Raw genomic sequence first — 56,569 nt, 5'->3', positions numbered from 1 at the left:
TGTCGGTGACGCCCGAGCAGCGCCCCGCGGAACCGGCCTTGGTGAACGAGGTCCTCGAACGCCTCGGCTGGGACGCCGCGGAGCTGGATGTCACGCTGCCGCCGGCGCTGGCCTATGCCGGTGTCTGGCATCTGGTGCTGGCGGCGGCAGAGCCGTCGCGCCTCGCTCGGCTCGACTACGATTTCCCCGCCCTTCAGGCGCTGATGCGCAAGCGAGAGCTCACTACGCTGCAGCTGGTGTGGCGGGAGAGCCCGACGCTCTATCACGCCCGCGATCCGTTTCCGGTGGGAGGCGTGGTGGAGGATCCGGCCACCGGCGCCGCGGCGGCGGCCTTGGGTGGCTACTTGCGCGATGCCGGGCTGCTCGCGGCGCCGGCTCGCCTGACCATCCTGCAGGGCGAGGCCATGGGGCGCCCGAGTCGCCTCGACGTGGCGATTCCGGCCACCGGTGGCATCGAGGTGAGCGGCACCGCCGTCGATCTCGCCCCGGCTACTGCTGCGGCATAGGTCGGCCGGCATGGGCGTGACAGCGGGTAGGCGAGCGCTTACGGGGCCGGCGAGGAGCTGCGGCGAAGGCGTCAGTCGAGGTAGGCCGCGATGGCCTCCAGGGCAAGCGTCTGCTGACGGGCGAATTCCGCCCAGCATTTCAGGACATAGGCGTCGAAGATCGTCGTGGCATACGGCATCTCGGTGTCCTCCTTGGTGGGACACTTCGAGTATAGCGCGCTTTGCTGCGATGCAGCATGATGATTCCGTGACGGCTTCGTAGCTTCCATACGGCCGCGCTTCCGCTCATGGTGAACGGGAAGCGCGGCCGGGATGATGCTCTGTCTTCAGCGCTTCGGTTCGCTGGCGGTTGCCTCCTCGAAGAGCTCCGCCTTGGCGTCGCGCATCACGTCTTCACAGGCGGCCTGCTGGGCGAGTTCGGTGAGCAGGCCCTGGGCCACCATGAACCCCTTGCCGAGGCAGTCATCGACGTCCTCTTGGGGAAGTTCGGGCGTTACCCGGCAGTCGAGCTTGATCGTTCTTCCACCGCCATCCAGGCGGTCGGCCAGCCGGCGCAATCGCCAGGCGATACGTGCCAGCCAACGGGTCGAGGATTCCGCGCCTTCGGTCACGCTCAGGATGCAGCGCCATTCGGGCTTGTATACCTTCATGCGAACCTCCTTATCGGCTTGGAATGAATGATCGGTCGTGGGGCGGGCTCCGTCGGAGGGTGAGTGGGCTCGGTCGGGAAGCCGAGCGGAGGTGGTTCTGAGTGATGACACCGTGTGCTCAGGTTAGTTGCACCTCGCCCAGCATGCCCGTCAGTCGCTCGAGCAGGGCGCCGCTGTGGCGCCAGAAATGCCAGTACAGCGGCACCTCCAGGCGGCGCTGTGGATCAAGACTGGCGAGCTGGCCAGCCTTCACCAGGTCGGCCACCTGGCGATGCGGCATCATGCCGTAGCCGATGCCGGCGGCGGCGAGTCGCACGAATCCCTCCGATGAGGGGCACAGGTGGTAGGGAAAGGCGCCGTGGTAGCCGCATTGAGCCAGGAACCGATGTTGCAGCTGGTCGTGGGGGCCATAGACGATCGCCGGGGCATGGCGAAAGGCCGCCTCGCTGGGCCCCTGGGGAAAATATCGGGCGATGTAGGCCGGGGTGGCATAGGGGTGGTAGACCATGGTGCCCAGCGGGACACAGCGCGCCCCGGCGATGGGCTGGTCGCTGGCGCACAGGCAGGCCGCCACCTCGCCGTCGCGCAGTCGTCGAAGGCCCACGTCCTGGTCCTCGATGACCAGGTCGAGCAGCAGCCCTTCATCGCGACAGAAGCGCCCCACGGCGTCGGCCCACCAGGTGGCAAGGCTGTCGGCGTTGATGGCGATGCGCAGCCGCGGCGAGGCGGTCTCCAGGGTCGGCAGGGCGCTGCGCAGGTCGCGTTCCAGCAGTTGGACCTGCTGATAGTGGTTGAGCAACCGCCGTCCCGCGGGCGTGGGCTCAAGGTGTGGATGGCGAATCAGTACCGGCTGGCCGAGGCGCACTTCCAGGGTCTTGAGGCGCTGGGAGACGGCCGACTGCGAGAGGCCGAGCGCTTCGCCGGCACGCTCGAAACCGTTGCATTCGATGACCGTGGCGAGGGCCTCGAGCAGCTTGTAATCGATCATAAGAAAAACTGATACAGCATTAGGAAGATGATTTTTCAGTATATCGTCGTGGCGCTAGGCTGGCCTCCTCATTTCAGGGAGGCATGTCGATGCTGGAGAGTTATCTGACCGGGCTGTTGGTAAGCGGCGGCATCATCGTCGCCATCGGCGCCCAGAACGCCTACGTGCTGGGGCTCGCCGTTCGCCGTCAGCATCACTGGTGGTCCGCCGGGCTATGCATGGGTAGCGATCTGCTGCTGGTGGCGGCGGGCATGTTCGGCATGAGTGCGGTGCTGCTGACGATCCCCGGGGCGCTCGATGTGCTGCGCTGGCTGGGGGTGGCTTTCCTCGGCTGGCTGGCCGCCCAGGCGCTGTACCGGGCCAGCGTCGGCCGCCAGGGGCTGGCGGGCTCCGCCGACGGAGAGCACAGCGTCACCCGGGTGCTGCTGGCCACCCTGGCGGTCACCGTGCTCAATCCGCAGGTCTATCTCGATACCCTGCTGCTGATTCCCTCGGTCGGTGCCCAGCAGGACAGTGCCGTGGCCTTCGTGGCCGGAGCCGGCAGCGCCTCCGTGCTGTGGTTCAGTCTGCTGGCCTGGGGCGGGGCACTGCTCTCGCCGTGGCTCTCGCGACCGCGGGCCTGGCGGCTGATCGACGGCGCCATCGGCATGATGATGGGCGGTATCGCGCTGCAGCTGGCCGGGAGCGGGCTGGGCGAACTGGCCTGAGGCCCGCCGAGATCCAACGTTGCGTTTTTCATTCGTTTTAACTTAACTACTGGTACTTCTCAGGCCACTCTCTCGGGCGGGGGTGTCGTCATCGCCGAGCGCATCGGCATCCGTCGGGGGCATGCGGTACAGTGGTCGCCTGGCACCATCGGGATAACCGTGGTGAAGGAGACCCGAGACGGAAGGACCATTCGATGGCTGGATGCCCAGCGCTTTTCCGGTGCGCCGTGCTGACGGCCGCCATCCTGATGGGCGCCCTGCCGGGGGAGGCCGCCAGGGCGACGAGTCATTATGTGCCCATCGACGACTATCTTGCGCGGCATCCCGAGCAGCAGGCGCTGATGGCGGATTTTTCCACCCGCGTCCAGTCGCCGGCCATGCCGCTGTCTGCATCGCCGCGGCGCACGCTGCGCATCGCGGTCATCTACCCCGGCCTGCAGTCCTCGGACTACTGGCGACGCAGCCTGTCTTCCTTCGAGGCGCGACTAGAACAGCTGCGTATCCCCTACGATCTCAAGACGTTCATGTCCCGACCGTCGGTGGACGTCGACCTGCAGGCGCGGCAGCTGACCACGGCACTGCAGTGGCGGCCGGACTACCTGGTGTTCACCCTGAACGCGGTGCCCCACCTGCGCATGATCGAGCGGGTCCTGGCGCTGGGCAGTCCGCGGCTGATCCTGCAGAACATCACCACTCCGCTGATCGACTGGGAAGCCGATCCTCCCTTCATGTACGTCGGCTTCGACCATGTGCAGGGCACCCGTTTGATCGCCGACTGGATGCTCGAACGGGCCGGACATCGGGGCAAGTACCTGATGCTGTACTTCTCTCCCGGCTATGTCAGCCGCATGCGTGGCGGCACCTTTGCCGACGAGGCCGCTCGCTATCCGAAGGTGGAGGAGGTGGATGCCTATTACACCGACGGGGATCCGGACAAGGCCTACCGAGCGACGCTGAAGACCCTGCAGGAACACCCCGATCTGAAGATGATCTTCGCCAGCTCCACCGATGTGGCACTGGGCGCCCTGCGGGCGCTGCGCGAGACCGATCGCATGGACGTGCTGCTCAACGGTTGGGGCGGCGGGGCGTCGGAGCTCGAAGCCCTGCAAGATGGCGGCCTGGATGTGACCGCCATGCGCATCAACGACGAGAACGGCATTGCCATGGCCGAGGCGATCCGCATGGCGCTGATCGGGCAGGCGACGCGAGTCCCGGATATCTTCGCCGGCGACATTGCCTTGATCACCCGGGATACGCCGCCCGAGGAGATCGAGCGTCTCGAGCGCCGGGCCTTTCGGTTGAGCGGCGACGGGGAGACAGACTGACGTGCGGGCCTGGCGCTTCTCGCGGCTGATGCTGGCACTGCTGCTGGTGTTGCTGGCCGTGGTGGCCGTGACCCTGTTGTCTACCGCCTACCTGGGATCTCGCCAGGCGCTGCTGGAACGAACGCAACAGGATCATGCCCAGTATCGGCGCATCCTGGAGCGAGTCGTTGCGACCCGCTTTGCGGGCATACGGCGATACAGCCAGGGTATCGCCGAGCGGGCCGAACTGGTGTCGGCGTTGAGCGAGGGCTCGCCGCAACGGGTGGATGGCGTGCTCGAGGGGCTGCTGGATGACGGTCAGGCCTCGCACATCGATGCCCTGGTAGTGGAACGCGACGACCAGCGCCATCGTGTCGTCAGCGCCAGCTTGCTGGTTCCGTCGCTGCCGCTGGACGCGCTGAGCAGGATGCCGGCGCCCCTGGAACGCTGGACCACCCTGAATACCCGCTGGCAGGGTGAACCTTACAGCCTGCTGCGCTTGATCCTGCCGATCGTCGAGCCTTCCCTGGGACGGGTGGTCGGCCGTTTGCACGCCTTCGTGGTCCTCGACGACGGCTTCTGGCTCACCCATGAGTTGCAGGGACTGTTCGCTGCTCGGGCCGTCGCCCTGGGTGTCGATGGTCGGCCCGTCGATGCGCGCCTGGCCGCTGAGGTGGCCGTGACGCCCGCGGCACTCGTCGACCGCGACGATCCGATCACCTTCATGCCCGAGGGCATCCTGCACGGCTATTCCCTGCAGATCGGTGACAGCGACACCTACCGGGCTGCCCTGCTATTGCCCGATGACGATTTCCTGGCGCTGCGCGATACCTACCTCGACAGCCTGATGTACGCCGCATTGCTGGTGGTGGTGGTCGGGGTAGGGGCCATGGTGCTCCTGCGGCGTCTGGCCGCTCGTTCCCTGGACGACCTGGTGCGCTACGCCGAGGCGGTGCCCGAGAGCGGCACGGCGAAGCCGTTTCGTGGCGGGCGTTTCCAGGAGTTCAACCGCGTGGGACGGGCCTTCGAGACCATGCTGCAGCGCATTCGGGAGCGCGACAAGTACCTGGACGGCATCATCCAGCATGCCCCGGACCTGATCTTCGTCAAGGACCGGCAGGATCGCTATCGGCTGGTCAACGACCGCTATGCCTGGGCGGTACATGGGACGCCCTCGGCCCTCGTCGGCACCCGCGTGACCGATCGGCTGGACGAGACGGTGGCGGCGCAGGCCACGCGCACCGACCGGCATCTGATCGAGAATGGCGAACCGGTCCAGTACCACGCCAGCCTGCCGACCCCCGACGGGACGCGTCACTACCTGGTCACCAAGTTTCCGATTCTCGACGATCGCGGGGAGGCCTACCTGATCGGCGGGGTGGCGACCGACGTCACCGACCTGCGCCAGACCCAGGAACAGCTGCAGCTCGCCCAGCAGGTGTTCGCCGAGACCGCCGAGGCGATCATCGTGCTCGACGCGCGCCACCGCGCGCTGCTGACCAACCGGGCCTTTGCAGAGATGAGCGCTCGGCCGGCCGCGCATGCCACCGGCGTGATACGCGATTTCCTGCTGCATCATCCCGAGGTGGCCCGGGCCCTGGCAGACGAGCGGCGCTGGCAGGGCCAATGCGAGTTCATGACGGGGGAGGGCGAAAGGCTGCCGGTGCTGGTCTCGGCCGCCTCGCTGCCGTCGGAGGATGAATGCCGGCGGCACATGCTGCTGTTCAGCGATATCTCCTCGTTGAAAGTCGTCGAGCAGCGCCTGGAGCGGCTGGCCTGGTACGACAGCCTGACCGGGTTGGCCAATCGCAGCCTGTTCACGCTGCGCCTCGACGAGGCGTTGCAGGGAGAAGCGTCGCTGTCGGTACTGTTCATCGACCTGGACCGATTCAAGGACATCAACGACCGCTATGGTCATCCGCTGGGTGACGAGCTGTTGCGCCAGGTGGCGGATCGCCTGCGCACCTGTACCCAGGCGCGCGACACCGTGGCGCGCTTCGGCGGTGACGGATTCGCCGTACTGCTGCAGGGCGTCGGCCAGGAGGCGCCGGCCATGGCCATTGCCCAGCGCATCCTCGACGCACTCAGCGAACCCTATGAGCTGGGCGTGGCCCGCTGCTTCTCCTCCGCCAGCCTGGGTATCGCCCTGGCCCCCTCGCAGGAGGCGTCCGCGGAGATGCTGATCCGCTACGCCGACCAGGCCATGTACGAGGCCAAGGCCCAGGGCCGGCAGCGAGCGATGGTGTTCGAGCCGGCCATCGACGAGCGTCACCAGGTCCGCCTGCGCATGGAGGCGGGACTGCACCACGCCCTGGCCGCCGGTGACGAGCTGTTCGTGTGCTTCCAGCCCCGCTTCGACATCTCCGGCGATCGAGTGGTGGGCGCCGAGGCGCTGCTGCGCTGGCAGAGTCCGACGCGCGGCCTGGTTCCGCCGAGCACCTTCATTCCCCTGGCCGAGCACTCCGGGCTGATCGTCGAACTCGGTCGCTTCGTGCTCGGCGAGGCCTGCCGGCAGGCCGCCGCCTGGGCCGAGGCGGGGTGCGCGATCCCGGTGTCGGTCAACCTGTCGCCGCGACAGCTGCACGCCGATGACCTGATCCGGGACATCCATGCGGCGATCCGCCAGGCCGGGCTTTCGCCGCGCATGCTGGAGCTGGAGCTGACCGAGACGCATGTGATGGACAACATCGATCGGGTGCTGCCGGTGCTCCATCAGATCCGCGCCATGGGGGTGGGCCTGGCCATCGACGATTTCGGGACCGGCTACTCGTCGCTGGCGTATCTCAAGCGCCTGCCGATCGAGCTGCTCAAGATCGATCGCAGTTTCCTGGCCGATGTGCCCGGCGACGCCGATGACGAGATCCTGCTCGCGGCCATCATCAACATGGCGCACAACCTGGGGTTCCGGGTGCTGGCCGAGGGTGTCGAGACCGAACGCCAGCGGCGCTTCCTCGCGGAACGCGGCTGCGACGAGCTTCAGGGGTTCCTGCTGGGTCGCCCCCAGTCGCCAGAGCAGCTGATGGCGACGCTGCGGCGCGTCAGTGGCGTGCCGGGATCGCGGATATGACGGCGTCATGGGCTATGTTGGGGGAGAGCGTGGCCGGATCTGACCCGGCCGCGATGGCGCAGATGAGGCGCCTTTCCTGCGCGAGGCGCGTATGGCGAAAGCGGACCGCAACCAGGCTCCCGATAGCGACCGCCCGCCCAATGGTAACGGGCGAGGTCCGCGCACGCCGCCACAGTGGCTGACGTTCCTGTGGATGGCCATCGTGGTGCTGGTGGTCGTCAATCTGGTCGAGACATCGCAGCAGCCGGATCGCGTCGAGCTCAACTACTCCGAGTTCCTCGATGAGGTGGATCAGGGGCGGGTCGCGACGGTCACCCTGCGCGGCCAGTCGGTGACCGGCACCTTCACCGACCAGGCAAGCGCCGCGCGCGGCCTGGCCGCCGGGGAGGGCTTCCAGACCACTCGCCCGACCCTGGAGGGCCGTGCGTTGCTCGACCGCCTGCAGGCCCAGGGGGTGGCGATCGTCGCGCGCCCGGAGGAGCCGCCCTGGTGGCAGCGCATGCTGATGCTGGTGGTGCCCTGGATCCTGCTGCTCGGCTTCCTGTTCTGGTTCTGGAATCGCATGCAGCAGCGCCTGATGTCGGGGGGCGGCCCCTTCGGCCTCGGCCAGTCCCGGGCCCGCCAGATTCGCGCCGAGGAGAGCGGGGTGCGCATGGAGGATGTCGCCGGCTCCGAGAATGCCAAGCGCGATGTCATGGAGGTGGTCGAGTTTCTCAAGCGGCCCGATCGCTATCGGGCCCTGGGCGCCAAGGTGCCGCACGGCATCCTGATGATGGGGCCACCGGGGACCGGCAAGACGCTGCTGGCCCGGGCGGTCGCGGGTGAGGCCGGGGTGCCCTTCTTCAACATCGGCGGCTCGGAGTTCATCGAGATGTTCGTGGGCGTGGGGGCTGCACGGGTGCGCGACCTGTTCAAGCAGGCCAAGGACCAGGCGCCCTCGGTGATCTTCATCGACGAGCTGGATTCCATCGGCCGGGCGCGCGGCACCGGCATGGGCGGTGGGCACGACGAGCGCGAGCAGACCCTGAACCAGATCCTCTCCGAGATGGATGGCTTCGAGCCGCATCATGCGGTGGTGGTGCTGTCGGCCACCAACCGGCCCGACGTGCTGGATCCGGCCCTGCTGCGGCCGGGACGCTTCGATCGCAAGATCGTGATGGAATTGCCCCATCGCCAGGCCCGCGAGGCGATTCTCGCGGTGCATACCCGAGACATGCCGCTGGGCGACGATGTCGACCTGGCGCGGCTGGCGGCCATCACCACCGGCTTTTCCGGCGCCGATCTCGCCAACCTGGCCAACGAGGCGGCGCTGCTGGCGGGGCGCCGCGGCCAGTCGATCGTCGATTGGTCCTGCGTGTCGGAGGCCCGCGATCGGGTGCTGATGGGCGAGGCCAAGGACGTCGCCCTCTCCGCGGCGGAGCGGCGCCGGGTCGCCTATCACGAGGCGGGACACGCGCTGCTCGCCTACCTGCTGCCCCATGCCGACCCGCTGGAGAAGGTGACCGTGCTGCCGCGGGGCCAGGCCCTGGGCGTGACCGCCCAGATGCCGGCCGAGGATCGCTTCACCTTTGGCGAGGCCTACCTGCGCGATCGCCTCACCGTGATGTACGGCGGTCGCCTGGCCGAGGCCATCGTCTTCGGCGAGGTCAGCAGCGGGGCCCAGGACGATCTCGAGCAGGCCACCCGTCTGGCGCGGCGGATGGTGGCCAACTGGGGCATGAGCGAGCGGGTCGGTCCGGTGGTGTTCGCCCAGAGTCGGGAGCACGTCTTCCTCGGCAAGGAGATGGCCCAGGCCCGCGAGCACAGCGAGGAGACCGCCAGCCTGGTGGATGCGGAGATTCGGCGCCTGCTCGGTGAGGTCGAGGCGCGGGGCCGCGAGCTGCTCGAACGCCATCGCCCGTCGCTCGAACGCCTGGCCGAGGCGCTGGCCGAGCGCGAGACCCTGGAGGCCGAGGCCATCCACCAGCTGCTGGAGGCGTGTCTGGATCGTGAGTCCGCGGCGCCGGACGACGGCCTGGTTCCCTGAGAGCGCCGCGCCGCTGCTACACTGGCGGTGGCGTGTCCGGTGTCGCCTTGTCAGGCGGACGGAGACGCTTCGATCGTGTCACCGATACAGGAGGTATCATCATGCGTCGCGTCATGTTCGGCCTGTCGGGGCTGCTGCTCGGCAGTGCGCTGCTGGCATCCGCCGCCCAGGCCCAGATGGAACCCGCAGCGGCTCCCGAGGGGGCTTCGGTCTACTTCATCACCCCCGAGGACGGCGCGACCGTCAGCGGGCCCGTCACCGTTCGCATGGGGCTCGAAGGCATGGGGGTGGCCCCGGCCGGCACCGAGGCGGAGAACACCGGCCACCATCACCTGCTGATCGACACGCCCCTGGACGAGGTGGACCTCTCGGCGCCGCTGCCGTCCACCGAGCAGACACGCCACTTCGGCGGCGGCCAGACCCAGACCACCCTGGAGCTGCCGCCCGGCGATCACACCCTGCAGCTGCTGTTCCTGGACTATCGTCACCTGAGCTTCGAGCCGACGGTAGCCTCCGACCCCATCACCATTCACGTGGAGTAGGCGGCGGCGATGGCGCACGCGACGCTTCTTCCACTTGCCCCGAAGGCGGCAACTGGGTAGCGTCGCTCTCCCGCTTTCAAGCCGTTTAAGACAGGTCCATCCCGTGACTGATGCCCACTCCTCTGAAGCCGCCTCTGCCAGCGCTTTCTCCCGCTTGCCTCTCTCCACCGAGCTGCTCGCCAACCTCGACTCGCTGGGCTACCGGCAGATGACGCCGATTCAGGCCGCGAGCCTGCCGGTGATGCTCGACGGGCGCGACGTGATCGCCCAGGCCAGGACCGGCTCGGGCAAGACCGCGGCCTTCGGTCTGGGCCTGCTGTCGCGGCTTGTGCCGGCCAGTTTCCGGGTGCAGGGGCTGGTGCTGTGCCCGACCCGCGAGCTCGCCGATCAGGTCGCCGAGGAGCTGCGCCGGCTGGCGCGTGGCTTGCCCAACATCAAGGTGCTGACGCTGTGCGGAGGCGCGCCCCAGGGGCCGCAGTTGGCCTCGCTGGCCCATGGCGCCCATCTCGTTGTCGGCACCCCGGGCCGGGTGGAGGAGCACCTGCGCAAGGGCAGCCTGGCGCTGTCGGACCTCGATACCCTGGTGCTGGACGAGGCCGACCGCATGCTCGACATGGGCTTCCAGGCGACCCTGGAGGCGATCATCGCCGCGACCCCCGAGAGCCGCCGGACCTGGCTGTTCAGCGCCACCTACGACGACAGCGTGCGCCCGCTGGCCGAGGAGCGAACCCGCGCCCCGATCTCGATCTCGATCGAGGAGCCCCACGACGAGGACACCATCCGCGAACATTTCTACCGGGTGGCGGACGACGCGGCGCGCTTCGAGGCCCTGCGCCTGCTGCTGCTGCACCGGCGCCCGACTTCCAGCGTGGTGTTCTGCAACACCAAGCAGGAGACCCGCGAGCTCGCCGCCGCCCTGGACGACGCGGGCATCAGTGCGCTGGCGCTGCACGGCGACCTGGAGCAGAAGGACCGCGACCGGCTGCTGGTGCTGTTCGCCAACCGCAGTGTCTCGGTGCTGGTGGCCACCGACGTGGCGGCCCGGGGGCTGGACATCGCCCAGCTCGACGCGGTGTTCAACTACCGCATCGCCCGGGAGCTCGAGGTGCACGTGCACCGGGTCGGGCGTACCGGCCGGGCCGGCCACCAGGGCGCGGCCTTCACGCTGGTCGGCGAGAACGAGGCGCACCGACTGGAACGGCTCGAGGCCTTCCTCGGCCAGACCCTCGAGACCGAGGCGTTGCCGCGCCTGCGGGGCGAGTCGATGCCGCTGCGTGCGCCGATGGAGACCCTGCAGCTCGGCGCCGGCAAGCAGCAGAAGATCCGCCCCGGCGACATCCTCGGGGCCCTCACCGGCGAGGGCGGCCTCGACGGGGCGCGAATCGGCAAGATCAAGGTGCTTGCCCGCAGCACCTACGTTGCCGTCGAGCGCGAGCTGGCCGAGTCCGCTCTGGCGCAGCTGAACGGCGGCCGCCTGAAGGGGCGCACCTTCCGCGCCCGACGCATTAGCGGTTGACGGCCTGACGGCGAACGTTAGGGGATTATGCTGGTCGAACGCATGATTTTTGACTCATCAAACAGGATGATGACCCATGAGACGACTCTTCCAGCTCACCTATTTCCTGCTTCTGGCGCTGTGGCTGGCGGGCTGCGCCGCCCTGGAGCGCTCGCCGGACGCCGAAGCGGCGCTCGGCGAGCTGCCGGCGAGCTACCGCGGCGAGCTGCCCTGCGCCGACTGCGCCGGCATCCGCTACCACCTCTCGCTGTTCCCCGACGGGGTCTATACCCTGAAGACGGCCTATCTCGGGGCCGGCGAGGGGCGGCGCTTCCATGAGCGGGGCGAGTGGGCGCTGGACGCCAGCGGCGACATCCTGACGTTGAACGGTGGCGACCAGGGGCCGCGCCAGTGGCGGATCGAGGCTCAGGGCGGCAGCCTGGAAATGCTCGACCTCGAGGGTCACGAGATCGACTCCACGCTGGACTATCGCCTGCGACGCACCCCGTCGTTCGTCACCGAGACCCTGGAGGACAGCTACTGGAAGCTGATCGAGCTGGATGGCGAGGCGGTCGAGGTGGCCGAGGGCGTGCGCGAGCCGCACCTGGTCTTCCACGGCGAGCAGCAGCGTCTGACCGGCTTCGGTGGCTGCAACCGCCTGACCGGCGGTTATCAGCGCGAGGGCGAGGCCCTGAGCATCGGCCGCGTGGCGGCCACGCGCATGGCCTGCATGACGGGCAACGATCTCGAGCCTCGCTTCCTGGCCATGCTCGAGCAGGTGGCCGGCTATCGGCTGCGCGCGGACCGGCTCGAACTCCTGGATGCCGACGGCGAGGTGATGGCACGGTTCGAGGTGCGCCACCTGACCTGAGGTCGCGAGAGGCCGCCGGCGAGGTGCTGGCGGCTCTCTAGCGTTCAGGGTGCGGCACTGACCTGACACTACGCTCAACGACAGGCGGCCGGCCCCCCGAGGAGCCGGCCGCTTTCTTTGGGTTTGGCGTGAATACCGTTGTGGGGCACTCGGTCCGGCGCTCCAGATCCCATCAAGGCTTGACGGGCAACAGAGAATCTCCTTTGAAGCCCCTTCAGCGGATCAGCGCCACCGAGCAGGTCTTCGTGGGGGGGCCATATAAGCCCAATTCATTGGGCGAAAGGCGCCGATAGGCGCCCGGGGGAGATCCTGCAGCGGTGCCGCTAGCGCCGCCGCTGCGCGGCGGATCGCGCTGCGGAGCAGCGCTCCCACGAAAAGCACTCTCACCATGCCGTACTGGGCTGGGCAGTGGCTCCCACCATGCCAAACCGGGCTCGGCAATGGCTTCACGCCGATTGGCGATGCACCTTTCTTTTCTTGCCCATAGCGCCTTGGCGTGCGGCGTCGCGCGCCGACGGACTCAGGGCAGTTCGGCGCTGTGGTAGACGTTCTGGACGTCGTCCACGTCGTTGAGCATGTCCAGCAGCTTCTCGAACTGTGCCACGTCGTCGCCTTCCACCGGCGTGGTGCCCTGGGGCAGGAACTGGATCTCGTCGACCTCGAAGTCCAGCTCGCCGAAGGCGTCGATCAGCGCCTGCTTGGCCTTGGCGTACTCGGTGTGCGGGGCGAAGACGGTGATGTGACCGTCCTCGTTCTCGATGTCGGTGACGTCGACGTCGGCTTCCATCAGCGCTTCGAGCACGGCCTCCTCGTCACTGCCCTCGAAGGCGAGGATGGCGCAGTGGTCGAACATGTGGCTGACGCTGCCCGGCGTGCCCAGCTTGCCCTTGGACTTGTTGAAGCAGGTGCGCACGTCGCCGATGGTGCGGTTCGGGTTGTCGGTCAGGCACTCGACGATGACCATGGCGTTGCCCGGGCCGAAGCCCTCGTAGCGCGCTGGCTCGAAGTCCTCGCCGCCGGCGCCGCTGGCCTTGTCCAGCGCCTTGTCGATCACGTGGGACGGCACCTGGTCCTTCTTGGCGCGCTCGATGAGCCCGCGCAGCGACAGGTTGCCGTTGGGGTCGACGCCGCCCTGCTTGGCGCAGACGTAGATCTCGCGACCGTACTTGCTGTAGACCTTGGTCTTGGCGGCGGCCGTCTTGGCCATGGATTCCTTGCGGTTCTGGAAGGCCCTGCCCATTGTGTTGTCCTGTTGCGACTATTCTCGGCTCTGGATTCTACGAGACAGCGGGCTTCGGTGACAGCCCTGATTTTCCCCGCCGCGACTCGCCCAGGGCCCGACTACACTGGCCTCAGGCCAACCCGTGGAGTCTGCACATGGACCATCATGCCTATCGCCGTGCCCTCGCCGAGCGCCTTGCCGGCAGCGAACTTCCCGTCCCCGAGGCCGAGCTCGACGGCCGCTGCCGACGGCTGCGCGAGGCCATGGCCGAGGCCGGCCTCGAGGCGCTGCTGCTCACCGATCCCGCCGACCTCTACTACCTCACCGGCTACCACACCTTCGAGGTCTCGGTGCACGCCTGCCTGGTGGTCGACGCGCGGTGCCTGGTACTGCAGGTGCCCTCCATCGAGACCGGCCCGGCGGTGGTCACCGCCCGGGTGGACGAGGTGCTCGGCTATCGCTGGGAAAACCTCGAGGAGGTGATCGAACCTCTGGCCGACGCCCTGGCACCGCACCGCACCATCGGCCTCGACCCGATGAGCGCCGGGCTGCGCCACGGGGTGCTGGCGCCGCTGCAGGCGCGGCTGGGGGCCGAGCGCTTTCGCGACGATGGCGGGGCCCTGGTCGATGCGCTGCGCCTGGTCAAGAGCCCGCTGGAGCTCGACTGCCTGCGCGAGAGCGCACGCATCACCGGGCTCGGCATCCGCGCCGCCCGTGAGGTGATCGCCCCCGGGGTGACCGACGGTGCGGTGGCGGCCGAGGGCGCCCGGGCGATGCTGGCGGCGGGCAGCGAGTTCATGAGCCTGCAGCCCATCGTCACCGTCGGGCCGCGCTCGGGCACCATCCACGTCAACCACAAGCGGCGGGTGATCGGCGAGGGCGAGCCGGTGTTCCTGGAATTCGGCTCGGCCTGGGAGCGCTACACCGCACCGATGATGAGCACCGCGGTGGCCGGCCGGGCCAGCGCCGAGATGCGCGAGCTGCGCGATGCCTGCCGGGCCGTCTTCGAGGCGCTGTGCGGGGCCATGCGGCCTGGCAATACCTTCGACGACGCGGCCCGGATCGGCGAGGCCGCGCTGGCATCGGTGGCCGATCGGGCGTTCTTTTCCGGCGTCTTCGGCTACTCGGTGGGCGCCCAGTTCCCGCCCAGCTGGGTCGAGGGCACCGGCTTCATCGCCCGCGGCCAGGCGCGGGCCTTCGAGGCCGACATGGTCTTCCACCTGCCGCTGTGCCCGCGGCTGCCGGGGCGCTTCGGCATCGGCATCAGCGACACCGTGCGCGTCACTCCGAACGGCGGCGAGCCGCTCACCGACAACGACTGGCAACTGCACGAGCGGGCTTGAAGTCGTCGGGCTCGACCCCCATCGACTATCCTGTTAGTCGGCTATCAATATCCGCGAAGGAGACAGCATGAAGGTCGTGACACTCAAGACCCCCGGCGGGCTCGATCGCCTCGAACTCCAGGAGCACGAGGCGCCAGGCGAGCCCGGCCCGGGCGAGATCCGCGTGCGCCTGCACGCCAGTTCGCTCAACTTCCACGACTACGGCGTGGTGGCCGGCAAGATGCCCACCGAGGACGGCCGTGTGCCGATGTCGGACGGTGCCGGCGTGGTGGAAGCGGTGGGCGAGGGCGTCGACGACTTCGCCGTCGGCGATGCCGTGGTCTCCACCTTCTTTCCAAGCTGGCTGGAGGGGCCGGCCCGCATCGGCGACTTCACCAGCGTGCCGGGGGACGGCGTCGATGGCTATGCCCGTGAGCGGGTGGTGCGCCCCGCCCACTGGTTCACTCGCCAGCCCGAGGGCTGGTCCCACGCACAGTCGGCGACCCTGACCACCGCGGGACTGACCGCCTGGCGGGCGCTGGTGGTCGATGGCGGCCTCAAGGCCGGCGACACGGTGCTGGTGCTGGGTACCGGCGGGGTGTCGATCTTCGCCCTGCAGTTCGCGCGGATGATGGGCGCGCGGGTGATCGCCACCTCGTCGTCCGACGCCAAGCTCGAGAAGCTGCGCGAGATGGGCGCCGAGCACGTCATCAACTACCGCGACGAGCCCGAGTGGGGGCGCAAGGTGAAGGAGCTGACCGGCGGTGACGGCGTCGACCACGTGATCGAGGTGGGCGGCCCTGGCACCCTGCCGCAGTCCATCGAGGCGGTGCGCATCGGCGGGCACATCTCGCTGATCGGCGTGCTGACCGGTCGCGGCGGCGAGGTGCCCACCGCCAAGCTGATGGCCAAGCAGGCACGCCTCCAGGGGCTGATCGTCGGCAGCCGGCGCCATCAGATGGAGATGATCCGTGCCATCGAGGCGAGCGACCTCCGGCCGGTGATCGACCGCGAGTTTGCGCTGGAGGAGATCGCCGAGGCTTTCCGCCACCAGGAAGCGGGCCGCCACTTCGGCAAGATCTGCCTGACCTGGTAACTCTTGCGAGGGCATTGCTCGGGGCTGATTCGGCGACAGGTCCCGGAGCGCCGGACCGACAAGGGGGCGCTGTAAACCCTTCCATGGGCGCCACCGATGCCCTGCGGCGCTCCCGCATCCTGCTCTGCTTGCAGGACCGGTGCTGGTCATCCATGACCAGCCCGTTCGGAGGGGGCCTCCTCACCCATGGCATAGGACCCCCTCTACGACCTGTCCCCGACGCCCCTGCATTGTGCTGAGACATACAAGCGCCGCCGCGCCCTTGCCGGGTGTCGGCGGCGCGCGCATGCTGAGGGCCGTGGCCGATTCGCGCTGCAAGGGAGGTGCTGATGTTCCGTTTCTTCGAGACCCTGGTCGACCCCTATCCCGAGCACGAGATGGGGGTGCCGCCGCGCGGACTGCTGCCGTTCATCCGCTTCTACTCGCGGCCGGTGGCGTGGCTGCTGGTGGCCATGTCGCTGGTCTCGGGGATGGTCTCGGCGGTGGAGCTGGTGTTCTTCCACAGCATGGGGCAACTGGTCGACTGGCTGACCGTCGCCGATCGGGAGAGCTTCTTCGCCGTCCACGGCTGGCGCCTGGTGGGGCTGGCAGCGCTGGTGCTGGTGGGCCTGCCGCTGCTGGTGCTGCTGCGTTCGCTGCTGACCCACCAGGGCATCTTCGGCAACTACCCGATGCTCGGCCGCTGGCTGTCGCATCGCCAGATGCTGGCCCAGAGCATGGCGTTCTTCCAGGACGAGTTTGCCGGGCGCGTGTCGCAGAAGGTGATGCAGACGGCGCTGGCGATCCGCGAAACGGTCATGAAGCTGATGGACCTGCTGGTCTACGTGGCGGTCTACTTCGTCGGCGCCATGTGGATGCTGGGCAGCGCCGAGCCCTGGCTGGTGACGCCGCTGGTGCTGTGGCTGGCCGGCTATGCCGGCCTGATGAGGATCTTCGTGCCGCGCCTGCGCCGTGTCTCCATGGCCCAGGCGGACGCCCGGGCGCGCATGACCGGGCGCATCGTCGACAGCTACAGCAACATCCAGACCATCAAGCTGTTCGCCGACCGCCGCCGCGAGCAGGCCTACGCCCGCGACGCCATGGAAGGCTTCATGGCCACGGTGCACCGCCAGATGCGTCTGGCCACCTGGCTGTCGGTATCGCTGACGGTGCTCAATTCGCTGCTGCTGGCCTCGGTGGCGACGCTGGCCATCGGCGCCTGGTATTTCGAGCTGGTGTCGCTGGGGGTGATCGCGGTGGCCATCGCCCTGGTGATGCGCATCCGCTTCATGTCCGACTGGATCCTGTGGGAGGTGGCGAGCCTGTTCGAGAACATCGGCACCGTGCAGGACGGCATCAACACCATCGCCCGGGAGCCCGCGGTACAGGACGCCCCCGATGCCCGCGAGCTCGAGGTGCCGCGCGGCGAGATCCGCTTCGAGGCTTTGCGCTTCGGCTACGAGCGGCCCGAGGCGGCGCCCGCGCGGCCGGTCTTCGACGGCTTTGACCTGACCATCGCCCCGGGCGAGAAGGTCGGGCTGATCGGACGCTCCGGGGCAGGCAAGTCGACGCTGGCCAACCTGCTGCTGCGCTTCTATGACCTGCAGGGCGGACGCATCGTCATCGACGGCCAGGACATCGCCGGGGTCACCCAGGAGTCGCTGCGCCGCCACATCGGCATGGTCACCCAGGACACCTCGCTGCTGCACCGCTCGGTGCGCGACAACATTCGCTACGGCAGCCCGGACGCCGACGACGAGGCGATCATGCGGGTGGTGCACCAGGCCCATGCCGACAGCTTCCTCGACGAGCTGGTGGACCCCCAGGGCCGGCGCGGCCTCGACGCCCACGTCGGCGAGCGCGGCGTGAAGCTCTCCGGCGGCCAGCGCCAGCGCATCGCCATCGCCCGGGTGCTGCTCAAGAACGCGCCGATCCTGGTGCTCGATGAGGCCACCTCGGCGCTCGACTCCGAGGTCGAGGCCGCCATCCAGGAGCAGCTCTACGCGCTGATGGAGGGCAAGACGGTGATCGCCATCGCCCACCGGCTGTCGACCATCGCCATGCTGGACCGGCTGGTGGTGGTCGACGAGGGGCGCATCGTCGAGGTCGGCAGCCACCGCGAGCTGCTGGCCCGCGACGGCCTGTATGCGGCGCTGTGGCGGCGCCAGTCCGGCGGCTTCCTGGGACTCGAATGCGAAGACGAGGCGGACGAACGCCAGGCCTCCGCCCGCGTCGAATAGCCCCGGCGGCATCGGTGTGGCCGGTCCCGGGCGTTGGCGTCTCGTGGCGCCCGGGGCCGGCACTCGAGGGTCAGGACGGCGTCTCTTCCTGGCGATGGCGTGCCTCGACGCGGTGCAGGGCGTCCAGGGCATCCTGGGTGCGCGGCAGGCGCAGCGCCCGGTGGATATCCCCGCGGCGGTAGCCGATATCCTCGAGGGTGGCATCGTCGCAGGCCAGCAGGCGGCGCAGGTTCTGGCGCAAGTGCCGACGCCGGCGCCGGGCCTGCCACCAGGCTTCGAGTGCGCGGATCGCGCCCAGCGGCGGCATGGCCGGCATGTACAGTGGCGGCCATGTCTCCGGAGCCGGCCGATCGGTCGTCTCTTCCAGGCGATGAAGCGGTTGGTACTGACTCATCTCTCACTCCCTTGGCAGGAATGGCACCAGCGGACTCGTTCGAGCCGTCGCGTGCGCCATCGTGCTGCGCTGATGGCTGGCCGGGGCAATGTCTTGGCGTCGTGACTCAGGGCCTTGCTGCCTTTCCCTCTGGCCTTTTCCCTGCGTCCCTTTCCCTCCGGCCCTGTCGTGACGCCGATCGGCCCGTCCCTCGGTGGTTGAGGAGCGCCGAGTCGGCGCGAGAGGCGATGTCGCCTTCTCTGGGAAACAGCATGGTGTGGGAGAATTGATCAATCCAACGAAAAGCACTACATTGATCGTTAAATTTATCTGAAAGGTTTGGCCATGAACCCTATGCCGGCCGAGGGACGAGCGCCCCTGCCGTTGCTCGATACCGACGTACTGCGCACCTTCGTGGCGATCGCCGAGAGCGGCAGTTTCACCCGAGCCGCTCGGCAGGTGTTTCGCACCCCCTCGGCGCTGAGCATGCAGATCAAGCGCCTCGAGGAGACCCTGGGGCAGTCGCTGTTCGTTCGCGAGGCGCGCCGGGTACGCCTCACGCCGGAAGGCGAGCTGCTGCTCGGCTATGGGCGGCGGTTGCTCAGTCTCAACGAGGAGGCGGTGACCCAGTTCCTGGCGCCTTCCCTGGAGGGGCGCGTCAGTCTCGGCACGACCGATGACGTCGGGGCGCGCACGCTGCCCGGCATCCTGGCGCAGTTCGCCCGCTCGCATCCGGCCGTGGAAGTCAACGTGGTGGTCGGCAGCAGCCGGGAAATGCTGGCGCGCCTCGACGCCGGCGAACTGGACCTGGTGGTGTGCACCGCCGGCACCCAGGACCCCTCGATGCCGGTCGAATGGGTGCACAGCGAACCCCTGGTGTGGGCCGGGCGCGAGGGCGGGATGGCCGCCCAGCGCTCGCCGTTGCCGGTGGCCCTGGCCCATCAGGGATGCCCGTGGCGCCAGGCGGCGCTGGATGCCCTGGACCATGCCGGTCTGAGCTATCGGATCGCTTACACCTGCGAGCATTGCGCGGGGCAGGAGGCCGCCATGCTGGCCGACCTGGCGGTCGCTCCTTTCCCGCTGGGGCTGGTGCGCCCGCCGCTGCGTCGGATCGACGGCGGTGCCCTGCCGCCGTTGGGGGATTACCAGCTGGCACTGGCGCGTCGGCAGGGGCTGGGCGATGCCGGGGAGGCCCTGGCGACGCGCGTGGTCGAGGCCTTCGGCACCGCCAGCGGCTAGCGGCTGCGGTCAGTCCAGGGCGGACGGGCGGGCCGTCAGTGCCGACAGCGAGCTTCGCTGGCGCCCCTCGGCATCGAAGTTGTCCGGCGACAGCCAGCGTTGGAGGATCGCTTCCAGCGCCGGCCATTCGCCGTCGAGAATCGAGAACCAGGCGGTATCCCGGTTGCGTCCGGCCACCACTCGATGCTGGCGGAAGACGCCCTCGAAGCGAAAGCCCAGCCGCTCGGCGGCCCGCCGTGACGGGGCGTTGAGGGCATCGCACTTCCACTCGTAGCGGCGATAGCCCAGGGCGAAGGCGTGCCGCATCATCAACGCCATGGCCTCGGTGGCGGCCGGCGTGCGCTGCAGGCGCGGCGAGAAATGCAGGTGACCCACCTCGATGCTGCCCTGCTCGGGCACGATGTTCAGGTAGGCGGCCACTCCCAGCGCTCGGCCGCTGGCCCGCTCGACGATGGCATGGAACCGCGGATCCCGGCTGTCGGTCCGCTCGGCCAGCCAGGCGTCGAAGCCGCGCCTGTCCCGGTAGGGGACACCGCCGAGGTAGGTCCAGCGCGCTTCGGCGGCGTCGCCGGGCGCCGTTCCCGCCTCGCCCAGGGCCGCATGCAGTGAGTCGCCGTGGCGGTCGGTCTCCAGCGGCTCGACGCGCACCCGGTGGCCGGTGAGGGTAGCGTCCGGGAGCGGCGTCGCTCCCTGCCAGCCGGGCACCGCCTCGCCAACGGGTTGGCCGAAGGGCGTCCGTGAACGCGTCGAGGTGCCAGGGGTATCAGTGGTCATTCTCGCTCTCCGTCTCGATCAGGGTCTTGGCATAGCGTTCGGTATAGCGCCCCAGCTGCCGGGCCAGCGGGTCGGCGCTGTCGGCCAGGCCGGCCAGCACGCCGGCCTGGTCCTCCCGAGAACGGTTCAATCCCAGCTTGGCCTTGCCCTGCAGCTCGTCCAGGCGGATCCGGAAGCCGACGACGCCCTTGAGCAGTCGTTGGCGATAGGCGGGACTCATGATGTCCGGTTCATCGAGCAGCTCGGGCTCGTACTTGGCCACCAGCGCGTCGAGTGCCGTCAGGGTGGCGTCGTCGTCGAGCCGTTCCAGGGTGCCGCCGGCATGCACGGTGGCATGGTTCCAGGTCGGCACCGCCGGCCTGGCGGCGTACCAGCGGGGGGAAACGTAGCTGTGGGGGCCCTGGAAGATGGCCAGCACGCGCCGGCCCTCCAGCCCCTGCCAGTGGGGATTGGCGCGGGCGAAGTGGCCGTAGAGGGTGCCCAGATCGCCTTCGTCGCGCGCCAGCACCAGCGGCAGGTGACTGGCCTGCAGGCTGTCGTCCACCAGGCTCGCGAAGCCGTGGGCATCGATCAGCGCCTGGGCCTGTGCCAGCGGCATGCGGGTATCGCGGGGTCGGGTCATGGGGGGGCTCCGTGAGTGTGCCGTGTGCTTAGCCGAGGCTCAGGGCATAGTGATGAAACGCCCGGTCGCGCTGCCAGCCTTCGGATTCGTACAGGGACTGGGCGGTCCGGTTGTCGATGCCGGTGGCCAGCTTCAGATGGTGGACCCCTTCGGCCAGGGCCAGCTCGGCCGCGGCCTGCATCAGGGCCCGGCCGATGCCTCGGCCTCTGGCCTGGTGCGCCACGAACAGGTCGTTGAGCTGCCATTGCCGGGCGAGTCGCACGGTGCTGAAGGAGGGATAGAGCTGGACGAAGCCTTCCAGGGTGCGGTCGTTCTCGTGCACCAGCAGGTGCGAGTCGCCCAGTCCCAGGCGCCGGGCAACGAAGCGGCGGGCGGCGTCAGGGTCGCTGGGCTGGCCGTAGAAGACCCGGTAGGCATCGAGCAGATCGCCGAGCGCTTCGACGTCGGCGAGACGGGCGTGACGGATGGCCATGGTGATCTCCTTTCTGTTGGCAACGGTGACACCGTCTGAGTCTGTGGGCATAGTGGTTCCCTGGTAAGAACCAGTTATGGGGAAAATCATGGAACCGGTTGCCGCCGTGCACGCCGACTGGGTCGGCGAGGCGCTGGGCATCGAGCTGACCCGAACCTCTTCGCTGCCGCTGGCTCGCCGCCTGTATCGAGCGCTGCGCAGCTGGGTGCAGTCGGGGCGCCTGGCCAGCGGCTGTCGGCTGCCGTCGTCGCGCCGGCTGGCCCGCGAGCTGGGCGTGGGGCGCAACAGCGTGCTGGATGCCATCGACCAGCTGGTCGCCGAGGGCTTCCTGGAGCCCCGTCCCGGTGCTGGCACCTTCGTCGCCGACCTGCCGTTCGGTCGTATCGAGGCACCGGCCGAGGAGGCCTCGGGCGGTGGCGCACCGCGGGCGGCGCTGTCCCCCCGCGGCGAGCGCCTGCTGAGGTTCAGTGCTGCCTCGGGCGGCCATCACGAAGCCTTCCCGCCGGGCGTGCCGGCCCTCGACCGCTTTCCCCGCGAGCTCTGGGAGCGGCTGCTCAGGCGCCACCAGCGGCGTGCCCCCGACGCGTGGCTTGATTACCGCACCCAGGGCGGCGTGACGGCGCTGCGTGAGGTGCTGTGCGACTATCTGCGGCTGTCGCGCTCGGTGCGCTGTCGTCCGGAGCAGGTGCTGGTGGTGCAGGGGGCGCAGCAGGGCTTCGAGCTGATCGCTCGGATGCTGGCCGATGCCGGCGACACGGTGTGGATGGAGGAGCCCGGTTACGGCGGCGCCCAGGCGTGCTTCGATGCCTCCGGCCTCGCGCTGGTGCCGGTCCCGGTGGACGGCGAGGGCCTGGATCCCGCTCGGGTGCCTTCCGGTCATGCGGCGCCGCGGCTGATCTACGTGACGCCCTCCCATCAGTATCCCAGCGGCGTGACCATGAGCCTGGCGCGGCGCCTGGCGCTGCTCGAGGCGGCCGAGACGCATGGTGCCTGGATCGTGGAGGACGACTACGACAGTGAGTTCCGCTACGACCAGCGCCCCATCGCCGCCCTGCAGGGGCTCAGCGAGTCGGCACGGGTGATCTATGTCGGTACGCTCAGCAAGGTGCTCTATCCGGGGCTGAGGCTCGGTTACCTGGTGTTGCCCGAGTCCCTGGTGGAGCCCTTCCGGCGCGCCAATGCCCGCCTGCATCGCGAGGGGCAGTATGCGGTGCAGGCGGCGCTGGGGGAGTTCATCGCCGCCGGCCATTTCTCGCGCCACGTGCGCCGGATGCGCGACTGCTATCGCCGGCGTCAGGCGCTGCTGCGCCGGGTGCTGGCGCCGGCCGTGGCGCGGGGGCTCGAGCTGTCGCAGGGGCAGGCCGGCATGCATCTGGTGGCCTGGCTTGGCGACCGGGCCCTGGAGGCGGAACTGGTCGCGCGCGGTGCGGCGGCAGGCGTCACCCTGTCGCCGCTGTCGGGCTTCTATCTGGAGGCGCCGGGAAGGCCAGGGCTGGTACTGGGCTACGCCGGCACCCGCGACGACGAGATCCGGCGCGCCGGCCGCTGGCTTGCCGAGACCTGGCTGGCGCTGGTCGAGGAGCGAGCGGCAGCTACCAACGTGCCAGGCTGATGCCGCGGTCTTCCTCCATCGGACTCAGGGGCGCCAGGCGAGCGGATGGTCATGGCGCAGCACGCCTTCCTCGTCCCAGTCTTGCCAGCCGCTGAAGGGAATCGGCGACTCCGTATCGAGCCGCGTCAGCCGCTCTGCCCAGGCGGCCTTTTCGTCCTCGAGCCGGGCGCGGAAACCGGCCTCGTCCTGGTAGCGCAGCCCACCGCCCTGGACGCCGTAGACCACCTGGGGCGGCAGTACCGTCATGCCTAGGTAATAGAGCGAGCAGTGCAGGGGCCACAGCAGGGTGGCCATGTCGCCGCCACGGCCCCGCGGCGAGAAGGCCGCGGCCGGCGAGCCGGTGGTCACCGCGCACAGCGCTCGTACGCCGGCCAGGCGTCCGCGGTCGTAGCGCATGCTGCCGGAGTAGAGGCCGCCGTAGACGCAGACCCGGTCGAACCAGCCCTTGAGCATCGCCGGCGGGCCGTGCCACCACAGCGGAAACTGGAAGATCACCAGCTCGGCGTGCAGCAGCCGCGACAGCTCGCGCTGCACCGGGTCGGGGAGGGTGCCGGCCTCGAAGTGGTGGCGCTGCTCGGTCAGCGCCGAGAAGCTTTCGGGCGCGGCGCGCGGGGCGAAATGGTCCGCGCGCTCGACCGGGTCGAAGTTCTCGGCGTAGAGGTCGGCGACCTCTACCTCATGGCCCAGGCGGCGCAGGGTGTCGGCGGCGGTCTCCGTCATGGCGCCGTTGAAGGAGCGGGGCTCGGGATGGCTGTGGACGATCAGGACTCGCATGGCGGCCTCCGGGTCGCAGGGAATGTCCCGGCAGGCTAGTCTTTGCATCAGTGAACGAACATTCCCCATTATTTCAAATGGAATTTGCATGGATGAACAGGGGCTCGGTTGGGACGATCTGAGGGTGGCCCTGGCGATCGCCGAGACGGGGTCGCTGTCCGGGGCGGCACGCCGGCTGGGCGTCAGCCATGCTACGGTCTTCCGGCGGCTGGGGACCATCGAACGGCGCCTGGGCGTACGCCTGTTCGAACGCGGGCGGTCCGGCTATGTGCCCACGCCGGCCGGCGAGGAGCTGGCGGCCGCGGCGGGGCGCGTCGAAGCCGAGGTGGCGCGGGCCGAGCGCCGCCTGGCAGGGCGGGACCTGCGGCTGTCGGGAACGCTGAGGGTGACCACCACGGATACGCTGCTGATGGGGCTGCTGTCGCCGATCCTGGCCGATTTTCGACAACGACATCCGGCGATCGAGCTGGAAATCGCCGTCTCCAACCAGCTGTTCAACCTCTCGCGGCGCGATGCCGACCTGGCGTTGCGGCCGACCCGCTCGCCGCCGGAGCACCTGGTCGGCCGGCGGTTGGGCGACATCGCCCAGGCGGTCTACGTGCGTCGCGGGGCGGCGACCGAGAGCGCCTGGGTGGGGCCCGACCGTCACTTGGGCGACGCCGCCCTTGAGGCCTGGATGGCGGCCCGCACTCCGGGCGCGGCCTGTCGCATCGATACCCTGCTCGGCATGTTCTCGGCGGTGCGCGACGGGCTGGGCCGGGCGGTGTTGCCCTGTTACCTCGCCGATGCCGAGCCGGCCCTCGAGCGTCTCGGCGCGCCGATCCCCGAGCTCGCCACCGGCCTGTGGCTGCTGACCCACCCCGACCTGCGCCGAGTGGCGCGGGTCAAGGCCTTCATGGAGCACCTCGCCGAGGCGCTCGAGGCCCGCGTCTCTCGATTGGGCGGCGAGGGCGTCGACTGAGTCGGCCGGGCGTCGGCGGCCATGTCGGCCTCATAGCCACCAGGCCAGCACCAGGCCGGTCAGCAGCGATACCGCCATGGGCAGGACGACGCGTTGGCCGAGCTCTCGCGTTCCCAGGCCGGTGGCCATGCCCGCCTTGATGATGTTGTTGACCGAGGCGGCGATGACGATGCCGAGGACGACAGTGTCCGGGGCGATGGTGCCGTGGGACAGTCGGGCCAGCGACAGGGTGACGGCCCCCACATCGGCCATCCCGGAGGTGGCCGCCAGCAGGTAGACCCCGGCATTGCCCAGCCAGTCCTGGAGCCAGTGGCCGAGTAGCATGATGATCGCCAGCAGCACCCCGAACAGCAGCGCCATGCGCAGCTCCAGGGGATTCTGGTTCAGTGCCGGCCGGTCGACCTTGGCCGCGCGACGGTGCGAGCGCCAGATCAGCAGCGCTGACACATATAGCAGCACGGCCATCGTCGTCACCGGAAGCGCCAGCGGCGCGATCAGCGCCGGATTGATGACCAGGCAGTAGAGCATGATGCGCGGGAACATGGTGCCGCAGGCGATCAGGATGCCGGCCGCCAGCAGTGGCGAGAATTCCTGGTGCTGCCGCGACAGCCGGGCGAAATGCAGGGTCAGGGCGGTGGAGGAGCTGAGCCCGGCGAACAGGCTGGTGAACAGAACGCCTCTCTCCGGCCCCCCCAGGCGGATGGCGAAATAGCCGACGAAGGAGATCGCCGCGACCAGCACCACCATCCACCAGATCTCGTAGGGATTGAGGGCCGCCCCGGGGCCTATGGCGCGGTCGGGCAGCAGCGGCAGCATCACCACCGAGATCAGCAGCAGCTTGAGGCCGGCATCCATCTCGTGGGACTGCAGCTGGTTCAGCAGGCCGTGGATTTCCCGCTTGTTGTCGAGGATGACCGCCGTCACCACCGCGCAGGCGGTGGCCAGGGCCAGGTCGACGGCCACCGCGATGGCGCCGAAACAGAAGGTCAGCAGCAACCCCATCAGGCCGGTAATGCTGTAATCCTGGCTGAGCGGCATGCGGGCCCGGTAGGCCACCAGGGCGGAACCGGCCACGGACAGGAATATCAAGGGGAAGGCCCATTCGGTGACGGTCGTCGAGAGCAGGGCGGAGATGCCGCCGAGCAGCCCCACCAGCGCATGGGTGCGTATCCCGGCGATGCGTTCGCCGGCGTCTCGCGTTCGGGCGACCCAGCCGCGCTCGATCCCGATCAGAGCCCCCAGCAACAGGGCCACCGTTAACCGGATGGCCGTTTCGTTGTTGGTAATGAACTGGCTGGTGAGCTCTTCCATGGCCGGGCCGCTCTCGTCGTGATCATTCGGGATCGATGCAAAAACACTGACTTATATTCTGGGTGCTCGAGGCAGGGTGGGAAAGTCGCCACGCCATGCTTGCCATTCGATGGACGGGGGCAGACGGCGAGTCGCCGGCCTTGGCAGGAGGCCCCAAACGGGCCTGCACCGGGCCCCATGGCACATATCGAGCTTCCCTGATGACTTATCCACAGCGTGTGGAAAACGTTGGAAAGCCTCTTATAATCTTGTAGATGAGGCACCCTTTTTGGGGTGCCGACATGGCCTGGTCAACCGGATTTCCGGGGGAGGGTGTCATGAATACGCAGGAACTGAGGACTCACTGGCGTGAATGGCTGATGCTGCTGTTTGGCGCCTGGCTGGTGGTGTCTCCCTTCGTGCTCGGCTTCACGGCCGTTGCCAATGGAATGGCCATGTGGAGCGCGGTGATCCTGGGCCTGATCGTGGCGGGCTTCGCCGTCGCCGAAATCATGAAGCCCCGGATGTGGGAAGAAGGCGTCAGCGCGGTACTGGGGGTCTGCCTGATCGCCGCCCCGTTCGCGCTGGGCTTCGCCGATGCTCCGCTGGCGCTGTGGAACAGCGTGATCATGGGGGTGCTGGTAGGCGGCGACGCCATCTGGAGTCTCATCGACATGAGGCATCACGGCGGCCACGCCGCCTGATATCCGCGACGTCACGGGAAAGACAAGGGGGGAGGCCATGGCCTCCCCTCTTTCGCTTGGGACTCGCCGTCTGCCCCCACTCGCCACTCGCCACTCGCCACTCGCCACTCGCCACTCGCCACTTACCACTCACTAACGCCGCCGCCGTCCGTCGGCCTGCTAACTTGGATAGGTAGGCGACGAGCGACGAGTTCACGGAGAGGCATGGGCCATGAGTGAACGATCTCCCGAGCGGATTCGCAACCTGGCGCTGACCGGCCAGGCGGGCACGGGGAAGACCACCCTGGCCGAGGCGCTACTGGCGGCGGCCGGCGCCATCGGGCAGCTTGGCAGCGTGGAGAGGGGCTCGACGGTGAGCGATGCCGGGGCCCAGGAGAAGACCCTTCATCATTCGATCAGTGCCTCGGTGCTGGGGCTCGAATATGGCGACGTCTGGATCAATCTGCTCGATACCCCGGGATACACCGACTTCCAGGCGGCCGCGCTGTCCATCCTGCCTGCCGTGGAGACGGTGGCGGTGGTGATCGATGCCGAGAACGGCGTCGATACCACCGCCCGACGCATGATGCAGTGGGCGCTTGATCGTGGGCTGTGTCGTCTGGTGGTGATCAACCGTATCGATGCCGCTTCCGCCCGGCTCGAGGCGCTGCTCGAGGACGTCCGCCAGCTGCTGGGGGCCGAATGCCTGCCCCTCAACCTGCCCGCCGAGGGAGCCTCCCGGGTGGTGGACTGTTTCTTCGCCCCCCAGGGCGAGGCCGACTTCTCGTCGGTGGCGGCGACTCACGAGATGCTGGTCGATCAGGTGGTGGAAGTCGATGAGGCGCTGATGGCGCTTTATCTGGAACAAGGCGAGGAACTCAGCCCCGAGCAGCTCCACGCGCCCTTCGAGGCGGCGCTGCGCGAGGGCCACCTGGTGCCGGTGTGCTTCACCTCGGCGACCAGCGGCGCCGGGGTGCGGGAATTGCTGACGGTGTTCGAACGGCTGATGCCCAACCCCCTGGAGGGCAATCCGCCGCCTTTCCTGCGCCAGGACGCCGAAGGCACCCACCAGTATCTCGCCGCCCCCGATCCCGAGGCTCATGTGTTGGCGCATGTGGTCAAGGTCGAGCACGATCCCTTCCTGGGCAAGCTTTCGGTCTTTCGCGTCCACCAGGGCACCGTGACCCGGGATAGCCGACTGTTTGCCGGTGATGCCCGCAAGGCCTTTCGCGTGGGCACCCTGTATCGCCTCCAGGGCCGGGAACACCTCGAGGTGGAGCGCTGCGGGCCGGGTGAGATCGCCGCCCTGGCCAAGGTCGAGGAGGCCGGCCTCGACAGCGTGCTGCATGACTCCCATGACGAGGATCATATCCATCTGCGTCCGGTGGCGCTGCCCGCACCGGTGTTCGGCCTGGCACTCCACACGCGGCGCCATGGGGACGAACAGAAGCTCACCGAGGCCTTGGCAAGAATGACCGAGGAGGATCCGGGCCTGCGGGTAGAGCAGGATTCGGCGACCCGAGAGACGGTGCTGCGAGGGCAGGGCGAACTGCATCTGCGCATGGCCCTTGAGCGCCTGAGCGAGCGCTATCGGATCGAGGTGGACACCAGTACCCCCTCCATCGCCTACCGCGAGACCATCCGTGCCTCGGCTGCGGGACATTGCCGGCACAAGAAGCAGAGCGGCGGGGCCGGTCAGTTCGGTGAGGTGTTCCTGCGGGTCGAGCCGCTGCCGCGGGGAAGCGGCTTCGAGTTTGCCGATACCATCCGTGGCGGAGCCATCCCGTCGTCATTGCTGCCGGCGGTGGAGAAGGGCGTGCGCCAGGCCATGCAGGAGGGCGTCGCCGCCGGCTACCCGCTGCAGGACGTTCGTGTGGTGGTCGAGGACGGCAAGACCCATCCGGTGGATTCCAAGGAGATCGCCTTCGTCATCGCCGGACGCAAGGCCTTCCTGAATGCCGTGGAGGAGGCCGGCCCCCAGGTGCTCGAACCCCTGGTCGAGCTGGAGGTCGAGGGGCCCGGCTCGGCCATGGGCGATCTCACTGCGGACCTGGCCGCCAGCCGCGGGCGGATCCAGGACACTCGGACCCTGGGCGACCTGGTCAGCATCCAGGCGGTGGTGCCACTGGCCGAGATCGCCGACTACCCCAGGCGACTCAATGCCCTGACCGGTGGCAGCGGGCGCTATACCCTGCGTTTCAGCCACTACGAACCGGCTCCGGATCCCGTGCAGCGTGAGCTGATCCAGGCTCACCGGAGAAAACGGGAGGACGCCTAGCCAGCGCAGGGGAGCGCGCTGACGGGTCGTCTGATCCTCCCCTGGTCGGGCGACGCGGACTAGACTTATCCACAGGCCCTTGAACGAGCCAGAGCCAAGAGAGGGTGAAAGCCATGTCCATGGAACGTGTCAAACGCTTTCTCGACGAGAACGGCGTGAAATATGTCATCGAGCAGCATTCTCCCGCCTACACCGCTCAGGAGGTCGCCGAGGCGGCCCATGTGCCCGGCCGCCACTTCGCCAAGAGCGTCATGGTCATCGTCGATGGGCGCCTCGCCCTGGCGGTGCTGCCGGCTACCGACCGAGTCGACCTGCGGAAACTGGCCCAGTCGCTGGGTGCCCATTCCGTCGAACTGGCCGAGGAAGCCGATTTCAGCGAGCGTTTTCCCGACTGCGAGCCCGGGGCGATGCCGCCCTTCGGCAACCTCTTCGACATGGAGGTCTTCGTCTCGCCGCACCTGGCCGAGGCCGACCTGATTGCCTTCAGTGCCGGCAGTCATAGAGAGGTGATGCAGCTGCCCTACGGTGTTTTCGAGCGCCTCGTGAAGCCGGCAGAGGTGGCGATGTAGCTGGCGGTCATGACGATGTAGCCGGCGGTGTTGGCGCTGGATTCAGGGGGTGAGCCCCCAGGCCAGCGCCAGGCCCGCCAGCAGTGATACCGCCATGGGCAGGGCGACCCGGCGGCCCAGCTTTGCCGTGCCCAGGCCGGCCGCCATGCCGCTCTTGATGGCGTTGTTGACCGTGGCGGCGATGATGATCCCGAGCACCGCCGTGGACATCCCGATGGTGTCCTGGGACATGCGAGTCAGCGACAGGGTGATGGCATCCACGTCGGCCACGCCGGAGGAGGCCGCCAGCAGGTAGATGCCGGTATCGCCGAGCCCCTCCTCGAGCCACCGGCCGAGCAGCATGATCGCCGCCAGCAGCGCGCCGAACATCAGGGCCATGCGCAGCTCCAGCGGGTTCTGGCGCAGCGCCGGTCGATCCACCTTGGCGTCCTGGCGCTGGCCGCGCCAGATGACCAGGGCCGAGGCGTAGAGCAGCCCGCCCATTACGCCGACCGGCGGGGCCAGCCGTGGCAGCAGCTCGGGCCGGATGAGCAGGCAGTAGAACAGGATGCGCGGGAACATGGTGCCGCAGGCGATCAGGATACCGGCGGCCAGCAGCGGCGAGAGTTCGGGGTTGCGCCGCGACAGGCGGGCGAAGTGCAGCGTCAGGGCGGTGGAAGAGCTCAGGCCGGCGAACAGGCTGGTGAACAGTATGCCCTTCTCGGCACCCCCCAGGCGCATGGCGAAGTAACCGATGAAGGAGGTGGAGGCGATCAGCACCACCATCCACCAGATCTGGTGAGGGTTGAGGGCGTCGCCGGGACCCATGCCGCGATCGGGCAGCAGCGGCAGCATCACCACCGAGATCAGCAGTAGCTTGAGTCCTGCGTCCAGCTCGTGGGCCTGCAGCTTGTTGAGCAGGCCATGTATCTCGCGCTTGTTGTCGAGGATCAGCGCCGTCACCACCGCACAGGCGGCGGCCAGCACCGGATCCATGGCCACGGCCACGGCGCCAAGGCAGAAGGTCAGCAGCAGGCCGATCAGGCCGGTAATGCTGTAGTCGCGGCTGTGCGGCATGCTCGCACGCTGGGCGACCAGGGCAATGGCGGCCACGGCCAGCAGCAGCAAGGGAAAGACCCACTCGCTGACGGCCACGGAGAGCAGCGCGGCGAGGCCGCCGAGCAGGCCGACCAGGGCATGGGTGCGGATACCGGCGATGCGCTCTCCGGCCTTCTTCTCGCGCGCCGCCCAGCCGCGCTCGATGCCGATCAGCGCCCCGAGCAGCAGGGCGACGGTCAGCCGCAGGGCCGCCTCGTGGGCGGTGATGAACTGGGCGGTGACCTCATCCATTCGCGCGCTCCTGCGTCGCGATCGGTGCCGTGAACCCCGCGAATCGCGTGCCTTGGCCGGGCGACGATCGAGACGATCAGCCCCGCGGACGTTCGGGCGCGGCTTCGCGCTGCTTGACCTGCCAGGCTTCCAGCGAGAAGGCCGGCGCCGTGGACGGCGGCAGCGGTTCGCGGCCCAGCACGTGATCGGCGCCCTTCTCGCCGATCATGATGGTCGGGGCATTGATATTGCCGTTGGTGACGCTGGGCATGATCGAGGAATCGATCACCCGCAGCGCCTCGATGCCGTGGACCCGGCACTCGGGGTCGACCACCGCCAGGGGGTCGGTGCCCATGCGGCAGGAGCCGCAGGGGTGATAGGCGGTCTCGGCAGTGGCGGCGACCCAGGTGTCGATCTCGGCGTCGCTCTGCACGCCGGGGCCGGGGGAGAGCTCCTCGCCGCGGTAGGAGTCGAAGGCGGGCTGGGCGAAGATCTCCCGGGTCAGGCGCAGGGCGCGGCGATAGTCGTCCTTGTCTTCCTCGTCCTGCAGGTAGTGGAAGATCATCGACGGCGGTGCTTCGGGGTCTGCGGAGGTCAGGCGCACGCGCCCGCGACTGCGGGGCTTGTTGGCGCCGAGATGGACCTGGAAGCCGTGGCCCTCGGCGGCGCTGGAGCCGTCGTAGGCGATGGCGCCGGCCAGGAAGTGGTACTGGATGTCGGGGTAGCGCAGCCCCTCGCGGCTGCGGATGTAGCCGTTGGACTCGAACTGGTTGCTGGTGCCCAGGCCCCGCTTGAAGAACAACCAGCGGGCGCCGATCCACAGCCGCGCCAGGGGGTTGAGCCAGCCGTTGAGGGTGATCTTCTGGGTACAGCTCTGCTGCACCCAGACCTCCAGGTGATCGTGGAGGTTCTCGCCGACGCCGGGCAGGTCGTGGACCACCTCGATGCCGTGCTCGCGGAGGTGCTCGGCCGGGCCGATGCCGGACAGCATCAGCAGCTTCGGCGAGTTGAAGGCGCTGGCCGAGAGGATCACCTCGCGCCGTGCCCGCACCCGCACGGTCCTGCCCCGCTGGCGGTATTCGACGCCCACGGCGCGCTTGCCATCCATCAGCACCCGGGTGGTCAGGGCGTGCATCTCGAGCCTCAGGTTGTCGCGGGCGAGCGCCGGCTTGAGGTAGGCGTTGGCGGTGGAGCAGCGCACCCCATCGCGCACCGTCATGTCCATGCGGCAGAAGCCTTCCTGGCGATAGCCGTTGTAGTCTGCGGTCTCGCCGTAGCCGGCCTGGCGACCGGCCTCGATGAAGGCGCGGTAGAGCGGGTTCGCCATGTTGTTGCCGTTGCACACTCCCAGCGGGCCGCCGCTGGCGCGGTAGTCGTCCTCGCCGTAGAGGCAGTCCTCGGCGCGCTTGAAGTAGGGCAGCACCTCGGCGTAGCTCCATCCCTCGGCACCGCGCTCGACCCACTCGTCGAAGTCGCCGGCGCAGCCGCGAACGTAGGCCATGCCGTTGATCGAGGAGGAGCCGCCGATCACCTTGCCGCGGGCCTGGTGGATGCGCCGCCCGCCGAGGCCGGGCTCCGGTTCGGTGTAGAGCCCCCAATCGAAGCGTGGCTTGTTGAGCGGGATCGAGAAGGCGATGGGCATCTGGATGTAGAGGGAATCGTCCTTGCCGCCGAACTCCAGCACCAGCACCTGGTGCAGGCCGTCGGCGCTCAGGCGGTCGGCGAGCACCGAGCCGGCCGAGCCCGCGCCGACGATCACGTAGTCGACGACCCGGTTGAAGGTGGCATCGTTCATGGCGTCGCTCCTCGTCCAGGGTCATTCCCCGCGTGCGGCGGGGGTGTCCGGCATGATGGCCTCGCCGCCGGGCAGCTCTCGCTGGGTGTGCAGGAAGAACAGATGACGCTCGTACTGATCGAGGATGTCGGCGATCACCTGTTCCTTGGTGTAGCCGTAGATGTCATAGCCCTGGCCGCCCTCGCCGATATGCACTTGCAGCCGGTAGTAGTGGGTGCCCGCGTGGGTGGCGCGGATCGAGAACGCCGGCATGGCGCAGCGGTGCGGCCACACCTGGTAGGTGAAGTTCGGCTCGCCGCCGAGGTCGACGTTGAGCTCGAGATGCCCCTCCTTGTCGTTGCTCTCGACGAGCGCCGCGGTGATTCCCTGCTCACCGAGCACCTCGCGGATCTCTTCCATGGCCGGGCGCACGGTATCGCCGAGAAAGCGCCGGGCTTGCCCGCGACTGGGGAAGTGCATGGCCCGGGAGAGCCGCTGCCGCCAGGGATGTCCGGCGCCCTCGCCGGGCAGGCGCCCCGACAGGTGACCGGCCATGCTGCCGCGCAGGCTGTCCTCCTTGAGCCCCTCCACCTTCAGCGCCTTGAACAGGCCGAAGATCATCAGGAACAGCACGAAGGCGAAGGGTAGCCCCATGATGACCACCGCGCTTTGCAGGGCGCCCAGTCCGCCGGCCATCAGCAGCGCCAGGGTCAGGATGCCGATGATCGCCGCCCACAGGATGCGCATCCAGGAGGGGGCGTCGTGGTTGGGGTCGGTGAGCACCGAGGTCAGGTTGGAAAGCACCAGCGAGCCGGAATCCCCGGAGGTGACGAAGAACACGATGGCCAGGATGGTGGTCACCACCGTGGTGATCCATACCCAGGGGTAGCTCTGCAGGAAGAGATAGATCGACGAACCGGGGTTGTTCATGGCCTGTTCGCCGAAGTCGGCGACGCTGGCGGTGCCGCTCATCACCAGGTCGATGGCGCTGTTACCCATGATCGACATCCACGCCATCATGAAGGTCAGCGGCAGGATCAGGGTGCCGGCGACGAACTGGCGAATGGTGCGCCCCCGCGAGATGCGCGCCAGGAACAGCCCGACGAAGGGACCCCAGGCGATCCACCAGGCCCAGAAGAATACCGTCCAGGCGTTGAGCCAGTCAGAGGGCGGGTTGAAGGCGTAGGTGTCGAAGGACAGCCGGGCGAAGTGGGCCAGGTAGTCGCCGACGTTCATCACCAGGGCGTTGAGCAGGAACAGCGTCTTGCCGCTCAACAGCACGAACAGCATCAGCAGCACGGCCAGCAGCATGTTGAATTCGGACAGCCGACGAATGCCCTTGTCGACCCCGGTCACCGCCGAGATCGCCGAGAAGACCACGATCAGTATCGCCAACGCCGCCTGGGTGACGGTGTTCTCCGGCAGGCCGAACATGTAGTGAAGACCGAAGTTGAGCTGGATGATGCCGATGCCCAGGCTGGTGGCGATGCCGAACACGGTGCCGAGCACGGCGGCGATGTCCACGCTATGGCCGATGGGGCCGTGGATGCGGCGCCCGAACAGCGGATAGAGGGCGGAGCGGATGGTCAGCGGCAGGCCGTGGCGGTAGCTGAAGAAGGCCAGCGACATGCCGACCAGGGTGTAGATGCCCCAGCCGGACAGCCCCCAGTGCAGGAAGGTCAGCTCCATGGCGTGGCGGGCGGCTGCCGGGGTGCCGCCTTCGCCGACCGGCGGGGCCAGGAACTGGGTGACCGGCTCGGCGATGCAGAAGAACAGGAGATCGATGCCGATGCCGGCGGAAAACAGCATGGCCGCCCAGGTGATGATGTTGAAGTCCGGCGTCGAGTGCGCCGGGCCCAGGCGCAGCTTGCCGTAGCGGGACAGGCCGATGCACACCACGAACACCAGGTAGGCCACCACGGCGAGGAAGTAGAACCAGCCGAAGCTGTCCGAGATCCAGGCCAGCACGGTGTTGATGACGTTGCCGGCCGCCTGGGTAAAGAACATGGTCCACAGCGCGAAGGCGACGATGCCGATGGCCGAGCCGTAGAACACCACGGGATTGATGCGGTCGCGGCGCGGTTCGCTGGCGGGATCGGGAAGATTGGCCATGCCGTGCTCCTCGGGGCCTCATCCCGGCAACGCTGGTGCACCGTCCATGGTCGACCCGAACCGGGTGACGCCGCTGGCTGGGCGGGGTCTCCACGTCGGCGATGTGGCGCGCGACGGGAGGCGAATGGGCTATCTGGGTATAGGTAGGGCGCGGCGCGGGCGTCAAGGGAGACCGCTTGGCGGAGTACTCGACTTGCCACCCGGGCGAGGGTGTCGGATACTGTTTATAGATACAGTATTTCCAGGAGGCGCCATGTCATTGCCGAGGTCGTCTCTCGCCCATCTGCCTGCCGCTGACGGGCCGGGACCCGACCGGGCGGGCCAGCCGCTGCTCGGCTGCCGGGTGCGGGCCGGCTTTCCCAGTCCCGCCGACGATCACCTGGACGTGGAGCTCGACCTGCATGCCCATGTGGTGCGCCGCCCGGCGTCCACCTACTTCGTGCGCGCCGAGGGCGACTCGATGCTCGGCGACGGCATTCACGACGGCGATCTGCTGGTGGTGGACCGCAGCCTGGAGCCGCTGCCCGGGCGGGTGGTCATCATCGCCGTGGACGGCGAGCCCACCGTCAAGCGGCTGGCCCGGCGCGGCAACGGCCTGGTGCTGGAGGCCAGCAACCCGCGCTTCGCGCCGATTCCGCTGGCGGGGCGCGAGTGCCAGGTGTGGGGCGTGGTGACGCATGTGCTGCACGCCCTGCCGGGGGCGACGCCATGATCGCGCTGGTCGACAGCAACAACTTCTACGTCAGCTGTGAGCGGGTCTTCGCGCCGCGTCTCGAGGGCCGGGCGGTGGGTGTGCTGTCCAACAACGACGGCTGCGTGGTGGCGCGCTCGGAAGAGCTCAAGGCGCTGGGCGTGGCCATGGGCATGCCGGCGCACCAGATCCCCGCGTCGATGCGTCGGCGAGCGACGCTGCTGTCCAGCAACTATGCCCTCTACGGCGACATGAGCCGGCGCGTGAACCAGGTGCTCGGCGACTTCTCGCCGGACGTGGAGGCGTATTCCATCGATGAGAGCTTCGTCGGCCTAGAGGGGCATGAGCCCGATGACCTCGAGGCGTGGGGGCGGCGGCTGCGGGCGACGGTGCTGCGCGACACCGGCCTGCCGACCTGCGTGGGGCTGGGGCCGACCCGGGTGCTGGCCAAGACCGCCAATCGTGTCGCCAAGCGAATGCCCGGGCTGGGCGGCGTGTGCCGACTCGAGGCCGAGGCGTCCGAGACCCGCCGCGTGCTCGAGGCGTTGCAGGTGCACGAGCTATGGGGCATCGCCCGGCGTAGCGCCGAGCGGCTGGCACTGCAGGACATCCACACCGCCTGGCAGCTGCGCCAGGCCGATCCCAAGCAGATCCGTCGGACCTTCTCGGTGGTGCTGGAACGCATCGTCTGGGAATTGCGCGGGCGGCCGGCCATCCCCCTGGAGGACCTCGCCGAGCCGCGCCAGCGCATCATGGTGTCGCGCTCCTTCGGCCGCTTGACCGGTGAGCTGGCCGACCTGCGGGCGGCGATCCGCCAGCATGGCGCCAGGGCCGCCGAGAAGCTGCGTCGTCAGGGCAGCCTGGCCTGCGCGGTGCTGGTATTCGTGCGCAGCGACCCGCACCGGCTCGACGAACGCCAGTATCGCAACAGCCAGGTGGTGGCCTTGTCCGGCCCCAGCGGTGATACCCGCGAGCTGCTTGCCGCCGCCGGCCGTGCCCTGTCGGCGATCTTCCTCGAGGGCGTGCGTTACCAGAAGTGCGGGGTGATGCTGCTGGACCTGGTCGACGCCGAGCATCACCAGCTGTCGCTGCTGCGCGAGAGCGATGGCGCCGAGCGCCGACGAGGCGGGCAGCTGATGGCCACCCTCGATCGGCTCAACGGCCGTATGGGCCGCGATACCGTGCGTTTCGGGCTTCCCGGGGAAAGGGCCGCCTGGGCACTGCGCTGCGAGCATCTCAGCTCGCGCTATACCACCCGCTGGGACGAGCTGATGCGCGTCAAGGCGCGCTGAGCCGGCTCACGGATAGCGGCCGCTGCGGCGATTCTCCACCAGCACCTCGAGGATGGCATTGGCCTCCTGCATGACCGGCGAGGGCACTTCGCCGCGGCGACGGCTGCACAGGATCGGAATGGTGATGTGCTTTTCCGCCAGGTAGACGTAGCTGATGCCGTCGCGCTGGACGCGCTTCACCTGCTCTGGCACCAGGGTGATGCCCATCTCCGAGGCCACCAGGCCCAGCGCGGTCTGCATCTCGTTGGCCTCCTGCGAGACCGTGATCTTGAGCCCGCGGCGTCGGAACATGCCGAGCACGGTATCCGCCATGCTCGGTCGCGGCGTGGCGGGAAACAGGATCAAGGGGTACTCGGCCAACTGCGCCATGCTCGGCGTCGTGCCCTCCAGCGGATGGCCCTTGGGCAGCGCCGCCATCAGCGGCTCCTCGAACAGCACTTCCTGCTCGACCTCCGGGTCGTCGAGGCGCAGCCGGCCGAAGCCGATGTCGATGCGGCCGGCCTTGAGCGCCTGGATCTGCTGCACCGTGGTCAGTTCGACCAGCGTCAGCTCGACGTCATCCTTTTGTCGCAAGCCGCGCACCAGCAGCGGCAGCTGGCCGTAGAACACCGAGGGCACGAAGCCGATGCTGAACAGCTGGCGGTGGCTGCGGGCGATGCGTCGGGTATCGGCCACCGTGGTGTCGACCTTCTCGAGTATCTGCAGGGTATGTTCATAGAAGAACTGTCCCGCCGCCGTCAGCGCCAGGCCACGGGGCCCGCGGTCGAACAGCCTGACGCCCAGTTCCTTCTCCAGGTTGTTGATTTGTCGAGTTAATGGAGGCTGGGCGATGTGCAGCTTGGCGGCCGCCCGCGTCATGTTCAACTCCTTGGCCGCGACGCAGAAGTAGCGGAGATGGCGTAGCTCCATGATACCTCCAGGGTATGGCTAAGGACTTAAACCATATTGGTTGCCGGGCCTGGAGGCAATCAAACTGCGAACACTTCTTTCGTGCATAGCCCAGGAGCCTTCATGCCCGCCGTGATCGAGTCCTTAGAGACGCTGCTGGTCGACCTGCCGACCATCCGTCCCCACAAGCTTTCCATGGCCACCATGGCCTGCCAGACGATGGTCATCGTGCGCCTGCGTACGAGCGACGGCATCGAGGGGCTGGGCGAGGGCACTACCATTGGTGGCCTGAGCTACGGCCCCGAGAGCCCGGAGAGCATCAAGCGCAACATCGACGCCTATCTGGCGCCGCTGCTGGTCGGTCAGCCCTCGAGCAACCTCAACGCCCTGATGGCGCGGCTGAATCGTCACGTGCGCGGCAATCCCATCGCCAAGTCGGCGCTGGAGACAGCGCTGCTCGACGCCGAGGGCAAGCGCCGCGGCCTGTCGGTGGCCGAGCTGCTGGGCGGCGCCCGCCACACGCATCTGCCGGTGCTGTGGACCCTGGCCTCCGGCGATACCCGGAAGGATATCGATGAAGCTTTCCAGCGCCTCGACGACGGCCGCCACTGCGACTTCAAGCTGAAGATCGGCGCCAACGCCCTGGAACAGGACGTGCGCCACGTGGCGGACATCAAGGCGGCGCTGGGCGATCGGGCAAGCGTCAGGGTCGACGTCAACCAGGCCTGGGACGAGGCCACCGCGGTGCGCGGCATCGCCGCCCTTCAGGAGGCCGGCATCGCCTTGATCGAGCAGGCCATCCCGGCCCGCGAGCAGGCCGGCCTGATTCGCCTGGCCGAGCGCTTCCGGGTGCCGATGCTGGCCGACGAGGCGGTGGCCGATGCCCGGGACGGCCTGGACCTGGTGGCCGGCGGCTTCAGCGGCGCCTTCGCGCTGAAGATTGCCAAGGCCGGCGGGCCGCGGCCGGCGCTGGAGCTGGCGCAGCTGGCGCTGACGGCCGGTGTCGGCCTGTACGGCGGCACCATGCTCGAGGGCACCATCGGCACCGCCGCTTCGCTGCATGCCTGGGCGACGCTGCCCGAGATGGCCTGGGGCACCGAGATGTTTGGCCCGCTGCTGCTCAAGGACGACATCGTCGCCGAGCCGCTGCGCTACCACGACTTCGGCGTCGACCTGCCGGCCGGTCCCGGCCTCGGCATCGCCCTCGACGAAGACAAGCTGACCCACTATTCGCGCAAGTAAGTCCGGGCGCTGACACTGTTCCAGACAAGGAGACCCGCATGCTGTTCCAGGTAGAAATGACCGTGAAACTGCCGCCGGAGATGCCCGCCGAACAGGCCGCCGAGATCAAGGCGACCGAGAAGGCTTACTCCCAGGAGCTGCAGCGCGCCGGCAAGTGGCGCCACCTGTGGCGGGTGGCCGGCAGCTACTCGAACGTCAGCATCTTCGACGTCGAGGACAACGCCGAGCTGCAGGAGCTGGTCTCCCACCTGCCGCTGTTCCCGTACATGGAGATCGCCGTCAAGCCGCTGTGCCGCCATCCCTCGTCGATCCGTGACGACGACAGCTGATACGCCGTTCATCGATGACTCGCTATAACAACCATGAGGACGCCAGCATGACCGTGAAGATTTTCGATACCCCCGAGGTTCAGGACTTTCTCAAGGCCGTCAGCGGCTTCGAGCAGGACGGCGGCAACGAGCGCGCCAAGCAGATCCTGCATCGCCTGCTCTCCGACCTGTATCGGCTGATCGACGATTTCGACGTCAGCCCCGAGGAGTTCTGGAGCAGCATCAGCGTGCTCAACGCGCTCGGCCAGGGCACCCAGTTCGGCCTGCTGGCCCCGGGGCTCGGCTTCGACCACTACCTGGACATGCGCATGGACGCGGCCGACGCCGAGGCCGGCCGCACCGGCGGCACGCCGCGCACCATCGAGGGCCCGCTGTACGTGGCCGGCGCCCCGGAGCTGCAGGGCAGCGGGCGCATGGACGACGGCACCGATAGCGACGGCGAGGCGATGTGGCTGACCGGCCAGGTGCGCGACACCGACGGCCAGCCGGTGGCCGGGGCCAAGGTCGAGATCTGGCACGCCGACTCCAAGGGCGGCTACTCCTTCTTCGACCCGTCGCAGGCCGAGTACAACCTGCGCCGCTCGATCATCACCGACGCCGAGGGTCGCTACGCGGTGCGCAGCATCGTTCCCTCCGGCTATGGCGTGCCGGAAGGCGCGCCCACCGACCAGGTGCTCAAGGCCCTGGGCCGCCACGGCCAGCGCCCGGCGCACATCCACTACTTCGTCTCGGCGCCGGGGCACCAGCACCTGACGACCCAGATCAACCTGGCGGGCGACCCCTACACCTTCGACGACTTCGCCTTCGCCACTCGCGAGGAGCTGGTGGTCGCCGGGCAGCGAGTCGAGGATGCGGCAACGATCGAAGCACGCGGCTTCGAAGGCCCCTTCACCGAGGTGGTGTTCGACGTCGAACTGTCGGCGACTGCGGACCGTGAACTGCAGCATCGCCACAAGCGCCCGCGGGCCAAGGAAGACGAACAGGACCAGGCCAGCCAGCAGGCGGGTTCCGCCAAGGTCTGAGGACCCAGCCCGTTCTTTCTTCCCTGACCCCATGACAATCTCGAGGAGCCAGATCATGACCAGCAAGCTTGATCGTCTCGAACAACGCGTCCGCGGTGCCGTCGTCGACGACGCCGAGGCCGGTATCTTCCGCGTGCATCGCAGCATCTTCACCGACCCCGAGTTCTTCGAGCTCGAGATGAAGCATGTCTTCGAGGGCAACTGGCTGTTCCTGGCCCACGAGAGCCAGATCGCCGAGCCCGGCGACTACATGACCGTGACCCTGGGCCGCCAGCCGGTGATCATCACCCGCGACAAGGCCGGCGAGCTACATGCGCTGATCAACGCCTGCGCCCACCGCGGCGCCACGCTGTGCCGCAAGAAGCGCGGCAACAAGGGCACCTTCACCTGCCCGTTCCACGGCTGGACGTTCAAGAACGACGGCCGGCTGCTCAAGGCCAAGAACGAGAAGACCGGCGCCTACCCCGACGCCTTCAAGAGCGACGGCTCCCACGACCTCAAGCGGCTGCCGGTGTTCGAGAACTACAAGGGCTTCCTGTTCGGCAGCCTGAGCGCCGACGTGATGCCGCTGGACGACTATCTCGGCGAAACCCGCAAGGTGATCGACAACATCGTCGACCAGGCGCCGGAAGGCCTGGAGATCCTGCGCGGCACCTCGTCGTACACCTTCAACGGCAACTGGAAGCTGGGCGCGGAGAACGGCGCCGACGGCTACCACGTCAGCACCGTGCACTGGAACTACGCCTCGACCATGGATCGCCGCAACTACGACGCCGGCGGCACCCAGGCGGTGGACGCCGACGGCTGGTCGAAGAGCCAGGGCGGTTTCTACTCCTACGAGCACGGCCACATGATGCTGTGGACCCGGCTGCTCAACCCCGAGGTGCGCCCGGTCTACACCCGCAAGGACGAGATCGAGGCCGAGCTGGGCGAGGCCCGGGCCGATTCCATCGTCAACCAGACCCGTAACCTCTGCCTGTATCCCAACGTCTACCTGATGGACCAGTTCTCCACCCAGATCCGGGTGATCCGCCCGCTGGCCGTGGACAAGAGCGAGGTGACCATCTACTGCTTCGCGCCCAAGGGCGAATCCAAGGAGAACCGCGCGCTGCGCATCCGCCAGTACGAGGACTTCTTCAACGTTTCGGGCATGGGCACGCCGGACGACCTGGAAGAGTTCCGCGCCTGCCAGAACGGCTACCAGGGCCTGGACGCCGAGTGGAACGACCTGTCTCGCGGGGCCAAGCAGTGGATCGAAGGCGCCGACGACAACGCCCGGGCGATCGACATGAAACCGCTGCTGAGCGGGGCATCGCCGGAGGACGAGGGGCTCTACGTGCTGCACCACCAGCACTGGGTCGAGGAGATGCTGCGCGCCATCGACAAGGAACGCGGCCAGTTCATCGCCACCGAGTCGGCATAAGGGGGAGCACCATGAGCATGACTTTCGAAGACATCCAGGCCTTCGTGCATCGCGAGGCGCGGCTGCTCGACGACCGCCAGTGGGACGAATGGCTGACCTGCTACCGCCAGGACGCGGAGTTCTGGATGCCGGCCTGGGACGACGACGACCGGCTGACCGAGGACCCGCAGTCTGAAATCTCGCTGATCTACTACCCGAGCCGCGAGGGGCTGGAGGATCGGGTCTACCGCATCAAGACCGAGCGCAGCGGCGCGACCAGCATTCCCGAGCCGCGCACCACGCACCTGATCAGCAATCTCGAGGTGCTGAAACAGGAGGGCGACACGGTGGAGCTGCGCTTCAACTGGCACACCCTGAGCCACCGCTACCAGCAGACCAACCAGTTCTTCGGCACCTCGTTCTACACCCTGGACGTGTCGGGGGAGGCGCCGCTGATCACCCGCAAGAAGGTGATCCTGAACAACGACTACATCCATCAGGTCATCGACGTCTATCACATCTGACCGGGTCACGCTGACCGGGTCACGCTGACCTGTCGGGGAGGAGAACGACCATGAGCTATACCATTGCCCTCAACTTCGAAGACGGGGTGACCCGTTTCATCGGCTGCAAGGAAGGCGAGACCGTGCTCGATGCCGCCTACCGGCAGAAGGTCAACCTGCCCATGGACTGCTCCGACGGCGTCTGTGGCACCTGCAAGGGCCACTGCGAGCAGGGCTCCTTCGACCTGGGCGACGAGTACCTGGAAGACGCGCTGTCCGACGAGGAGGCCGCCGAGGGCCAGGTGTTGACCTGCCAGATGGTGCCGTCGACCGACTGCGTCATCCAGGTGCCGGTGGCCTCGACCCTGTGCAAGACCGCGGTCGGCAAGCTCGAGGGCACCGTGGCCACGGTCGAGCAACTCTCCGAAGACAGCATCGAGCTTTCCATCGACCTGGACGAGGGCGCCGAGTTGGCCTTCCTGCCCGGCCAGTACATCCATATCGACGTGCCGGGGACCGAGGAACACCGTTCCTACTCCTTCAGCTCCCGGCCGGGCGCCGCGCGGACCACCTTCCTGATCCGCAACGTGACGGGCGGCCTGATGAGCGGCTATCTCACCGAGCAGTGCAAGCCCGGCGAGCGCCTCGGCCTGACCGGGCCGATGGGCAGCTTCTATCTGCGCGAGCTGACCCGACCGGTACTGATGCTGGCCGGCGGCACCGGCCTGGCGCCCTTCCTGTCGATGCTCGAGCAGCTGGTGGAGAAGGGCTGCGAGCAGCCCGTGCACCTGATCTACGGCGTCAACAAGGACGACCACCTGGTCAAGACCGAGGTCCTGGACGCCTTCGACGAGGCGCTGCCGAACTTCACCTACTCCACCGTGGTAGTGGACGAGGCAAGCGACCATCCCCGCAAGGGCTACGTGACCCATCACATGGACGCCGAGGTGCTGCATGACGGCGACGTCGACGTCTACCTGTGCGGGCCGCCGCCGATGGTCGACGCCGTGCTCAAGCACTTCGACGAGCAGGGCATCGCGCCGCAGAGCTTCCACTACGAGAAGTTCACGCCCAACCAGGCACCCGGGGAGGCCGCATGAACCGTCAACGTTTCCAGGACCGGGTGATGGTGATCACTGGTGCCGCTCAGGGCATCGGCCGGCGCGTCGCCGAGCAGGCGGCCGCCGAGGGGGCTCGCCTGGCGCTGGTGGATCGCGCCGAGATCGTCCAGGAGGTGGCGGCCGAGCTGAAGGCGCAGGGAGCGGACGCCATCGCGCTGCAGGCCGACCTGGAAACCTGGGAAGGCGCCGAGCGCGTGATGCGCCAGGCCAGCGAGCACTTCGGTCGGATCGACATCCTGATCAACAACGTGGGCGGGGCGATCAATTTCAAGCCGTTCACCGAGTTCACCTCCACCGAGATCTCGGCCGAGATCACCCGCTCGCTGATGCCGACGCTGTGGTGCTGTCGCGCGGTGCTGCCGACCATGGTGGCTCAGGGCAGCGGGGTGATCGTCAACGTCTCGTCGGCGGCGACACGCGGCATCCACCGCATTCCCTATTCGGCGGCCAAGGGCGGCGTCAACGCCATGACCGCCTCGCTGGCCTTCGAGTATGCCGAGCACGGCATCCGCGTGGTGGCCACCGCCCCCGGCGGCACCGAGGCGCCGCCGCGGCGCATTTCGCGAGGCACGCCCGAACCGCGCAACGAGACGGAGCAGGCCTGGTTCCAGGCCCATATCGACCAGACCAGGCAGAGCTGCCTGTTCGGCCGCTACGGCACCCTGGACGAGATGGCCGCGCCGATCCTGTTCATGGCATCGAGCGAGGCCAGCTACATCACCGGCAGTGTGTTGCCGGTGGCCGGCGGCGACCAGGGTTAGGCCTCGCTGAAAAGGCCTGCGCTCGGCTATACGGTGTCAAAAACCGGCGCCAAGTGCTCGTTTACGGCTCGTGAACTCGTACGCGAGCCCGGTCCGCCTTCTCGCCGATTTTTTCCTTGTCTAGCCTTCGCTCGGCGACTTTTCCGTCGTGGCCAACCCGTTAACGCCATAGCGCCAGCAAAGCGAAACGCCGTCCCGACAGGGGCGGCCTTCGACAGCAAGCCCCTGATACCAATGACAACAACACCTGGAGTACAGCATGAAACATATCGAGAAGGGGGTCAGCCTGCGGCATGCGCCAGCTGACTTCATCCGCGACCTCAACGTCGACAACGTCAGTGCGGGCTTCGTGGCCGGCATCTTCGGCCTCAGCGCCGGCGTGATCCATATCAGCGCCGGCACCGCCGCGGGGCTCGACCCCCACTTCATCATGATCTGGGTCATCAGCTATCTGATGATCAACGGTTTATTCGGGCTGTTCATGCCCGCCTACTATCGGCTGCCGCTGCCGATGGCCAACTCCATTCCCGGGGCCCTGCTGTTCGCCGCGATCATCCCCGTGGTGGGCGTGGAGGCGGCGCTCGGCGCATCGCTGATCGCCGGCGCCATCTCGCTGGTGGCGGGATTGGCCGGGGTGATGGGCATCGTCATGAAGCTGATTCCCATGCCGATCGTGATGGGCATGGTCGGCGGCATCCTGCTCAAGTTCGGCCTCAACATGGTCGCTCCCCTGGAACACGCCATCCTGCCGGCGGCGATCATGATCCTGGCCTTCTTCCTGGCGGCGCGCTTCCTGCGCCGGGTGCCGCCGCTGATCGTGGCCATGCTGGCCGGTATTGCCTACATGGCCTATGCCGGCGTCGATCTCTCGGGCATCGAGTTCTCGGTGACCTTCCCCGAGTTCATCGTTCCCGAGTTCACCCTGGAGGCCTTCCTGGCCTACGGCTTGCCGCTGGCACTGATCCTGATCGGCATGGAGACCCCCGCCGGCGTGGGCCTGGTCAAGGGCATGGGCTACAAGGAAGTGCCGGCCAACGCCATCACCGCCGTGGGCGGCTTCGGCACCATGATCTCGGCCTTCTTCAACCTGCACAGCACCTGCATCGCCGCGCCGATGACCGGTATCTGCTCGTCGCCCGAGGCCGGCAAGCCTGACAAGCGCTGGGTGGCGGCGGTGATCGCCGGGGCCATCTTCGTGGTCGGCGCGCCCTTCTACGGCTACGTGGTCAGCCTGATCGAGGCCATGCCGGGCTACTTCATCGCCATCGTCGCCGGGCTGGCCCTGCTGCGGGTGATCACCTCGGCGATGCACATGACCTTCTCCGGCAAGCATGAGATGGGCGGACTGTTCTCCTTCTTGATCGCCGCCTCCGGGCTGCAGATCCTGGGCATCGGCTCCTCCTTCTGGGCCCTGGTGCTGGGGGTGTTCGTCTCGCTGCTCTTCGAGACCAAGGACTTCGAATTCATTCGCCGGGTCGCCCACGAGCCCAGCGCCTGACGGCAGGCCTTCGCGCGATAGGCGCTGCTCAGGTTATCCTCCGTTGGCCCGTCGTTGTCTGTCAGCACGGGCCTTTTTTCTTTTCGTGGTGTCGCCGGCCCGGCGCCACCGCCCCCCTGCCCAAGGAACTCGCCATGCGACGCTTCAAGGACTGGTCGATCCCCGCCGTCACTGCCGGCTTCGTGGCGGTGCTGGTCTCCTATGCCGGCCCGCTGGCCATCTTCTTCCAGGCTGCCCAGAGCGCCGAGATCTCGCCGGCGATGATGACGTCATGGGTCTGGGCGATCTCCATGGGGGCCGCCGTGTCCGGCATCGGCCTCAGCCTGTGGCTCAAGGTGCCGGTGGTCACCGCCTGGTCGGCACCGGGCACGGCGCTACTGGTGACGCTGTTTCCCGAGCTGTCGCTCGGCGAGGCGGTGGGCGCCTACCTCACCGCGGCGGCGGTGATCCTGGTGATCGGCGTGACCGGCTCCTTCGACCGCATCATACAGCTGATCCCGCCCGGCATCGCCAGCGCCATGATGGCGGGCATCCTGTTCCAGTTCGGGGTCGGCGTCTTCGAGTCGCTGGCCACGGTGCCGGCGCTGATGATTGGCATGCTGCTGGCCTACCTGGTGTTCAAGCGCCTGACGCCGCGCTACTGCCTGGTGTGGCTGTTGGTCGTCGGCGTCGGCCTGGCAGTGGTCCTGGAAGGCGCGAGCCTCGAGGGCGTGACCCTGCAGCTAGCCTCGCCGACCTTCATCGCGCCCGAGTGGACCTGGCAGGGCACGCTCGGCCTGGCCATCCCGCTGGTACTGGTCAGCCTCACCGGGCAGTTCCTGCCGGGCATGGCGATCCTGCGCACCTCCGGCTACAACACGCCGGCCCGGCCGATCGTCACCGTGGCCAGCCTGACGTCGCTGGCCACTGCCTGCTTCGGCGGTATCACCACGGTGATCGCGGCGATCACCGCGGCGATCTGCACCGGCGAGGATGCCCATCCTGACCGCGACAAGCGCTACGTGGCGGGGATCGCCAACGGCCTCTTCTACCTGGTCGGCGGCACCTTCGCCGGCACCATCGTGCTGCTGTTCACCTCGCTGCCCGGCGAGTTCGTGGCGGTGCTGGCGGGCCTGGCGCTGATCGGCGCCATCGCCAGCAACGTCAGCGCCTTCACCGCCCAGAAGGATCACCTGGAGGCCTCGGTGATCACCTTCCTGGCCACGGCCTCCGGGGTGAGTTTCCTGGGCCTGGGGTCGGCCTTCTGGGGCGTGGTGGTCGGCGCCATCGCCTACAACCTCTTGCATCGCCGCTTCGCCGGCAAGAAGGCAGAGGAACGGGCGTCCGACGGCGCTCGCTGAGCGCCGAGGAAACCGTGCCGGAGCGCCGGACCGCCGGACCGTCATCCCTCCGCGAACATCTCGTGGATCAAGCGCCGTAGCCAGCGATTGCCGGCGTCCTGGTGGAAGCGCCGGTGCCAGAACAGGTTGATCGGCACCTCGGGCAGCGCCATGGGATGCGGCATGGCGTGCAGCCCGAAGCGGTGCGCGGTGGCCTCGGCCAGCTTGTCGGTGACGGTGACGATCAGGTCGGTGCCGCTGACGATATAGGGCACGGCCACGAAGTGCGGCAGCTGAAGTCGCACCGGACGGGCGATGCCGGCCTTGGCCAGCAGTTCCTCGACCCGGCCGTGACCGGTGCCCTTGGCCTCCACCACGATGTGCCGGGCCGCGGTGAAGTCCTCCATGGAGAATGCGCGCTGCGCCAGGGGATGATCCTCTCTCATCAGGCAGACGTAACGCTGCACGAATAGCCGCTGCTGGTAGAAGCCAGCTCCCAGTTGCGGGATCAGGCCCACCGCCAGATCGATGTGTCCTTCCTCCATGTCGTGCGGCAGGTCGCCGAGCTCGCTGCGCACGGTGCAGAGCGAGACGTGCGGAGCCAGTGCCGCCAGCCGTGACATCAGCCGGGGAAGGAAGTAGATCTCGCCGATATCGCTCATGGCGACCTGGAAGCTGCGCCGGCTGGTCGCGGGATCGAAGTCTTGGCTCAGGTTGAGCGCCTCCTGCAGCCCGGCAAGGGCCTGGGCGATCGGTTCATGGATGCGCGTGGCATAGGGCGTGGGCATCAGGCCTCGCGAGGTGCGCTCGAAGAGCTGGTCGCCCAGCAGCTTGCGCAGCCGTTTCAGGGCATGACTGATCGCCGGCTGGGTCAGGCCGAGCTGTTCGGCGACCCTCTGGGTGTTGCGGCGCTGATAGAGAAGGTCGAACACCACCAGCAGATTGGTATCGATTTCCGACAGCTTGCGCATGATGGCTTCGTCTCCGGGAGGGGCAGCGACAGGAGGGCAACGCCGAAGCGTCGATCGCCCTAGACCATGGTCGATAAGGGAGCGTGAGATTGGTCGCTAAGCAACTGGTTTGTCGTGATATTAACCCTGTTTATTCACGACATGAAGGTGGCTTCGTTGTGAGTCATATCGGTAGGCGCCTAGCGTGATGGGAGACCATCCATCCCCTGACAGGAGTGACTATCATGCCGACCCACAAGACCCCCGCTCAGCCCGACACTCGGCAGCCCCGCCAAGCCCGTCTGCGCATCGGTATCGTCGGCGGCGGCATCGGAGGCGTGGCCCTCGCCGTCGCTCTCTCCCGACGTTCGGACCTGGAGGTTCATCTGTTCGAGGCCGCCGAGCGTTTCTCGGAGATCGGCGCCGGGGTTTCCTTCGGACCCAATGCCGTACGGGCCATTTCGCTGCTGGGCCTGGAAGCCGCCTATCGACGCATCGCCGACGCCTCCCCGGCGCCCTGCGAGGATGTCTGGTTCGAGTGGCGACGAGGTCGGGACGAGGCCTATTTGACCGCCTCATTGGCCCCGGGCTGTGGCCAGTCCTCGGTCCATCGCGCGGACTTCCTGGATGCCATCGTTGCCCACCTGCCCGCGGGCATCGCCCATTTCGGCAAGCGCTGCCAGGCCGTGGTTCAGGATGCCGAGGGCATCAGCGTGAGCTTTGCCGATGGCAGCGAGTTCCGGGGTGACCTGCTGATCGGCTTCGATGGCATCAAGTCGGCGGTGCGCGAGCATGTGCTGCCCGTGGCGGACTTCGGCGAGGTCGGGCCGCGCTGGAGCGGCACCCAGGCCTATCGCGGGCTGGTTCCCGTCGAGCGCCTGCGCCGGGCGCTGCAAGAGGCGGGCTGTGACGAGCGGCTGGCCGTGGTGCCGCAGATGTACCTGGGCACCGATCGCCATATCCTGACCTTCCCGGTGAAGCAGGCGGCACTGATCAATGTAGTGGCGTTCGTCACCGACCGGTCGTGCCCGGAGCCCCAACTGCCGGAGGGTGCGCCCTGGGTCGTGGAAGTGAGTCAGCAGGCGATGCTCGAGGACTTCCCCGGCTGGGGCGCCGCATCCAAGGCGATTCTTGGCTGCATCGATCAGCCGACCCGCTGGGCCCTGCACGAGCTGCCCGAACTGCCGCGCTACGCCCGCGACCGGGTGCTGATCGTGGGCGATGCCGCGCATGCGATGTTGCCCCACCAGGGCGCCGGGGCCGGCCAGGCACTGGAGGATGCCTACGTGCTGGCCGGCCTGCTGAGCGACCCGCACGCCGAGCGTAACAATGTCGCGGCGGTGCTGGCGGCCTTCGAGGCGGCGCGTCATGCGCGTACCCGCCGAGTGCAGGCCACGTCTCGGGAAGCCGGGGATGTCTACGAATGCCGTGGCGATGGCATCGGCGCCGACGAAGCGCGCCTGGCGGCGGACCTGGAGCGACGCTTCGACTGGCTCTGGCAGCATGATCCACGTGACGATGTGGCCTTGGCGCGTCGCCGGCTGAAGTGGCCGACGCCGGCAGTCGCCGTGGCGGGGGATACGGAGCTGCCGACGACCTGATACGGACCTGACTGTCACGCCAACGATCGTTGGCGTGGCACCCGTAGAAGACCTGAGGCGTGCAGGAAGGGGAGATGATGTTAGACTAACGTCTAACGACTAAGGTATAATGCCTCGACACTCATCGACACAGGCATGAGATCCCATGACGACTTCAACCGCCCGTCCCTCCCTGCTCAAGCGTATCGGCAAGGGTGCCTATCGTGTACTGGAAGTGATGACCGAAAGCGCCTACCGCGGTTTCCAGGCTCGGATGCCCTACGCCTACATCTGATGCTCCCGTAGTGCATGGCGCCTGAGCCTGGCGTGCGCATCTCGCGCCCGTCGGGCCGCGTCCCGCGGGCTGCCCGGTAGCCGCCTGATGGCCGCGTCGAGAAACGTCGCATTTCTGCTCCCGACGTCCCTCTCTTCCCATGGAGCGACACCTGTCCTCGCCGCTCCCGCCCATACGACGTCGACATGACGGTCTGATACCGCGTCTGTGGAACATCGGCCGCCGAGGTGCCCTTGGCAGCCTGGCGACCGGGTCGTATGATGCTCGGCACGCCGGTGTAGCTCAGCTGGTAGAGCAACGCACTCGTAATGCGTAGGTCGGTGGTTCGAGTCCACTCACCGGCACCAGGCACACGAAGACCGCCACCCGAACGGGTGGCGGTTTTTTGTGTCGTGAGCGCGGGCGCGTCAGTAGGCGTAGTCGCGTCCTGCCGCCTTGGCGCGTTCCCGGGAGCTGGGATTCACCGAGGCGCGGAATGGCATCTCGCAGACCACGGCGTCGACCGGCTGGCCGGGGATGTCGAGGAACTCGTCGGGCAGCCAGGCCACCAGCACGGTCCCGACCACCGCCGACGCCACCGGCACGTAGGCCATGGCGATGTTGGTGCCGAGCTCGGGGGAGTACCAGGGCGAGGTGATCCATCCGCTGGGGGCGCTATCGGCATCCGGGCCGACCAGCCAGAAATCCGGCGCATAGTCCTCGATGGGGCGACCGCCGAGCTTGAGCCCCACCAGTTGGTGGGTGAAGGGCGGTGTGCCTTGCTGGACCAGTTCGCGGGTACGCTCCAGGGCGTCGCGGCCGATATAGTCCGCCTCCTTGGCCTTGGGGACCATGTGGCCGAGATTGCACTGGAAGGGATTGGTCTCGTGATCCAGATCCTGGCCGTAGGAGAGGATGCCGGCGGCGATGCGCCGGTGGTGGGCCGGGGCGATGACCTTGAGGCCGTATTTCTCGCCCTTGGCGAGGATGGCGTTCCAGACGGTCTCGGCATGCAGGCTGGAGTCGAAGGCATAGACCTCGTAGCCCTTCTCGCCGGAGAAGCCGGTCTGGGAAATCAGCACCTCGGCCCCCTCGATGGTGCCTGCCATCAGACCGTAGTAGGGCACCTCGCGCACGGCTTCGCCGACCAGGTCGGCGATCAGGTCCTCGGACTTCGGGCCCTGCACCTGCAGCGGGCTGACGTCGATCTCGTCGATGGTCACGTCGTAGCGCAGCCCGTGATTGATGCCCTTGAACCAGTAGGCCAGGTCGGAATCGCTGATGGTGAACCAGAACTCGTCCTCGGCCACGCGCAGCATCACCGGGTCGTTGAGCACGTGGCCCTGCTCGTCGCAGAGCACCACGTAACGTCCCATCATCGGCGGAACCCGGGTCACGTCGCGGGTGCAGACGTAGTTGCAGAAGGCCTCGGCATCGGGCCCCTTGACGCGTATCGGTCGCTCGACGGCGACGTTCCACAGGGTGACGTCGTTGACCAGCGCGCGGTATTCCTCCATGGCCCCGCCGTCTTCGGGGCGCACGTAGGCGCGTGGATGGTACATGCGGTTGTAGACGGTGGCCTTCCAGCAGCCGGCTTCGACCGAGAGGTGCCAGTAGGGCGACTTGCGCACGCGGTTGGAGATCAGCATCTGGATGCCCGGGTCGCCGCTCTGGCGCAGGTTGACCGGCACCAGACGGTCGCTCTGGTCGATGGAATCCTGGTAGTTCACGTTCGCTCGATGGGACATGGCTCGGCACTCCTCGCCCGTTCGTTGCCATAGGGGCAGCGAGGGGCGATAGGCGGCCATTCGGGACCGTCGACGAGGCACCCTCGATCCTGACCCGCGCGGCGGCGACCGTCTGCAAAGGTCGCCGCTATTTTCAAGGTAGGCAGGGCGTTAGTCGCCGGTGTTCCGGTGACGACGCCGGGTTTCCCGGCGACGACACGGACAGGGGCGCGCAAGGACGGCGGGGGCTATTTCACTGATGCGGAGCGCGCAGGCGCGTCAGTCCCTCCTGGGCGCTGGAAGCCACCAGGCGCCCCTGGCGATCGTAGATACTGCCGCGAGTGAAGGCGCGGGCGCCGCCGGCCCAGGGGCTGTCCATGTCGTAGAGCAGCCAGTCGTTGACGCGGACATCGCGATGGAACCACAGGGCATGGTCGAGGCTGGCAATCTGCAGGCCGGGATCTCCGAAGCCGATGTCGTGAGGCACCAGGCCGGTGGTCAGCAGGTTGAAGTCGGAGCTGTAGGCCAGCAGGTAGCGATGCAGCGCGGGATCCTCGGGGAGCTCCCCGGCCAGGCGAAACCACAGCCGCTTGCGTGCCGGCTGTCCGGGCTCGGAGGCGTCCAGCACGTGGCGAAACTCGATGGGGTGGCCGGGGAAGCGCAGGCTCAGGTCGGCTTCGTCGAGCGTTTCCGGAGCGGGTACGTCGGGCATCTGCGGCTGGTGATCGAGGCCCATTTCCTCACCGTGGAAGGAGGCGCTGCAGAAGAATATCGGGCGTCCCTTCTGGATGGCGGTAACCCGGCGGGTAGTGAAACTGCGGCCGTCGCGCACCGCATCGACCTGATAGACGACCGGTCGGCTGGCATCCCCGGGGCGCAGGAAATAGCCGTGAAGCGAGTGGACGCGCCGGCTGGCGTCCACGGTATGGGTGGCGGCAGACAGCGCCTGGCCGAGCACCTGGCCGCCGAACAGCTGGGGCAGGCCCAGGTCCTGGCTGCGGCCGCGGAACAGGTTTTCCTCCAGGGGTTCGAGGCCCAGCAGATCCACCAAGGCGTTCAGGGCATCGTTCATTGCGGGTATCCTCCTGGGGGCATGGCGCTCGATGGCGCCAGGATGTCATACGCATGTTTCATGGCGATCAGTTTACGGGAGTCGACGGCGATGCGCAGCGACGAGTTCTACATGCACCGTGCCCTGGACCAGGCTCGCCTGGCCGGGGAGGCCGGCGAGGTGCCGGTGGGCGCGGTGGTGGTGGATGCGGCCGGGGAGATCGTCGGCGAGGGGTACAACGCCCCGGTGGCCGACCACGACCCCAGCGCCCACGCCGAGATACGCGCCCTGCGCGATGCCGGCGCGCGCCTCGGCAACTACCGCCTGGATGGCTGTACCCTCTTCGTCACGCTGGAGCCGTGTCTGATGTGTACCGGGGCGATCATCCACGCGCGCCTGGCCCGGGTGGTCTATGGCGCCGCCGAGCCGCGCACCGGCATGGTCGAGTCGCGCGCCAACCTGTTCGCCCAGCCCTGGTACAACCATCGGGTGGCGGTGGAGGGCGGTGTGCTGGCTACCCGGGTGTCGAAGCTGCTCAAGGCCTTCTTCGCCGAACGCCGTTCAGACACCACCGGTGGATAGCCCGGGGCGCGGCGAGGCCCGCTCGACCCGGTCACGCCCGCGGGACTTGGCGCGATACAGGGCCTCGTCGGCGTCCTGCAGCAGGTCGTCGGCGACCAGCGATCCCGTTTCCAGGGTGGCGACACCGACGCTGAGGGTCAGGGGCGCGCCATCCCGATGGCGCAGCCCGGACTCGGTCAAGGCGAGCCGCAGCCGCTCGGCCACGGCCGCTGCGCCATCGGCATCCTGGCCCGGCAGGCAGGCAACGAACTCTTCGCCGCCGAAGCGGGCGAAAACGCCCCCCGCCGTCTCGATCACTCCTTGACCCAGTCGGCCCAGTTCGGCGAGGTAGCGATCTCCGGTCAGGTGGCCATGGCGGTCGTTGATCAGCTTGAAGTGATCGACGTCGCACAGCAGCACGCTAAGCGGCCGGGTCTCGGCGTGTTCCGCCAGTACCTGCATGAAGCGGCGGCGGTTGGGCAGGCGGGTGAGGTCGTCATGATCGGCAAGCCACTCGATCTCCCGCTGCAGCTGGGTGCGGCTTCGTACCTCGCGGCGCAGCTCGCGGTTGGAGCGGCGGACCTGGCGATGCTGCACCAGCATGCGGTGTCGGGCGAACAGTGACAGATAGAGCAGGTAGGCCAGCGACAGTCCTGCCGTCAGGGTGATGCCCGGCAGTCGTGAGCGGTGGGCGAGCAGGGTGTCGCGTCCGGGGCGAGTGACCAGAGTCAGCGGCAGGCCGCTGAGGTCCAGCATCGCGGCATGGCGCCAGGGGCCCTGGCGCTCGGCGGGCCCCTGATAGGCGAGCAGTCGTTCGCCATCGAGCAGCGACAGCGCCGTGGTCTCGGGGCCGACCTGGCGGAACAGGGTGTCGGCCATTGCCTGCAGGCCCACCACCACGCCCACGGCCCCCAGGATCCGGCCGCTGTCGTCCTGAATCACCGGCAGGTAGTGTATGAGGCCGGGCTGCTCCTGCAGCAGGCTGATGATGCCGGTGCGGCCGACGCGTCCGTCGTGAAGCGCCCGGCCCAGGGCTTCGCGCCCCTCCGGCTGGGCGTCGAACAGGCGAGTGTCGAGCAGCTCGTTGTTGATCCTGGACCCCGGGTGCACGCGCAGGATGCGGCTGTCCGGGGTGATGAAGGCGATGTTCAGGAAATAACGAAAGTCATGGTGATACAGCTCGGCCTGATGGGCCCACTGCGTGGCGGTGGGCGGTGAGTCGCGCCAGCTCCACGAGGCCGTGAAGCGACGCATGGCGGCCAGATGAGCGTTGATCTCGGACGATAGTCGACCGGCCAGGCGCTGACCCTGGGCTTCGATGTCGGCTCTCAGCCGAAGCTCGTCGGCCTCGCGCTGGTGGTGCCACAGTGCCAGCGTCAGCAACGCCAGCAGCAGCGAGGGCCACAGCGCACGCTGGATGCTGCCGCGGCTGGCACGCCAGCCGCCGAGGATATCGACCGACTGGCCGAGCAGCAGACAGGCCTGGGCGACGAAAACCGGCCCGTTGGCGGTCAGTGGCAGCAAGTCGTGGTCGTGGACCTGCTCGATGGCCTGGCCCACCAGCGACAGGGCGGCGACTCCCAACAGCAGCGGTGCGCCGAGGTTGGCACGGGTACGCACCAGCAGCACCAGCCCGAGCAGCGTCAGGCACAGCATCACCAGCAGCGGAGGGCGCCAGTCATCGATGTAGCTGCCCGGCATCAGGTGGGTCGCCCAGCGATTCCAGCTGGCGTGTGCCACCCAATGCTCAGGCAACAGGTAGCTGAGCAGGCTCAGGACCAGCCAGCCCAGTGCCGGCCACAGCAGCAGTCGCGACATGCGCAGGCGACGGCCGTGCCAGGCCAGCTGGCTGGCGCTGAGCAGGCCGCACAGGAGGACGCTCGCCGTGCTTCCCGATGCCTGGGAGCCGCCGGCCAGAAGGCCGAGCAGGGCCACCAGCAGGGCGACGACCGTCAGGGGCAAGGCGATGACACGGTGCCTCATGCTCGGCCCTCAACCGCTCGGCGGGACCCGGTCGAAGAGGCCATCCTCCTCGGACAGCGATCGCCGGGCGTTGAGCTGGTGGAATTGCTGTCGGCTGCGGTCCACATAGGCGAGGATCTCGTAGTAGCGGCGGACGTTGCGAACATAGATCACCGGCTCACCGCCGCGAGCATAGCCGTAGCGGGTCTTGCTGTGCCATTCGCGCTGTTGCAGCAGCGGCAGAGCCTCGCGGACATCGCGCCAGGCATCGGGATCGCCGCCGCGCATCTCGGCGATGCGGCGGGCGTCATAGAGGTGGCCCAGGCCCACGTTATAGGCGGCCAAGGCCATGAACAAACGGTCCTCCCCGGTGATCGATGCAGGCAGTCGTTCCTTCAGCTCGCGCAGGTAGCGGGCGCCGCCGTCGATGCTCTGGGCCGGATCGAGTCGGTTGTCGACGGCGAGGTCGGCGGCGGTGGCGTTGGTCAGCATCATCATGCCGCGCACCCCGGTAGGCGAGGTGGCGTCGGGACGCCAGTGGGACTCCTGGTAGCCCACCGCCGCCAGCAGCTTCCAGTCGAAGCCGCTGGCTCGGGCGGCGGCACGGAACAGGCTGTCGTACTTCGGCAGTCGTTCGTGGACGTGGCCGATGAAGGTGCGGGCGCCGACGTATTCCAGATAGTCGTCGCGGCCCAGGTAGCGGGTCTCCAGGCGGGTCAGCAGGCCGTTGCCCTGCAGCCCGTCGAGGAAGCGGTTGGCTTCGCGCAGCAGTCCCAGGCCCTGGCCGGTGGGGAAGGCCCAGGCCAGCGATAGCGGCCGACCGAGCCGAAAGCCATCCTCGACTTCAGGAAAGAACAGCCGGTTGAGGCGGAACTGGTGCTCGAAGACCACGGCGGCGTCCAGCGATCCGTCGGCCACCCGGCCAAGCAGCGCCGAGACCTCGATGTCGTCGGATTCCTGCCAGCTCAGCCAGGGGTGCTCGTCCTGCAGTTCGCGCATGACCCGGTCGGTCCCCGTGCCGCTCAGCGTGCCGATCTCCAGGCCCTCGAGATCGTCGAGCTCGCTCGGTGGCGGCAGGCCGCGGCGATAGACCAGCAGGGGCTGCAGCGGCATGATCGGCCGGCTGTACATCAAGCCGTCACGGGTCGGGTCCAGGGGCAAGGCCGCGGCGCCCAGGTCGCCTTTCTCGCGTACCGCTTCGAGGACTTCGTCGATGTTCTGGTCGGCGTCGAGGTTGAGGCTGACGCCGAGATGGTCGGCGAAGCGTCGCATCAGTTCGTACTCGAAGCCGGTCGGGCCCTGGCGGCCCTCGTAGTAGGTGGTGGGCGTGTTGCGCGTCTGGATGCTCAGGAAATCCCGTGCCAGCACGTCCTCGAGCAGTGGCCCGGGAGTGCGGTTCGGTCGGTCGGTAAACAGCCAAAGCCCCAGCAGCACGCAGAGGGCCGCGTAGCCTCGCCGCCGGCGACGGAGGTGATCGAGCAAGGATGACAGCATAGTGATGTCAGGATGCGATGAGTGGTGCCACCTTACCCAGCCCCTC

49 protein-coding genes and 1 tRNA gene (1 of these 50 running past the window's edge) are annotated in these 56,569 nt (G+C 68.1%); 32 read left to right on the top strand and 18 right to left on the bottom strand.

Annotated features, from left to right (window positions below):
• Window positions 1–506, top strand: the 3' portion of a protein-coding gene (locus tag FHR96_RS09610; protein WP_183387455.1) for a PhzF family phenazine biosynthesis protein. 349 nt of this gene lie to the left of the window's left edge; 506 of the gene's 855 nt are visible here — the last part of the coding sequence; the start codon falls outside the window, past its left edge; the stop codon is at window positions 504–506.
• 326 nt (window positions 507–832) lie between these two features.
• On the opposite strand, the gene FHR96_RS09605 is transcribed toward FHR96_RS09610, so the two are convergent.
• A complete protein-coding gene (locus tag FHR96_RS09605) occupies window positions 833–1,156 on the bottom strand; it encodes a hypothetical protein (RefSeq protein WP_183387454.1) in 324 nt (107 codons plus the stop codon).
• Between the two features lie 118 nt (window positions 1,157–1,274).
• Window positions 1,275–2,144, bottom strand: coding sequence for a LysR family transcriptional regulator ArgP (locus tag FHR96_RS09600; RefSeq protein WP_183387453.1), 870 nt, complete (start codon window positions 2,142–2,144; stop codon window positions 1,275–1,277).
• Window positions 2,145–2,233: 89 nt separating this feature from the next.
• Between FHR96_RS09600 and FHR96_RS09595 the strand changes: the two genes are divergently transcribed.
• The 7 genes from FHR96_RS09595 to FHR96_RS09565 all read left to right on the top strand — a co-directional run bounded on the left by FHR96_RS09595 (window position 2,234) and on the right by FHR96_RS09565 (window position 12,156).
• Complete coding sequence (locus FHR96_RS09595) at window positions 2,234–2,851, top strand: LysE/ArgO family amino acid transporter (protein ID WP_183387452.1); 618 nt, start codon at window positions 2,234–2,236, stop codon at window positions 2,849–2,851.
• Between the two features lie 227 nt (window positions 2,852–3,078).
• The gene (locus FHR96_RS09590; RefSeq protein ID WP_183387451.1) at window positions 3,079–4,176 is read left to right on the top strand and encodes a substrate-binding domain-containing protein; all 1,098 of its coding nucleotides are present in this window, start codon (window positions 3,079–3,081) and stop codon (window positions 4,174–4,176) included.
• Between the two features lies 1 nt (window position 4,177).
• Window positions 4,178–7,222 carry an EAL domain-containing protein gene (locus FHR96_RS09585; RefSeq protein ID WP_183387450.1) on the top strand — a complete coding sequence of 1,015 codons (3,045 nt, stop codon included), beginning with the start codon at window positions 4,178–4,180 and terminating at the stop codon, window positions 7,220–7,222.
• A 91-nt stretch (window positions 7,223–7,313) separates the two neighbouring features.
• Window positions 7,314–9,248 carry an ATP-dependent zinc metalloprotease FtsH gene (gene ftsH / locus FHR96_RS09580; RefSeq protein ID WP_183387449.1) on the top strand — a complete coding sequence of 645 codons (1,935 nt, stop codon included), beginning with the start codon at window positions 7,314–7,316 and terminating at the stop codon, window positions 9,246–9,248.
• A 101-nt stretch (window positions 9,249–9,349) separates the two neighbouring features.
• On the top strand, window positions 9,350–9,790 hold the full coding sequence (locus FHR96_RS09575) for a DUF4399 domain-containing protein (RefSeq protein ID WP_183387448.1): 441 nt from the start codon (window positions 9,350–9,352) through the stop codon (window positions 9,788–9,790).
• 103 nt (window positions 9,791–9,893) lie between these two features.
• Window positions 9,894–11,306 carry an ATP-dependent RNA helicase DbpA gene (gene dbpA / locus FHR96_RS09570; protein ID WP_183387447.1) on the top strand — a complete coding sequence of 471 codons (1,413 nt, stop codon included), beginning with the start codon at window positions 9,894–9,896 and terminating at the stop codon, window positions 11,304–11,306.
• Window positions 11,307–11,382: 76 nt separating this feature from the next.
• Window positions 11,383–12,156 (top strand): META domain-containing protein, encoded by a 774-nt coding sequence (locus FHR96_RS09565; RefSeq protein WP_183387446.1) that lies wholly within the window; start codon window positions 11,383–11,385, stop codon window positions 12,154–12,156.
• A 520-nt stretch (window positions 12,157–12,676) separates the two neighbouring features.
• On the opposite strand, the gene FHR96_RS09560 is transcribed toward FHR96_RS09565, so the two are convergent.
• A complete protein-coding gene (locus tag FHR96_RS09560) occupies window positions 12,677–13,396 on the bottom strand; it encodes a YebC/PmpR family DNA-binding transcriptional regulator (RefSeq protein ID WP_183387445.1) in 720 nt (239 codons plus the stop codon).
• A gap of 137 nt (window positions 13,397–13,533) precedes the next feature.
• Here FHR96_RS09560 and FHR96_RS09555 point away from each other — a divergent pair, with 137 nt between their 5' ends.
• From FHR96_RS09555 to FHR96_RS09545, 3 genes are all read left to right on the top strand, one after another.
• Window positions 13,534–14,721, top strand: a complete 1,188-nt coding sequence (locus FHR96_RS09555) for a M24 family metallopeptidase (protein ID WP_183387444.1) — start codon at window positions 13,534–13,536, stop codon at window positions 14,719–14,721.
• Window positions 14,722–14,788: 67 nt separating this feature from the next.
• Entirely contained in the window at window positions 14,789–15,796 is a 1,008-nt protein-coding gene (locus tag FHR96_RS09550) for a zinc-dependent alcohol dehydrogenase family protein (RefSeq protein ID WP_183387443.1), read from the top strand.
• A 329-nt stretch (window positions 15,797–16,125) separates the two neighbouring features.
• Window positions 16,126–18,015, top strand: coding sequence for an ABC transporter ATP-binding protein (locus FHR96_RS09545; RefSeq protein ID WP_183387442.1), 1,890 nt, complete (start codon window positions 16,126–16,128; stop codon window positions 18,013–18,015).
• Between the two features lie 70 nt (window positions 18,016–18,085).
• On the opposite strand, the gene FHR96_RS09540 is transcribed toward FHR96_RS09545, so the two are convergent.
• Window positions 18,086–18,409, bottom strand: coding sequence for a hypothetical protein (locus FHR96_RS09540; RefSeq protein ID WP_183387441.1), 324 nt, complete (start codon window positions 18,407–18,409; stop codon window positions 18,086–18,088).
• A gap of 324 nt (window positions 18,410–18,733) precedes the next feature.
• Here FHR96_RS09540 and FHR96_RS09535 point away from each other — a divergent pair, with 324 nt between their 5' ends.
• Window positions 18,734–19,627, top strand: coding sequence for a LysR family transcriptional regulator (locus tag FHR96_RS09535; RefSeq protein WP_379685113.1), 894 nt, complete (start codon window positions 18,734–18,736; stop codon window positions 19,625–19,627).
• Window positions 19,628–19,636: 9 nt separating this feature from the next.
• Here the strand turns inward: FHR96_RS09535 and FHR96_RS09530 are convergent, their stop codons facing one another.
• The 3 genes from FHR96_RS09530 to FHR96_RS09520 are packed head-to-tail and all read right to left on the bottom strand — an operon-like array spanning window position 19,637 to window position 21,495.
• Entirely contained in the window at window positions 19,637–20,401 is a 765-nt protein-coding gene (locus tag FHR96_RS09530) for a GNAT family N-acetyltransferase (RefSeq protein WP_183387440.1), read from the bottom strand.
• On the bottom strand, window positions 20,391–21,023 hold the full coding sequence (locus FHR96_RS09525; RefSeq protein WP_246392878.1) for an FMN-binding negative transcriptional regulator: 633 nt from the start codon (window positions 21,021–21,023) through the stop codon (window positions 20,391–20,393). Before FHR96_RS09525 ends, FHR96_RS09530 begins: the two co-directional genes overlap by 11 nt.
• A gap of 28 nt (window positions 21,024–21,051) precedes the next feature.
• Window positions 21,052–21,495, bottom strand: a complete 444-nt coding sequence (locus FHR96_RS09520; protein ID WP_183387439.1) for a GNAT family N-acetyltransferase — start codon at window positions 21,493–21,495, stop codon at window positions 21,052–21,054.
• 88 nt (window positions 21,496–21,583) lie between these two features.
• Here FHR96_RS09520 and pdxR point away from each other — a divergent pair, with 88 nt between their 5' ends.
• On the top strand, window positions 21,584–23,107 hold the full coding sequence (gene pdxR, locus FHR96_RS09515) for a MocR-like pyridoxine biosynthesis transcription factor PdxR (RefSeq protein ID WP_183387438.1): 1,524 nt from the start codon (window positions 21,584–21,586) through the stop codon (window positions 23,105–23,107).
• A gap of 24 nt (window positions 23,108–23,131) precedes the next feature.
• Here the strand turns inward: pdxR and FHR96_RS09510 are convergent, their stop codons facing one another.
• Entirely contained in the window at window positions 23,132–23,881 is a 750-nt protein-coding gene (locus tag FHR96_RS09510) for an NAD(P)H-dependent oxidoreductase (RefSeq protein WP_183387437.1), read from the bottom strand.
• 88 nt (window positions 23,882–23,969) lie between these two features.
• Between FHR96_RS09510 and FHR96_RS09505 the strand changes: the two genes are divergently transcribed.
• Complete coding sequence (locus FHR96_RS09505) at window positions 23,970–24,842, top strand: LysR family transcriptional regulator (protein WP_183387436.1); 873 nt, start codon at window positions 23,970–23,972, stop codon at window positions 24,840–24,842.
• 30 nt (window positions 24,843–24,872) lie between these two features.
• Here FHR96_RS09505 and FHR96_RS09500 read toward each other — a convergent pair whose 3' ends face one another.
• Entirely contained in the window at window positions 24,873–26,153 is a 1,281-nt protein-coding gene (locus tag FHR96_RS09500; RefSeq protein WP_183387435.1) for an MgtC/SapB family protein, read from the bottom strand.
• Between the two features lie 317 nt (window positions 26,154–26,470).
• Here FHR96_RS09500 and FHR96_RS09495 point away from each other — a divergent pair, with 317 nt between their 5' ends.
• The 3 genes from FHR96_RS09495 (at window position 26,471) to FHR96_RS09485 (ending at window position 29,662) form a co-directional block, all read left to right on the top strand.
• Complete coding sequence (locus FHR96_RS09495) at window positions 26,471–26,836, top strand: SPW repeat protein (RefSeq protein ID WP_183387434.1); 366 nt, start codon at window positions 26,471–26,473, stop codon at window positions 26,834–26,836.
• A 211-nt stretch (window positions 26,837–27,047) separates the two neighbouring features.
• Entirely contained in the window at window positions 27,048–29,093 is a 2,046-nt protein-coding gene (fusA, locus tag FHR96_RS09490; protein WP_183387433.1) for an elongation factor G, read from the top strand.
• Between the two features lie 113 nt (window positions 29,094–29,206).
• A complete protein-coding gene (locus FHR96_RS09485; RefSeq protein WP_183387432.1) occupies window positions 29,207–29,662 on the top strand; it encodes an aminoacyl-tRNA deacylase in 456 nt (151 codons plus the stop codon).
• A gap of 42 nt (window positions 29,663–29,704) precedes the next feature.
• Here FHR96_RS09485 and FHR96_RS09480 read toward each other — a convergent pair whose 3' ends face one another.
• From FHR96_RS09480 to betT, 3 genes are all read right to left on the bottom strand, one after another.
• Entirely contained in the window at window positions 29,705–30,991 is a 1,287-nt protein-coding gene (locus FHR96_RS09480; RefSeq protein ID WP_183387431.1) for an MgtC/SapB family protein, read from the bottom strand.
• A gap of 76 nt (window positions 30,992–31,067) precedes the next feature.
• A complete protein-coding gene (gene betA / locus FHR96_RS09475; RefSeq protein WP_183387430.1) occupies window positions 31,068–32,765 on the bottom strand; it encodes a choline dehydrogenase in 1,698 nt (565 codons plus the stop codon).
• Window positions 32,766–32,786: 21 nt separating this feature from the next.
• Complete coding sequence (betT, locus tag FHR96_RS09470; protein ID WP_183387429.1) at window positions 32,787–34,856, bottom strand: choline BCCT transporter BetT; 2,070 nt, start codon at window positions 34,854–34,856, stop codon at window positions 32,787–32,789.
• A gap of 253 nt (window positions 34,857–35,109) precedes the next feature.
• Between betT and FHR96_RS09465 the strand changes: the two genes are divergently transcribed.
• Together FHR96_RS09465 and FHR96_RS09460 are read left to right on the top strand one after the other, a co-directional pair.
• The gene (locus tag FHR96_RS09465; protein WP_246392877.1) at window positions 35,110–35,568 is read left to right on the top strand and encodes a LexA family protein; all 459 of its coding nucleotides are present in this window, start codon (window positions 35,110–35,112) and stop codon (window positions 35,566–35,568) included.
• The gene (locus tag FHR96_RS09460; RefSeq protein ID WP_183387428.1) at window positions 35,565–36,839 is read left to right on the top strand and encodes a Y-family DNA polymerase; all 1,275 of its coding nucleotides are present in this window, start codon (window positions 35,565–35,567) and stop codon (window positions 36,837–36,839) included. Before FHR96_RS09465 ends, FHR96_RS09460 begins: the two co-directional genes overlap by 4 nt.
• A 6-nt stretch (window positions 36,840–36,845) precedes the next feature.
• Here the strand turns inward: FHR96_RS09460 and FHR96_RS09455 are convergent, their stop codons facing one another.
• Window positions 36,846–37,748 carry a LysR family transcriptional regulator gene (locus tag FHR96_RS09455; RefSeq protein WP_183387427.1) on the bottom strand — a complete coding sequence of 301 codons (903 nt, stop codon included), beginning with the start codon at window positions 37,746–37,748 and terminating at the stop codon, window positions 36,846–36,848.
• Between the two features lie 102 nt (window positions 37,749–37,850).
• On the opposite strand from FHR96_RS09455, the gene FHR96_RS09450 reads away from it, so the two are divergent.
• The 9 genes from FHR96_RS09450 (at window position 37,851) to FHR96_RS09410 (ending at window position 46,945) form a co-directional block, all read left to right on the top strand.
• Window positions 37,851–38,969 carry a muconate cycloisomerase family protein gene (locus FHR96_RS09450; RefSeq protein WP_183387426.1) on the top strand — a complete coding sequence of 373 codons (1,119 nt, stop codon included), beginning with the start codon at window positions 37,851–37,853 and terminating at the stop codon, window positions 38,967–38,969.
• A 38-nt stretch (window positions 38,970–39,007) separates the two neighbouring features.
• Window positions 39,008–39,298: a muconolactone Delta-isomerase gene (gene catC, locus FHR96_RS09445; RefSeq protein WP_183386008.1), complete on the top strand. Its 291-nt coding sequence runs from the start codon at window positions 39,008–39,010 to the stop codon at window positions 39,296–39,298.
• A gap of 47 nt (window positions 39,299–39,345) precedes the next feature.
• Window positions 39,346–40,320, top strand: a complete 975-nt coding sequence (gene catA, locus FHR96_RS09440) for a catechol 1,2-dioxygenase (RefSeq protein ID WP_183387425.1) — start codon at window positions 39,346–39,348, stop codon at window positions 40,318–40,320.
• A 55-nt stretch (window positions 40,321–40,375) separates the two neighbouring features.
• Window positions 40,376–41,743, top strand: a complete 1,368-nt coding sequence (locus FHR96_RS09435; protein WP_183387424.1) for a Rieske 2Fe-2S domain-containing protein — start codon at window positions 40,376–40,378, stop codon at window positions 41,741–41,743.
• A gap of 11 nt (window positions 41,744–41,754) precedes the next feature.
• A complete protein-coding gene (benB, locus tag FHR96_RS09430) occupies window positions 41,755–42,246 on the top strand; it encodes a benzoate 1,2-dioxygenase small subunit (protein ID WP_183387423.1) in 492 nt (163 codons plus the stop codon).
• A gap of 50 nt (window positions 42,247–42,296) precedes the next feature.
• Window positions 42,297–43,325: a benzoate 1,2-dioxygenase electron transfer component BenC gene (gene benC, locus FHR96_RS09425; protein ID WP_183387422.1), complete on the top strand. Its 1,029-nt coding sequence runs from the start codon at window positions 42,297–42,299 to the stop codon at window positions 43,323–43,325.
• Window positions 43,322–44,107 (top strand): benzoate diol dehydrogenase BenD, encoded by a 786-nt coding sequence (gene benD, locus FHR96_RS09420; RefSeq protein WP_183387421.1) that lies wholly within the window; start codon window positions 43,322–43,324, stop codon window positions 44,105–44,107. Before benC ends, benD begins: the two co-directional genes overlap by 4 nt.
• A 259-nt stretch (window positions 44,108–44,366) precedes the next feature.
• The gene (locus tag FHR96_RS09415; protein ID WP_183387420.1) at window positions 44,367–45,605 is read left to right on the top strand and encodes a benzoate/H(+) symporter BenE family transporter; all 1,239 of its coding nucleotides are present in this window, start codon (window positions 44,367–44,369) and stop codon (window positions 45,603–45,605) included.
• Window positions 45,606–45,739: 134 nt separating this feature from the next.
• On the top strand, window positions 45,740–46,945 hold the full coding sequence (locus tag FHR96_RS09410; RefSeq protein ID WP_183387419.1) for a benzoate/H(+) symporter BenE family transporter: 1,206 nt from the start codon (window positions 45,740–45,742) through the stop codon (window positions 46,943–46,945).
• 41 nt (window positions 46,946–46,986) lie between these two features.
• Here the strand turns inward: FHR96_RS09410 and FHR96_RS09405 are convergent, their stop codons facing one another.
• A complete protein-coding gene (locus FHR96_RS09405; RefSeq protein ID WP_183387418.1) occupies window positions 46,987–47,895 on the bottom strand; it encodes a LysR family transcriptional regulator in 909 nt (302 codons plus the stop codon).
• Window positions 47,896–48,119: 224 nt separating this feature from the next.
• Here FHR96_RS09405 and salA point away from each other — a divergent pair, with 224 nt between their 5' ends.
• From salA to FHR96_RS09395, 3 genes are all read left to right on the top strand, one after another.
• Window positions 48,120–49,475, top strand: a complete 1,356-nt coding sequence (salA, locus tag FHR96_RS09400; protein WP_183387417.1) for a salicylate 1-monooxygenase — start codon at window positions 48,120–48,122, stop codon at window positions 49,473–49,475.
• A 145-nt stretch (window positions 49,476–49,620) separates the two neighbouring features.
• Window positions 49,621–49,749, top strand: coding sequence for a hypothetical protein (locus FHR96_RS22590; protein ID WP_281378388.1), 129 nt, complete (start codon window positions 49,621–49,623; stop codon window positions 49,747–49,749).
• A 271-nt stretch (window positions 49,750–50,020) separates the two neighbouring features.
• Window positions 50,021–50,096: transfer RNA gene (locus FHR96_RS09395), tRNA-Thr, on the top strand.
• A gap of 60 nt (window positions 50,097–50,156) precedes the next feature.
• Here the strand turns inward: FHR96_RS09395 and FHR96_RS09390 are convergent.
• Complete coding sequence (locus tag FHR96_RS09390; protein WP_183387416.1) at window positions 50,157–51,476, bottom strand: glycine cleavage T C-terminal barrel domain-containing protein; 1,320 nt, start codon at window positions 51,474–51,476, stop codon at window positions 50,157–50,159.
• A gap of 232 nt (window positions 51,477–51,708) precedes the next feature.
• Entirely contained in the window at window positions 51,709–52,527 is an 819-nt protein-coding gene (locus tag FHR96_RS09385; RefSeq protein WP_183387415.1) for an acyl-CoA thioesterase, read from the bottom strand.
• 90 nt (window positions 52,528–52,617) lie between these two features.
• On the opposite strand from FHR96_RS09385, the gene tadA reads away from it, so the two are divergent.
• Window positions 52,618–53,088: a tRNA adenosine(34) deaminase TadA gene (gene tadA, locus FHR96_RS09380; protein WP_221195762.1), complete on the top strand. Its 471-nt coding sequence runs from the start codon at window positions 52,618–52,620 to the stop codon at window positions 53,086–53,088.
• On the opposite strand, the gene FHR96_RS09375 is transcribed toward tadA, so the two are convergent.
• Both FHR96_RS09375 and mltF read right to left on the bottom strand, forming a co-directional pair.
• Window positions 53,068–55,050, bottom strand: coding sequence for a GGDEF domain-containing protein (locus FHR96_RS09375; protein ID WP_183387413.1), 1,983 nt, complete (start codon window positions 55,048–55,050; stop codon window positions 53,068–53,070). The genes tadA and FHR96_RS09375 overlap by 21 nt on opposite strands.
• Before the next feature lie 9 nt (window positions 55,051–55,059).
• A complete protein-coding gene (gene mltF / locus FHR96_RS09370) occupies window positions 55,060–56,523 on the bottom strand; it encodes a membrane-bound lytic murein transglycosylase MltF (protein ID WP_183387412.1) in 1,464 nt (487 codons plus the stop codon).
• Window positions 56,524–56,569: the final 46 nt, after the last annotated feature.

Source organism: Halomonas organivorans, assembly GCF_014192055.1.
GTDB classification, from domain to species: domain Bacteria; phylum Pseudomonadota; class Gammaproteobacteria; order Pseudomonadales; family Halomonadaceae; genus Halomonas; species Halomonas organivorans.
Note: the sequence above shows the minus strand (reverse complement) of the source record. Positions and strands in the feature narration are given on the sequence as shown.

Bases quoted from the DNA above. Each gene is read 5' to 3' on its own strand.
- FHR96_RS09545 (WP_183387442.1), top strand. From the start codon at position 16,126: ATGTTCCGTTTCTTCGAGACCCTGGTCGACCCCTATCCCGAGCACGAG.
- FHR96_RS09530 (WP_183387440.1), bottom strand. From the start codon at position 20,401: ATGACCACTGATACCCCTGGCACCTCGACGCGTTCACGGACGCCCTTC.
- FHR96_RS09450 (WP_183387426.1), top strand. From the start codon at position 37,851: ATGCCCGCCGTGATCGAGTCCTTAGAGACGCTGCTGGTCGACCTGCCG.
- benB (WP_183387423.1), top strand. From the start codon at position 41,755: ATGAGCATGACTTTCGAAGACATCCAGGCCTTCGTGCATCGCGAGGCG.
- FHR96_RS22590 (WP_281378388.1), top strand. From the start codon at position 49,621: ATGACGACTTCAACCGCCCGTCCCTCCCTGCTCAAGCGTATCGGCAAG.
- salA (WP_183387417.1), top strand. From the start codon at position 48,120: ATGCCGACCCACAAGACCCCCGCTCAGCCCGACACTCGGCAGCCCCGC.
- FHR96_RS09520 (WP_183387439.1), bottom strand. From the start codon at position 21,495: ATGGCCATCCGTCACGCCCGTCTCGCCGACGTCGAAGCGCTCGGCGAT.
- tadA (WP_221195762.1), top strand. From the start codon at position 52,618: ATGCGCAGCGACGAGTTCTACATGCACCGTGCCCTGGACCAGGCTCGC.
- FHR96_RS09500 (WP_183387435.1), bottom strand. From the start codon at position 26,153: ATGGAAGAGCTCACCAGCCAGTTCATTACCAACAACGAAACGGCCATC.
- FHR96_RS09595 (WP_183387452.1), top strand. From the start codon at position 2,234: ATGCTGGAGAGTTATCTGACCGGGCTGTTGGTAAGCGGCGGCATCATC.
- FHR96_RS09560 (WP_183387445.1), bottom strand. From the start codon at position 13,396: ATGGGCAGGGCCTTCCAGAACCGCAAGGAATCCATGGCCAAGACGGCC.
- mltF (WP_183387412.1), bottom strand. From the start codon at position 56,523: ATGCTGTCATCCTTGCTCGATCACCTCCGTCGCCGGCGGCGAGGCTAC.
- FHR96_RS09535 (WP_379685113.1), top strand. From the start codon at position 18,734: ATGAACCCTATGCCGGCCGAGGGACGAGCGCCCCTGCCGTTGCTCGAT.
- catA (WP_183387425.1), top strand. From the start codon at position 39,346: ATGACCGTGAAGATTTTCGATACCCCCGAGGTTCAGGACTTTCTCAAG.
- catC (WP_183386008.1), top strand. From the start codon at position 39,008: ATGCTGTTCCAGGTAGAAATGACCGTGAAACTGCCGCCGGAGATGCCC.
- benD (WP_183387421.1), top strand. From the start codon at position 43,322: ATGAACCGTCAACGTTTCCAGGACCGGGTGATGGTGATCACTGGTGCC.
- FHR96_RS09575 (WP_183387448.1), top strand. From the start codon at position 9,350: ATGCGTCGCGTCATGTTCGGCCTGTCGGGGCTGCTGCTCGGCAGTGCG.
- FHR96_RS09555 (WP_183387444.1), top strand. From the start codon at position 13,534: ATGGACCATCATGCCTATCGCCGTGCCCTCGCCGAGCGCCTTGCCGGC.
- FHR96_RS09455 (WP_183387427.1), bottom strand. From the start codon at position 37,748: ATGGAGCTACGCCATCTCCGCTACTTCTGCGTCGCGGCCAAGGAGTTG.
- FHR96_RS09525 (WP_246392878.1), bottom strand. From the start codon at position 21,023: ATGACCCGACCCCGCGATACCCGCATGCCGCTGGCACAGGCCCAGGCG.
- fusA (WP_183387433.1), top strand. From the start codon at position 27,048: ATGAGTGAACGATCTCCCGAGCGGATTCGCAACCTGGCGCTGACCGGC.
- FHR96_RS09565 (WP_183387446.1), top strand. From the start codon at position 11,383: ATGAGACGACTCTTCCAGCTCACCTATTTCCTGCTTCTGGCGCTGTGG.
- FHR96_RS09540 (WP_183387441.1), bottom strand. From the start codon at position 18,409: ATGAGTCAGTACCAACCGCTTCATCGCCTGGAAGAGACGACCGATCGG.
- ftsH (WP_183387449.1), top strand. From the start codon at position 7,314: ATGGCGAAAGCGGACCGCAACCAGGCTCCCGATAGCGACCGCCCGCCC.
- FHR96_RS09435 (WP_183387424.1), top strand. From the start codon at position 40,376: ATGACCAGCAAGCTTGATCGTCTCGAACAACGCGTCCGCGGTGCCGTC.
- FHR96_RS09410 (WP_183387419.1), top strand. From the start codon at position 45,740: ATGCGACGCTTCAAGGACTGGTCGATCCCCGCCGTCACTGCCGGCTTC.
- FHR96_RS09460 (WP_183387428.1), top strand. From the start codon at position 35,565: ATGATCGCGCTGGTCGACAGCAACAACTTCTACGTCAGCTGTGAGCGG.
- benC (WP_183387422.1), top strand. From the start codon at position 42,297: ATGAGCTATACCATTGCCCTCAACTTCGAAGACGGGGTGACCCGTTTC.
- FHR96_RS09550 (WP_183387443.1), top strand. From the start codon at position 14,789: ATGAAGGTCGTGACACTCAAGACCCCCGGCGGGCTCGATCGCCTCGAA.
- FHR96_RS09510 (WP_183387437.1), bottom strand. From the start codon at position 23,881: ATGCGAGTCCTGATCGTCCACAGCCATCCCGAGCCCCGCTCCTTCAAC.
- FHR96_RS09505 (WP_183387436.1), top strand. From the start codon at position 23,970: ATGGATGAACAGGGGCTCGGTTGGGACGATCTGAGGGTGGCCCTGGCG.
- FHR96_RS09375 (WP_183387413.1), bottom strand. From the start codon at position 55,050: ATGAGGCACCGTGTCATCGCCTTGCCCCTGACGGTCGTCGCCCTGCTG.
- betA (WP_183387430.1), bottom strand. From the start codon at position 32,765: ATGAACGATGCCACCTTCAACCGGGTCGTCGACTACGTGATCGTCGGC.
- FHR96_RS09600 (WP_183387453.1), bottom strand. From the start codon at position 2,144: ATGATCGATTACAAGCTGCTCGAGGCCCTCGCCACGGTCATCGAATGC.
- FHR96_RS09390 (WP_183387416.1), bottom strand. From the start codon at position 51,476: ATGTCCCATCGAGCGAACGTGAACTACCAGGATTCCATCGACCAGAGC.
- FHR96_RS09480 (WP_183387431.1), bottom strand. From the start codon at position 30,991: ATGGATGAGGTCACCGCCCAGTTCATCACCGCCCACGAGGCGGCCCTG.
- pdxR (WP_183387438.1), top strand. From the start codon at position 21,584: ATGGAACCGGTTGCCGCCGTGCACGCCGACTGGGTCGGCGAGGCGCTG.
- FHR96_RS09415 (WP_183387420.1), top strand. From the start codon at position 44,367: ATGAAACATATCGAGAAGGGGGTCAGCCTGCGGCATGCGCCAGCTGAC.
- FHR96_RS09405 (WP_183387418.1), bottom strand. From the start codon at position 47,895: ATGCGCAAGCTGTCGGAAATCGATACCAATCTGCTGGTGGTGTTCGAC.
- betT (WP_183387429.1), bottom strand. From the start codon at position 34,856: ATGGCCAATCTTCCCGATCCCGCCAGCGAACCGCGCCGCGACCGCATC.
- FHR96_RS09465 (WP_246392877.1), top strand. From the start codon at position 35,110: ATGTCATTGCCGAGGTCGTCTCTCGCCCATCTGCCTGCCGCTGACGGG.
- FHR96_RS09485 (WP_183387432.1), top strand. From the start codon at position 29,207: ATGTCCATGGAACGTGTCAAACGCTTTCTCGACGAGAACGGCGTGAAA.
- FHR96_RS09605 (WP_183387454.1), bottom strand. From the start codon at position 1,156: ATGAAGGTATACAAGCCCGAATGGCGCTGCATCCTGAGCGTGACCGAA.
- FHR96_RS09495 (WP_183387434.1), top strand. From the start codon at position 26,471: ATGAATACGCAGGAACTGAGGACTCACTGGCGTGAATGGCTGATGCTG.
- FHR96_RS09385 (WP_183387415.1), bottom strand. From the start codon at position 52,527: ATGAACGATGCCCTGAACGCCTTGGTGGATCTGCTGGGCCTCGAACCC.